General features: G+C 50.7%; 59 protein-coding genes and 1 pseudogene (2 of these 60 cut by a window edge). 12 read left to right on the top strand and 48 right to left on the bottom strand.

Annotation, left to right across the window (positions count from 1 at the left end):
* Positions 1–517: the 5' portion of a type I glyceraldehyde-3-phosphate dehydrogenase gene (gap, locus tag ABC336_RS31230; RefSeq protein ID WP_413242660.1), read on the bottom strand. 485 nt of this gene lie to the left of the window's left edge; only the first 517 of its 1,002 coding nucleotides appear in the window; the start codon lies at positions 515–517; its stop codon lies off the left edge, out of view.
* A 108-nt stretch (positions 518–625) separates the two neighbouring features.
* Between gap and ABC336_RS31225 the strand changes: the two genes are divergently transcribed.
* Complete coding sequence (locus ABC336_RS31225) at positions 626–1,480, top strand: helix-turn-helix domain-containing protein (protein WP_413242387.1); 855 nt, start codon at positions 626–628, stop codon at positions 1,478–1,480.
* 68 nt (positions 1,481–1,548) lie between these two features.
* Here the strand turns inward: ABC336_RS31225 and ilvD are convergent, their stop codons facing one another.
* The 7 genes from ilvD to ABC336_RS31190 form a co-directional block, all read right to left on the bottom strand.
* Positions 1,549–3,234, bottom strand: coding sequence for a dihydroxy-acid dehydratase (gene ilvD, locus ABC336_RS31220; RefSeq protein ID WP_413242386.1), 1,686 nt, complete (start codon positions 3,232–3,234; stop codon positions 1,549–1,551).
* Positions 3,235–3,254: 20 nt separating this feature from the next.
* Entirely contained in the window at positions 3,255–3,920 is a 666-nt protein-coding gene (locus tag ABC336_RS31215; RefSeq protein WP_413242385.1) for a GntR family transcriptional regulator, read from the bottom strand.
* A gap of 275 nt (positions 3,921–4,195) precedes the next feature.
* The gene (locus ABC336_RS31210) at positions 4,196–7,006 is read right to left on the bottom strand and encodes a cohesin domain-containing protein (RefSeq protein WP_413242384.1); all 2,811 of its coding nucleotides are present in this window, start codon (positions 7,004–7,006) and stop codon (positions 4,196–4,198) included.
* 344 nt (positions 7,007–7,350) lie between these two features.
* Positions 7,351–8,190 carry a hypothetical protein gene (locus ABC336_RS31205; protein WP_413242383.1) on the bottom strand — a complete coding sequence of 280 codons (840 nt, stop codon included), beginning with the start codon at positions 8,188–8,190 and terminating at the stop codon, positions 7,351–7,353.
* A 2-nt stretch (positions 8,191–8,192) separates the two neighbouring features.
* Positions 8,193–10,619: a heavy metal translocating P-type ATPase gene (locus ABC336_RS31200; RefSeq protein WP_413242382.1), complete on the bottom strand. Its 2,427-nt coding sequence runs from the start codon at positions 10,617–10,619 to the stop codon at positions 8,193–8,195.
* Between the two features lie 88 nt (positions 10,620–10,707).
* Positions 10,708–10,914, bottom strand: coding sequence for a copper chaperone CopZ (gene copZ, locus ABC336_RS31195; RefSeq protein ID WP_413242381.1), 207 nt, complete (start codon positions 10,912–10,914; stop codon positions 10,708–10,710).
* A gap of 150 nt (positions 10,915–11,064) precedes the next feature.
* The gene (locus ABC336_RS31190) at positions 11,065–11,412 is read right to left on the bottom strand and encodes a metal-sensitive transcriptional regulator (RefSeq protein ID WP_413242659.1); all 348 of its coding nucleotides are present in this window, start codon (positions 11,410–11,412) and stop codon (positions 11,065–11,067) included.
* A gap of 419 nt (positions 11,413–11,831) precedes the next feature.
* Between ABC336_RS31190 and ABC336_RS31185 the strand changes: the two genes are divergently transcribed.
* Positions 11,832–12,869 (top strand): CobW family GTP-binding protein, encoded by a 1,038-nt coding sequence (locus ABC336_RS31185; RefSeq protein ID WP_413242380.1) that lies wholly within the window; start codon positions 11,832–11,834, stop codon positions 12,867–12,869.
* A 60-nt stretch (positions 12,870–12,929) separates the two neighbouring features.
* Here ABC336_RS31185 and ABC336_RS31180 read toward each other — a convergent pair.
* The 15 genes and pseudogenes from ABC336_RS31180 to ABC336_RS31110 form a co-directional block, all read right to left on the bottom strand.
* Positions 12,930–13,076, bottom strand: a pseudogene (locus tag ABC336_RS31180) (NAD(P)/FAD-dependent oxidoreductase); the annotation flags it as partial.
* A gap of 20 nt (positions 13,077–13,096) precedes the next feature.
* Positions 13,097–13,426 (bottom strand): DUF3024 domain-containing protein, encoded by a 330-nt coding sequence (locus ABC336_RS31175; protein WP_413242379.1) that lies wholly within the window; start codon positions 13,424–13,426, stop codon positions 13,097–13,099.
* Positions 13,427–13,433: 7 nt separating this feature from the next.
* Positions 13,434–13,703, bottom strand: coding sequence for a 30S ribosomal protein S14 (gene rpsN / locus ABC336_RS31170; RefSeq protein WP_413242378.1), 270 nt, complete (start codon positions 13,701–13,703; stop codon positions 13,434–13,436).
* Between the two features lie 155 nt (positions 13,704–13,858).
* Entirely contained in the window at positions 13,859–15,064 is a 1,206-nt protein-coding gene (locus tag ABC336_RS31165; RefSeq protein ID WP_413242377.1) for a chromate transporter, read from the bottom strand.
* Positions 15,065–15,149: 85 nt separating this feature from the next.
* Positions 15,150–15,581 (bottom strand): protein-tyrosine phosphatase family protein, encoded by a 432-nt coding sequence (locus ABC336_RS31160; RefSeq protein WP_413242376.1) that lies wholly within the window; start codon positions 15,579–15,581, stop codon positions 15,150–15,152.
* A gap of 12 nt (positions 15,582–15,593) precedes the next feature.
* Positions 15,594–16,058, bottom strand: a complete 465-nt coding sequence (locus ABC336_RS31155; RefSeq protein ID WP_413242658.1) for an ArsI/CadI family heavy metal resistance metalloenzyme — start codon at positions 16,056–16,058, stop codon at positions 15,594–15,596.
* Between the two features lie 18 nt (positions 16,059–16,076).
* Entirely contained in the window at positions 16,077–16,496 is a 420-nt protein-coding gene (arsC, locus tag ABC336_RS31150) for an arsenate reductase (thioredoxin) (protein WP_413242375.1), read from the bottom strand.
* A gap of 25 nt (positions 16,497–16,521) precedes the next feature.
* Entirely contained in the window at positions 16,522–17,814 is a 1,293-nt protein-coding gene (locus tag ABC336_RS31145; RefSeq protein WP_413242374.1) for an arsenic transporter, read from the bottom strand.
* Positions 17,815–17,830: 16 nt separating this feature from the next.
* Positions 17,831–18,142 (bottom strand): ArsR/SmtB family transcription factor, encoded by a 312-nt coding sequence (locus tag ABC336_RS31140; protein WP_413242373.1) that lies wholly within the window; start codon positions 18,140–18,142, stop codon positions 17,831–17,833.
* Between the two features lie 94 nt (positions 18,143–18,236).
* On the bottom strand, positions 18,237–18,935 hold the full coding sequence (locus tag ABC336_RS31135; RefSeq protein WP_413242372.1) for a response regulator transcription factor: 699 nt from the start codon (positions 18,933–18,935) through the stop codon (positions 18,237–18,239).
* Between the two features lie 16 nt (positions 18,936–18,951).
* Positions 18,952–19,611: a phosphate signaling complex protein PhoU gene (gene phoU, locus ABC336_RS31130; RefSeq protein WP_413242371.1), complete on the bottom strand. Its 660-nt coding sequence runs from the start codon at positions 19,609–19,611 to the stop codon at positions 18,952–18,954.
* A gap of 30 nt (positions 19,612–19,641) precedes the next feature.
* Positions 19,642–20,397, bottom strand: coding sequence for a phosphate ABC transporter ATP-binding protein PstB (gene pstB / locus ABC336_RS31125; RefSeq protein WP_413242370.1), 756 nt, complete (start codon positions 20,395–20,397; stop codon positions 19,642–19,644).
* Between the two features lie 13 nt (positions 20,398–20,410).
* A complete protein-coding gene (gene pstA, locus ABC336_RS31120; protein ID WP_413242369.1) occupies positions 20,411–21,298 on the bottom strand; it encodes a phosphate ABC transporter permease PstA in 888 nt (295 codons plus the stop codon).
* On the bottom strand, positions 21,299–22,177 hold the full coding sequence (gene pstC, locus ABC336_RS31115; protein ID WP_413242657.1) for a phosphate ABC transporter permease subunit PstC: 879 nt from the start codon (positions 22,175–22,177) through the stop codon (positions 21,299–21,301).
* A 193-nt stretch (positions 22,178–22,370) separates the two neighbouring features.
* Positions 22,371–23,381: a PstS family phosphate ABC transporter substrate-binding protein gene (locus tag ABC336_RS31110; RefSeq protein WP_413242368.1), complete on the bottom strand. Its 1,011-nt coding sequence runs from the start codon at positions 23,379–23,381 to the stop codon at positions 22,371–22,373.
* Positions 23,382–23,573: 192 nt separating this feature from the next.
* Here ABC336_RS31110 and ABC336_RS31105 point away from each other — a divergent pair, with 192 nt between their 5' ends.
* Complete coding sequence (locus tag ABC336_RS31105) at positions 23,574–24,302, top strand: response regulator transcription factor (RefSeq protein WP_413242367.1); 729 nt, start codon at positions 23,574–23,576, stop codon at positions 24,300–24,302.
* Here ABC336_RS31105 and ABC336_RS31100 read toward each other — a convergent pair.
* Positions 24,299–24,625 carry an ArsR/SmtB family transcription factor gene (locus tag ABC336_RS31100; protein ID WP_413242366.1) on the bottom strand — a complete coding sequence of 109 codons (327 nt, stop codon included), beginning with the start codon at positions 24,623–24,625 and terminating at the stop codon, positions 24,299–24,301. The genes ABC336_RS31105 and ABC336_RS31100 overlap by 4 nt on opposite strands.
* Positions 24,626–24,697: 72 nt before the next feature.
* Entirely contained in the window at positions 24,698–25,531 is an 834-nt protein-coding gene (locus tag ABC336_RS31095; protein WP_413242365.1) for a sigma-70 family RNA polymerase sigma factor, read from the bottom strand.
* A gap of 191 nt (positions 25,532–25,722) precedes the next feature.
* Here ABC336_RS31095 and ABC336_RS31090 point away from each other — a divergent pair, with 191 nt between their 5' ends.
* Complete coding sequence (locus ABC336_RS31090) at positions 25,723–26,202, top strand: carboxymuconolactone decarboxylase family protein (protein ID WP_413242364.1); 480 nt, start codon at positions 25,723–25,725, stop codon at positions 26,200–26,202.
* 114 nt (positions 26,203–26,316) lie between these two features.
* Here the strand turns inward: ABC336_RS31090 and ABC336_RS31085 are convergent, their stop codons facing one another.
* From ABC336_RS31085 to ABC336_RS31050, 8 genes are all read right to left on the bottom strand, one after another.
* Positions 26,317–26,958, bottom strand: coding sequence for a peroxiredoxin-like family protein (locus tag ABC336_RS31085; RefSeq protein WP_413242363.1), 642 nt, complete (start codon positions 26,956–26,958; stop codon positions 26,317–26,319).
* 15 nt (positions 26,959–26,973) lie between these two features.
* A complete protein-coding gene (locus tag ABC336_RS31080) occupies positions 26,974–27,492 on the bottom strand; it encodes a hypothetical protein (RefSeq protein WP_413242362.1) in 519 nt (172 codons plus the stop codon).
* Positions 27,493–27,581: 89 nt separating this feature from the next.
* Entirely contained in the window at positions 27,582–28,169 is a 588-nt protein-coding gene (locus tag ABC336_RS31075) for a TetR/AcrR family transcriptional regulator (RefSeq protein ID WP_413242361.1), read from the bottom strand.
* A gap of 131 nt (positions 28,170–28,300) precedes the next feature.
* Positions 28,301–28,537: a DUF6953 family protein gene (locus ABC336_RS31070; RefSeq protein WP_413242360.1), complete on the bottom strand. Its 237-nt coding sequence runs from the start codon at positions 28,535–28,537 to the stop codon at positions 28,301–28,303.
* 41 nt (positions 28,538–28,578) lie between these two features.
* Positions 28,579–30,021, bottom strand: coding sequence for a nicotinate phosphoribosyltransferase (locus ABC336_RS31065; protein WP_413242359.1), 1,443 nt, complete (start codon positions 30,019–30,021; stop codon positions 28,579–28,581).
* Positions 30,022–30,071: 50 nt separating this feature from the next.
* The gene (locus ABC336_RS31060; protein ID WP_413242358.1) at positions 30,072–31,298 is read right to left on the bottom strand and encodes an MFS transporter; all 1,227 of its coding nucleotides are present in this window, start codon (positions 31,296–31,298) and stop codon (positions 30,072–30,074) included.
* The gene (gene cls, locus ABC336_RS31055; protein ID WP_413242357.1) at positions 31,295–32,740 is read right to left on the bottom strand and encodes a cardiolipin synthase; all 1,446 of its coding nucleotides are present in this window, start codon (positions 32,738–32,740) and stop codon (positions 31,295–31,297) included. The genes ABC336_RS31060 and cls overlap by 4 nt, the downstream gene beginning before the upstream one ends.
* Positions 32,741–32,852: 112 nt before the next feature.
* Entirely contained in the window at positions 32,853–33,842 is a 990-nt protein-coding gene (locus ABC336_RS31050; protein ID WP_413242356.1) for a phosphoribosyltransferase family protein, read from the bottom strand.
* Positions 33,843–34,010: 168 nt separating this feature from the next.
* On the opposite strand from ABC336_RS31050, the gene ABC336_RS31045 reads away from it, so the two are divergent.
* Positions 34,011–34,724, top strand: coding sequence for a DUF421 domain-containing protein (locus ABC336_RS31045; protein ID WP_413242355.1), 714 nt, complete (start codon positions 34,011–34,013; stop codon positions 34,722–34,724).
* Between the two features lie 43 nt (positions 34,725–34,767).
* Here the strand turns inward: ABC336_RS31045 and ABC336_RS31040 are convergent, their stop codons facing one another.
* The 3 genes from ABC336_RS31040 to ABC336_RS31030 are packed head-to-tail and all read right to left on the bottom strand — an operon-like array spanning position 34,768 to position 38,622.
* Positions 34,768–35,730, bottom strand: a complete 963-nt coding sequence (locus tag ABC336_RS31040) for a helix-turn-helix transcriptional regulator (protein WP_413242656.1) — start codon at positions 35,728–35,730, stop codon at positions 34,768–34,770.
* A gap of 56 nt (positions 35,731–35,786) precedes the next feature.
* Entirely contained in the window at positions 35,787–38,063 is a 2,277-nt protein-coding gene (locus ABC336_RS31035; RefSeq protein ID WP_413242354.1) for an ATP-binding cassette domain-containing protein, read from the bottom strand.
* Complete coding sequence (locus ABC336_RS31030; protein ID WP_413242353.1) at positions 38,050–38,622, bottom strand: dihydrofolate reductase family protein; 573 nt, start codon at positions 38,620–38,622, stop codon at positions 38,050–38,052. The genes ABC336_RS31035 and ABC336_RS31030 overlap by 14 nt, the downstream gene beginning before the upstream one ends.
* A gap of 301 nt (positions 38,623–38,923) precedes the next feature.
* Between ABC336_RS31030 and ABC336_RS31025 the strand changes: the two genes are divergently transcribed.
* Together ABC336_RS31025 and map are read left to right on the top strand one after the other, a co-directional pair.
* Complete coding sequence (locus ABC336_RS31025) at positions 38,924–39,526, top strand: TetR/AcrR family transcriptional regulator (protein ID WP_413242352.1); 603 nt, start codon at positions 38,924–38,926, stop codon at positions 39,524–39,526.
* A 5-nt stretch (positions 39,527–39,531) separates the two neighbouring features.
* Positions 39,532–40,278, top strand: coding sequence for a type I methionyl aminopeptidase (map, locus tag ABC336_RS31020; protein ID WP_413242351.1), 747 nt, complete (start codon positions 39,532–39,534; stop codon positions 40,276–40,278).
* Between the two features lie 14 nt (positions 40,279–40,292).
* Here map and ABC336_RS31015 read toward each other — a convergent pair whose 3' ends face one another.
* Together ABC336_RS31015 and ABC336_RS31010 are read right to left on the bottom strand one after the other, a co-directional pair.
* Positions 40,293–41,171 (bottom strand): pyridoxamine 5'-phosphate oxidase family protein, encoded by an 879-nt coding sequence (locus ABC336_RS31015; protein WP_413242350.1) that lies wholly within the window; start codon positions 41,169–41,171, stop codon positions 40,293–40,295.
* Entirely contained in the window at positions 41,171–41,608 is a 438-nt protein-coding gene (locus tag ABC336_RS31010; RefSeq protein WP_413242349.1) for a VOC family protein, read from the bottom strand. Before ABC336_RS31010 ends, ABC336_RS31015 begins: the two co-directional genes overlap by 1 nt.
* 140 nt (positions 41,609–41,748) lie before the next feature.
* Between ABC336_RS31010 and ABC336_RS31005 the strand changes: the two genes are divergently transcribed.
* Complete coding sequence (locus tag ABC336_RS31005) at positions 41,749–42,324, top strand: CGNR zinc finger domain-containing protein (RefSeq protein ID WP_413242348.1); 576 nt, start codon at positions 41,749–41,751, stop codon at positions 42,322–42,324.
* 35 nt (positions 42,325–42,359) lie between these two features.
* On the opposite strand, the gene ABC336_RS31000 is transcribed toward ABC336_RS31005, so the two are convergent.
* Positions 42,360–42,959, bottom strand: coding sequence for a hypothetical protein (locus ABC336_RS31000; RefSeq protein ID WP_413242347.1), 600 nt, complete (start codon positions 42,957–42,959; stop codon positions 42,360–42,362).
* Between the two features lie 132 nt (positions 42,960–43,091).
* Between ABC336_RS31000 and ABC336_RS30995 the strand changes: the two genes are divergently transcribed.
* The 4 genes from ABC336_RS30995 (at position 43,092) to ABC336_RS30980 (ending at position 48,014) form a co-directional block, all read left to right on the top strand.
* Entirely contained in the window at positions 43,092–44,051 is a 960-nt protein-coding gene (locus tag ABC336_RS30995) for an arsenic resistance protein (protein WP_413242346.1), read from the top strand.
* Between the two features lie 298 nt (positions 44,052–44,349).
* On the top strand, positions 44,350–45,309 hold the full coding sequence (locus tag ABC336_RS30990) for an ABC transporter permease (RefSeq protein ID WP_413242345.1): 960 nt from the start codon (positions 44,350–44,352) through the stop codon (positions 45,307–45,309).
* 18 nt (positions 45,310–45,327) lie between these two features.
* Positions 45,328–46,206 (top strand): carbohydrate ABC transporter permease, encoded by an 879-nt coding sequence (locus ABC336_RS30985; RefSeq protein ID WP_413242344.1) that lies wholly within the window; start codon positions 45,328–45,330, stop codon positions 46,204–46,206.
* Between the two features lie 113 nt (positions 46,207–46,319).
* Positions 46,320–48,014 carry an extracellular solute-binding protein gene (locus ABC336_RS30980; protein ID WP_413242343.1) on the top strand — a complete coding sequence of 565 codons (1,695 nt, stop codon included), beginning with the start codon at positions 46,320–46,322 and terminating at the stop codon, positions 48,012–48,014.
* A gap of 59 nt (positions 48,015–48,073) precedes the next feature.
* Here ABC336_RS30980 and ABC336_RS30975 read toward each other — a convergent pair whose 3' ends face one another.
* From ABC336_RS30975 to ABC336_RS30935, 9 genes are all read right to left on the bottom strand, one after another.
* Complete coding sequence (locus ABC336_RS30975) at positions 48,074–49,684, bottom strand: response regulator (RefSeq protein WP_413242342.1); 1,611 nt, start codon at positions 49,682–49,684, stop codon at positions 48,074–48,076.
* Positions 49,677–51,377, bottom strand: a complete 1,701-nt coding sequence (locus ABC336_RS30970; RefSeq protein WP_413242341.1) for a sensor histidine kinase — start codon at positions 51,375–51,377, stop codon at positions 49,677–49,679. The genes ABC336_RS30975 and ABC336_RS30970 overlap by 8 nt, the downstream gene beginning before the upstream one ends.
* An 891-nt stretch (positions 51,378–52,268) precedes the next feature.
* The gene (locus ABC336_RS30965; protein WP_413242340.1) at positions 52,269–54,005 is read right to left on the bottom strand and encodes a Rieske (2Fe-2S) protein; all 1,737 of its coding nucleotides are present in this window, start codon (positions 54,003–54,005) and stop codon (positions 52,269–52,271) included.
* 109 nt (positions 54,006–54,114) lie between these two features.
* Positions 54,115–54,789 carry an LrgB family protein gene (locus ABC336_RS30960; protein ID WP_413242339.1) on the bottom strand — a complete coding sequence of 225 codons (675 nt, stop codon included), beginning with the start codon at positions 54,787–54,789 and terminating at the stop codon, positions 54,115–54,117.
* Positions 54,782–55,141: a CidA/LrgA family protein gene (locus ABC336_RS30955; protein WP_413242338.1), complete on the bottom strand. Its 360-nt coding sequence runs from the start codon at positions 55,139–55,141 to the stop codon at positions 54,782–54,784. Before ABC336_RS30955 ends, ABC336_RS30960 begins: the two co-directional genes overlap by 8 nt.
* Before the next feature lie 78 nt (positions 55,142–55,219).
* Complete coding sequence (locus ABC336_RS30950) at positions 55,220–55,969, bottom strand: ABC transporter permease (protein ID WP_413242337.1); 750 nt, start codon at positions 55,967–55,969, stop codon at positions 55,220–55,222.
* A complete protein-coding gene (locus ABC336_RS30945; protein ID WP_413242336.1) occupies positions 55,970–56,731 on the bottom strand; it encodes an ABC transporter ATP-binding protein in 762 nt (253 codons plus the stop codon).
* Between the two features lie 146 nt (positions 56,732–56,877).
* Entirely contained in the window at positions 56,878–57,219 is a 342-nt protein-coding gene (locus ABC336_RS30940; RefSeq protein ID WP_413242335.1) for a DUF1048 domain-containing protein, read from the bottom strand.
* A 1-nt stretch (position 57,220) separates the two neighbouring features.
* Positions 57,221–57,445 carry the 3' portion of a PadR family transcriptional regulator gene (locus ABC336_RS30935; protein ID WP_413242655.1) on the bottom strand. The gene runs 102 nt beyond the window's last position, so 225 of the gene's 327 nt are visible here — the last part of the coding sequence; the start codon falls outside the window, past its right edge — the gene reads right to left on this strand; its stop codon occupies positions 57,221–57,223.

Genomic DNA, 57,445 nt, shown 5'->3' with positions numbered 1-57,445 from the left:
AGCCCTTTTTGAGCGGTGCAAGCTCGTTTAAGTAATACGCCATGGGCGCAAGGCAATTCGTCGTACAGGAAGCAGCCGAGACAATGGTATCGTTTTTAGTCAAGGTATGCTCATTGATGCCGAAAACGATGGTTGGTAGATCCTTGCCAGCGGTCGTGGAGATCAGCACCTTTTTCGCGCCTGCTTCAATATGTGCTGCTGACGCTTGTTTGGATGCGAAAAAGCCGGTGCACTCGAGAACAACATCAATTTGAAACTCTTCCCACGGAAGCCTTCTGGGATCCTTTTCGTTAAAGATCGGAATATCCATACCGTTCACGGTCAAGCCATTCTCACTGTAGCCAATCTTGGCGTCATATTGCCCTTGCGTTGTATCATGCTTCAGCAGGTGCGCAAGCATCTGCGGACTTGTAAGATCATTGATGGCTGCAATTCGATAGCCCTCCGTATTAAAAAGCTGCCGAAATGCAAGTCTGCCAATTCTGCCAAATCCGTTAATTGCGATGTTAATGGCCATCATCATAACCACCCTTCTTTTGTTGTTATTTAAAGTATATCGCTTGTATTTTTATGATACACTGTCATAAATGAAGCATTTAACTATACTATCTGTCAGGTGAGAACCATGCCGCAAATTGACCGCCATAAAAATAGAACGGTAAATATCGAATTTATCGCTGCCGAGGACTTTGCTTGTCTCCCCTACCCGGATCGGTTTACTCTTATATTTGTGACGAATGGAAGGATAAGAGGAGTACTGAACGAACGCCCGGTCAGCATTGCTGCGCCCGCTGTCCTTTGTCTGTCTGCTGAGGACAAGATCGAAGTTATAGACAATCAGGACGCTTTTGCATCATCATTTTGTTTTCACCCTGATTTTCTTGATTCGACCCCTCATTCTGAAACAAAACATTATTTCCCGACCCGTCCACGAATACAAACGGGTCTTTCGCTGTTTCTTAAAGCTCCTGCACGGACCGGAATATCTCGCATAACCGAGAAGGCATATCCACAATTATTTGAATGGTTTTTTGTGCTTGGCACCGAAGTACATGCACAAAGCGATGCCCTGTGGGCTTGCAGAATAAAAAAATATTATATCCAAATAATGAGTGTTCTTGAAGATTTAAACCGTCACAGCGAACAATCCCCTGTGGATATCGTACTGGACTACATACACACTCATTATCCAGATAGAATCACGCTGGAGGATTTAACGAAATGCGCGCACTTGAACCGGGTTTCTCTCAATAAGCTGTTTCAGGAAAGATGCGGATGCACAGCGATGGGTTACTTGCTGTCGCATCGCTTGAAGATCGCGGGGGATCTTCTGACTCATACAGATATGAGCTTAAATGAAATCGCACGTTCGACCGGTTTTGAGTATGACACGTACTTCATCAGACAATTTAAGGCTAAGAAAGGCATGTCACCAACGGCATATCGGGAAATCTCCCGCAAGTTCTCAGCTGCCCAATAATGAAGGAAACAAGAACTTACTTACAAAAAAAGAAACCACGATTAGCGTGGCTTCCAATAAGATGATTATTAAATATCTGTCACTGCACCTTTAGATGCAGAGGAAACTAATCTTGCATACTTCACTAGCACGCCTGAATTTACTTTCAGCGGAGGCTGTATCCATGCTTGAGCCCTGGCAGCCAACTCCTCTTCTGTCACGTTGAACATAATCTGCTGCGTTTCGCTGTCGATGGTGATCATGTCTCCGTTCCTCAGCAGCGCGACCGGTCCGCCTACCTGCGCCTCAGGTGAAACATGTCCGACTACGAATCCATGCGAGCCGCCTGAGAACCTTCCATCCGTAATCAGGGCAACTTCCCCGCCAAGCCCCTTGCCTACAATTAATGCGGTAACCGATAGCATCTCCGGCATGCCTGGACCGCCCTTTGGTCCACAATAACGGATAACCAATACATCCCCTTTTTGAATTTCATTTCTCAAGATGGCTTCCGTGGCGGCCTCCTCGCTGTCAAACACTTTCGCCGGTCCGACAAATCGAAGCTTCTTCATACCTGACATTTTGGCTACGGCGCCTTCAGGGGCAAGGTTGCCTCTAAGTACAACCAATGGTCCATTTGCCTTCAGCGGCTCTTGTAATGGCCGAATAACCTCCTGGTCGTTTTTTAACGGAGCAGCCTCAGCTAGATTCTCTGCCAAGGTCTTACCTGTGACCGTTAGGCAATCACCGTGCAGAAGTCCCTCGGCCAGTAATAACTTCATCACGCCAGGAATGCCGCCAATATCGTTCAAATCCTGCATGGCATGTTGACCGCTTGGCTTCAAGTCTGCCAAATGGGGAACGCGCACCCGTATCCGCTCAAAATCATCCAATGTTAAATCTACGCCTACCGAATGCGCAATGGCGGGCAAATGCAGGAACGCATTTGTTGAGCCTCCCAAAGCCATGACAACCGTAATCGCATTCTCAAACGCTTTTTTCGTCATGATATCTTTGGGGTAGATCTCCCGTTCCAGCAGTGAAATGACTTGTTTGCCGGCCGCATCACATTCTGCTGCTTTATCAGGTGAAATGGCTGGCGTAGAAGATGAACCAGGAAGGCTCATGCCCATTGCTTCCGCCGCAGCGGCCATTGTGTTGGCGGTATACATGCCGCCGCAAGAGCCCGGCCCCGGACAGACGCTGCATTCTACCTTGTGGAGCTGTTCTTCTGATATTTTTCCATCATGATATTGACCTACCGCTTCAAAAGCCGTTACGATATCGACGTTTTTACCGTCGAGCTTTCCCGGTTGTATCGTTCCGCCGTAGACGTAAACGGATGGGATATTTAGCCGCCCGATCGCCATCAGACAGGCAGGCGTGTTTTTGTCGCATCCCCCGATGGCCACTAGACCGTCAAAGCGCTCAGCACCTGTTACGATCTCAATCGAATCCGCGATGGCTTCCCTGCTTGGCAGTGAGAAAAGCATGCCACCGTGTCCCATGGAAATACCATCTGAGACTGTAATCGTATTAAAAATCAGCGGAGCACCGCCATGGTTCCGTACTCCTTGTTTGGCTTGAACGGCCAATTCATTGATATGCATATTACATGGGGTTACCTCACTCCATGTACTAGCCACGCCAATCATCGGCTTTTTGAAATCCTCATCTGTAAAACCAACCGCGCGCAGCATCGCTCTGTTCGGTACTCGGTTGACCCCCTCGCTAATCACCTTGCTGCGAATACGAAGATCTTTTTCGTTTCCCATACTCCCACGCTCCTGTCTGTTTAAAGTAATCCGTGCAGTTCCTGCATCGGACGGATGAAATTTTGCTTCATCATTGCCTGGGCGTTATCAGGATCATTCTTCCCGAGGGCGGCAATAATTAAATCATGCTCACGGACTGAAGCTTGTGTCTCAGTAGTCGGCTGCTCTAAGAACACGTATTTGAAGCGCCGGATATGAATCTGAAGGGATGCGCTGAATGAAGCGACATAGGGATTATCAGAAAGTTCTACAATCAGGTTGTGGAACTGTTCATCCGCCTCCATTGCTTGATAAGCTTGACCACTATTGATGGCACTTGCAAATTCTAGATTAAGCGCTCTCAGTTGCTCAATTTGTTCTGGAATAATAACTTTTGCAGTAGTTTCGGCTGCTAAAGCCTGAAGAGCAGCCATCGTTGAATACATCTTGAAGATGTCACCCTTCTCGATTTCCTTTACCTTTGTTTCTTTTCCAGGATGGGTAGAAACAAGGCCTTGTACTTCGAGTAGCTGAAATGCTTCCCGAATCGGTGTGCGGCTTACGCCAAGCGACTCGGCCAATTCGGAGTCCACAAGTTTTTCCCCGGGTTGCAGAGTACCATCGATAATCCATCGTTGAATTTGGGAGAAGGCTCTTTCTTTTGCGGACATCCGTGCAGGCGAGACAAAATTTTTAGGCACTGGCATGTGATCATCTCCACTCCTCAATTCTCATATATGCAATATATCGCATACATATATTAAAAGCAAGAAGTTTAATTGGAGGCTGCTTTCATCGATACGCTTTTACGCACAGATTTCGCCATACGCAAGGTTAAGTGCAAATGGCAATCCGACAATCAGAAACCCCATCATACCGAAGAAGAAAAGATAGATGGCCATAGCATCCATTGCTTTACGCCCATGAACATAGTCCGCCCCCTCTATCCTTGCAGAAGAGGGGGCGGTGTCTTTAACTCAGATTAGTTAGTCAGAATGAGACGAGCCAAGGCGACAAGGTCTTCAATGTCGATGGTTCCATCCTTATTTATATCGTATTTCTTCACGTCGTTCCAATCCGGACTTGTGGAAGATTTGCCATAAGCTTTTGCAACTAGAGCCAGGTCACCGACGCTTACTCTGTTGTCATTGTTGAAGTCACCTGGTACGACAGGCTTGCGAATCTCAACCGTGTGCGTATCCCCATCGACTTCCGCCTCTACTCCCTCGCCATCAGCAAACACGACAAGTGTGACTGCGATATCCGCAACACCCGCTGTGTTCTTTGCCTTGAAGGTCAGCTTAAAGAGATTCTGATTAGGATTGGTTACGCCCTCATTGAAATGCGTGCCGATTATTCGAATGCTTCCTTCTTGTCCGTCTGTGCCTACAATAATAAATTTCTCGGAATCCAAGGATACGGGCTGACCCACAAGCTCCAGCTTATCCGCGTCGTATTGTATGGTAATATCTTGTGCATATACGTCCTGTGTCAAGCTCTCAAGACCGTAAGTCACCTCGAATGTATCACCAAACTGCACCAATGCTGGACCTGACAACGTTGCTGAGCTAGTCGCCGTGTGTCTGGACTGAGCGAACATCCAATCAAAAATGTTCTTATCTGCGAACGTTTCTTGGCTGGGGCCATACCTGAAGCTGGCATTGGATTGGCCAAGAAGGTTGCTGTACACTTGGGCTTCGGTTTCGTGAGGCGTCCAGTCAAATCCGAAGTATGGGAAATTATAAGCCTGGTTGGTTTCCAGCACATTCACGTTGGCATTTGCATATAGTCCACTGACGCCAGCGCCTGTTGAGAAATACTGTGTCCATGTATTGCCAGCCCCGTCATTCTTGTGGGTATGCGCCCAGATAGCCGTTTTTGTAAGCTCAGGGTTCTCTGTCAGCTGAGCCACGGTTGGCAAGCTGCCTCCTGCAAGCGGGACGATGGCTGCGAGGAACTCGGGATTGCGGCTATAGAAACCTAGTGTGTACATGCTGCCCATCGAGAAGCCGGACATGTAGATACGGTCCGGATCCACTTTGCCCTCAGCGGCCAGCTTCTCCACGTAAGCCATAAGGGCCTCGTTGTTAGCCTGATTGTTCGCATGGTTCTGCGTAGCTATGATGTGCGCGTTGTACTTGCCGGGATTCTCCAGTTGACGCTTGGAGAGAACGGCTGCGCCGTTCGCGGTTTGCACAGGTGCGAAGTAGTCCCCCGAGGGGCCGCCCCGGCCGCCGCCATGGTTGTAGATGAAGAGAGGAAGCGGACCTTGTTCTTGCCAGGACTCGTCGATCGAGATCAGGATGTCCATGCTGCCTGTGCCGTCCGGGTTTGTTTTGTCCGGGACAAACTTGTCTAGCGCCGGGTTGACTACCGCTGTTTGCGTGAATTTTGGAGTTAGGGTTGTGCCGTCTGTCAGCTTCACCTCACGATTCACATTGACACGATAATTAAGGATTGCCGAGAATGCGTTTTGCAGATTGCCGGAAACCATAGCGCCAGATGTATAGCCATTGGCATTCCAAAACTCCAGTTCTACGATGATGTAGCGTCCGCTTGTCGGTGTATCTGTTACGAGGTCTTGGGATCCCGGAGCGGGCGAGATGTAGCCAAGCGGCTCGGGATTGCTGTTCACATAAACTCTGGAAATATTGCGTAAGCCGTCGAAAATCAAAGTGGAGCCATCGAGTCTCGTGTTCCTTGCACCTACCGTGAACATGTCGGCGTTCAGGTCAGCAAGGTTGGCCGCGTTGCCTTCCCCAAGGTCGAGGACGACAGCTGTAGTGACGTTGCCGACAGAGAAGATGTCATTATATACAGTGAACGGTAACTCCGCTGCGCTCAAGCTTGGCTTAAAGGTCGCATGGATTGTCGTATCGCTTGCCGTGACGTTCTTGATGGTATATCTGTTATCTGTAACTGTCACTTCTTGATCGTTAACCGTTACTGTATCCACTTCAAAGCCAAACGCAGGGTTGAACGTAAAAGTCACGTCTTCTCCATCGTTGACCCACACATGGCCTGCCAGTGAGGACGGGCTGATACTGCCGTTTTGACCGGACGAAGCCATGACGTAGTGCTGAACGCCGACAGTCACGTTCGGCTCATACAGCCGCAGTGCCGGCGACTCCTTCATCTGCTCAAGCAGTTGGGCAGCACTTGTCGTGTTCGCCGTCCTGCTCTTCGAGGTGAAGCCGTCTTCCGTGCTGGTCAGAGCGAAGTTCCACTGGTTATTCCCGCCCCAAATGTACAGGGACACGGTGCCTTCTTGTTCATCCAGAACATGCAGCAACAGGCTCTGCTGGTTGCCATTGATGGCTGCTCCCGTTGTATTAAGCGGCGCATGCTGCGCATTGAAGCTGGATTCCCTTCTCAAGGGTTCCTTCCCTCCGCCTGCGCCGGGAGCGTCATTGAATACATAGTACCCCGGGCCTTCACCCAGACCGCCGGATGCCGCAGCAGTGTTCGCGCCACGGCCAAACTGCCAGATCATGTCGTCTGTTACTTCGGATGTAATGAGGTCCCCTTCGATGGTTACAGGCTTGGCAGCCATGCCAATCTGAGTATCGCCGGTGACGTCGCCAGGTGTTTTGATTGTCGCTTGAGCGTTAGATAGCGCGCCGTGCTCGGACACCACGAGATAGCTTCTGCCAATCTCGACATCAGCAGGGTCGACCTGCCTCCACGTGTCATGTGATGGGGGCGATGTATCTGCCTTGGCCTGGCTTACGATCAAACCTGATACCATAAGGAAGCAAACCAAAAGAGCCACCACAAATCTTATTTTACGCATGACCTACTACTCCTCTCTTATTCTTTTTCTCTTTGCTTTTCCTTGCATCTCGACAACATGTTATCGCTTACAAAAAAGAAAACGACTCCTTCACCTCCAGTGTGATAATATGAGTAGTAAGGGAATATTGAATGGCTAAAACGTTTTAGCTATTCCCAAAAACAGTTTGAGTATATCATGGCCCCTTCGAAAATAATGTCATATTGTGTGGGCATTTACTTTGTTTTTTTGTCGTAATCACGAACGCCGCTTGTTCTTGTTGGAATAAAAAAATGAGCGCCGCAGCGCTCATTTTCATGCTTTCGAAGCCAGTTTTGCTTTGCAAAACTCTTAGGCGGAGCCGTTTAACCTTGTGCAGTGACCTTCAGGATAAACGGATAAACATGCACCTTACCATCAAACTTGAATTCGCCCCAAACTTTGTACATCCCCGCCTTAGGGAAATGCGCATGGAATGTGGTGGAGTCCTCTGAGGCAGGATGTACATGGATGAATTGCTCGGCATGCTCATCGAGAATCACCACGTGACCCAAAGCGCCCAGATACGTTTCCGGCTGCTTCCCATGCATCTCAAACACCAGAGGAACATCTGCTCCAGCTTTTGCATCAACCTCTTCCAGCGTAACGGGTTTGCCGTCTACTTCTTTGGTCCAAACCTCCTCGGGGTTCAAGCTTGTGGTACTTGTCTCCGTTGATCCGATTTGTACAGGGTTAGGCGTCGTTTGATATTCTTTCCCTACCGGCGCAATATCCACAAAAGCATGGTACGTCCCTTCACTCAGGTTTTGTGTAACGGTGTAAGTCCCGTCCTGGTCCTTCTCTGGATGCAAATGAAGATAATGCTCTAGATCTTTTGACACCACGATCAAATGCATTTCTTTCTCGTGTTGAATAGCTAATTCAGGAGCGGCCCCATCGCCATCGGTCACGCTTATGATAACCTTTTGATCGTTATAGGTGACGTCAACCTCCACGTCGGATTCACCATGGTGATGCCCGTGACCCTGTTGGTTATGCGCGTGATGATCTCTCTCTTCTTCCTCCTCGAGACGATTTGGAGCGGCATGGCCATCGTGATCCAGCTCGCCGCTTGCCAGTGGATTTAGCCCTGTCACGATACTGTACCCTGCAACCACGATGACCACGTAGACCAGGCCAAAGGAAATCCATTTTTTAATAGACATCTTCATCGGCCTCCTCTCAGTTTCAACCGCTGTAAGCGAAGCGCATTGAGTACAACCGATACGGAACTGAAGGCCATCGCCGCACCGGCTACCCAGGGAGCCAATAACCCGATCGCGGCAACGGGAATGGACGCGGTATTATAGAAGAAAGCAAAGAACAGGTTCTGTTTGATATTGCGCATCGTTTTGGCACTGATCTGTACACTGTCGGCCACGCTGTGCAAATCCCCACGCATCAGTGTAACATCGGCTGCTTCAATGGCCACGTCCGTCCCGGTGCCCATGGCCATGCCGATATCGGCGACTGCCAGCGCAGGCGCGTCATTCACGCCGTCTCCGACCATAGCGACTTTTTTGCCTTCCTGTTGAAGCTTCCTTATTTCATCCGCTTTTTGTTCCGGGACGACTTCTGCGATTACCCGGTCGATTCCGACCTGTTTGGCGATCGCTTGTGCAGTGCGCTGGTTATCTCCTGTCAGCATGATAACTTCCAGACCAAGCTCATGCATTCTTTCGATGGCTGCTTTCGATGTGTCTTTCACCGTATCCGCAACTGCAATCACACCAGCCAATTGATCGTCCACACCGATCAGCATGGCGGTTTTGCCATCCGACTCGAGCTGTGACATCGTGATTTCTACGGAAGCGGCATCAATATTTTGTTTTTGCATGAACTTACGGGTGCCCACAAAAACCTTTCTTCCACCCATAGCCGCTTGAATGCCGTAGCCCGGGATGGCTTCAAAAGAATCCGCCTCTGTGATTTGGATCCCCCTTGCTTTGGCCCCGTTGACGATGGCTTCCGCCAGCGGATGCTCTGAGCTGTTTTCAGCGGAGGCGACCAGGGCAAGCACTTCTTCTTCAGCGAAACCCTGTTCCGGAAAAACGTCGGTTAATGCAGGTTTTCCTTTGGTAACCGTCCCCGTCTTATCCAGAACAATCGTGTTGATGTTTCGAGTATTCTCCAAGTGTTCTCCGCCTTTGAATAGCACGCCCAATTCAGCAGCTCTTCCCGATCCGGCCATAACCGATGTGGGGGTCGCCAAGCCAAGCGCGCACGGACAAGCGATAACCAAAATTGTGATTGCCGGTACCAGGGCAGACCGCACATCGCCAGGTTCAACAATAAAATACCAGACAAAGGCCGTTGCGATCGCGATTCCCACGACAATCGGGACAAAAATGCCGGATACCCGGTCTGCGACACGTTGAATATCTGCTTTACTGCCCTGCGCTTCCTCGACGACTTTAACAATTTGAGCAAGGGCTGTGTCTTTCCCAACCTTAGTAGCCTGTAGCGTCAAAATTCCATTTTTGTTCATGGTCGAGCCGATGGCGACATCACCCGGCTTTTTATCGACGGGGATACTCTCGCCCGTAATCATGGATTCATCAACAGCAGATTGTCCCTTCAGGATCTTACCATCCACGGGAATTTTCTCGCCTGGACGCACCATGATCGTATCGCCTACCATGACTTCTTCAATCGCAATTTCGTGCTCTTCTCCGTCCCGTATAACGCGAGCGGTTTTTGCCTGCATGCCTAGCAGCTTCTGGATAGCCTGACCGGTTCTGCCTTTGGCGCGGACTTCAAATAGCTTTCCGAGAATGACCAACGTAATAATCACAGCTGCGGCTTCAAAGTAGAGTTCAGGCATACCGACCTGTCCTTGTGCCTGCCACTCATAGCCGAGGAAGATACTGTACAAAAACGCGACGGATGTACCCAAGGCAACCAGAACATCCATGTTGGCACTGCCATTTCGCAAGGCTTTGTACGCTCCCTTGTAAAATTGGGCCCCGACAATGAATTGCACCGGCGTCGCTAACGCTAGCTGCACCCATGGATTCATGAACATATCCGGCGAATAAATAAATGAGGTAAATTCAAAGTGTGTCACCATTGTCCACAATAAGGGCAACGTCAATATCGCGGAGAAAAGAAATTTTCCCGTTTGGTGACGGATTTCTTCTTCTTTACTGTTGGCCGTTTCCTCTTTGGATGTTTGAATTTTCAGGGTATATCCAAGCTTTTTCACGGATTCGACCATATCGTTAACCGTCACTTGATTTTTATCATAATCGACGGTGGCATTCTCTAGAGCAAAGTTAACGACAGCCTGCGACACGCCATCGATTTTATTCAATCGTTTTTCAATTCTCGTTGCACAGGCAGCGCAGGTCATGCCGGTTATATCAAAGGTTTGTTTATCATGTCGTACATGATAACCTAATTTCTCAATTTTCTCTTCGACGGCTTTCACATTGGTTTTGTCCGGATCATACACAACCCGCGTTCTCTCAATAGCGAAGTTGACGTTCGCACTAACGACACCTTCGATTTTGTTCAAGCCTTTTTCGATCTTGTTCGCGCATGCGGCACAAGTCATGCCTTGGATGTCCAAGCTCACTTCTTTACTCGATTCCACTGTCCTTCACCTCACAGCATACCCACCCGGGGTATGCATTTTTTAAAAAGGGGATCGTGCCCCAAAGGACACGATCTCTTCTGTTTGTTTAAGCTACTTCGTAGCCTTGTTCTTCAATAACTTCCGTTATGGCTTGAAGATTTACTTGATCGCCATTAAAGGTGACATCTACTTTTCCTTCCTGCAGATGCACTTTGACCGCACTCACCCCGTCCAGCTTGCCGACCTCGCCTTCGATGGAATTGACGCAATGTCCGCAGGACATACCTTGTACAGTTAAAGTTGCTTGTTCCATTTTTAACGCCTCCATTTTTATTAGATGATTAGACAATACTATACCCCCTTACCCTATGTCAACTACTAAAATGAATAAAGAAGAGGAGGTTCATTGGACTTTCTCAAACCAGGAAGAGGGGATCGCTTATCTAAGAATCCCCCTGCTCCTTTATTTAATTAGTTTATTAACAGTCGTCAAAAGCTCATCCAGTACTTCATGATCGCCCTCTTCAATTCGCTCAATGACACAGCTTTTTAAGTGGTGCTCCAGCAGCTGCTTTCCCAGTCCATTAAGAGCGGATTGAATCGAAGCGATTTGATTCAACACGTCATCACAGTAAGTATCTCGCTCGATTAGTCCTTTTACTCCACGTACTTGACCTTCGATTCGATTTAAACGATGAATTAAGCTTTTCTTTGTTTTTTCTGAGTGATGACTCTTCCTCCCTGTTGAGGAGATATGGTCACATGAGATAGACTCAAGTATCGGATCCTCCAAATGAATCAACTCCTTTATATCTACATTATCATACCCCCCTGCCCTATGTAAAGGCGGCGTGCCGGACTCCATATGTAGAACATCAATGTGGCTGTTGCCAAATATGACGGTTTGTTTGGCGCGCTTTCTTGGTTTGGGTCGACTTGTCCAAGTTATCAATTCCGCCTCCCTGTGCTTCCAACGTTGCTGTGTATGCAGACTGAGGATTCGTTCTTCGTCTGGCATTCGATTTATGGGATCCATAGGCTGCTCCTTTCCGCATCATCGTCTCTGGCCGTACTTTGACAGCACAGCAAGCGGGACCTATAATTAGATTTATTCGTAATTGTTACTATTATAATCGACGTATGCAGCATATAACAAGTTGAAAGCTTATTTTTTTGTCTAAACTGCCTCGATCAATGTGGGATGGTTACCAAGCTAAAGGAGTGATAACGATGAGCCGGATTCCAGTTTTTATTCTTAGCGGGTTTTTGGGAAGCGGAAAGACCACCCTGCTCTTAAGACTGCTTCATGAGGCAGAGCAACGCCAGCTGAAAGCGGCTGTGCTCATGAATGAACTGGGCAAGTTCGATGTCGACGGCGGCTTGATCCGCAATGATATTCCAGAGCGATCGCTGGAGAAATTATTGGATGGTTGTATTTGCTGCAGTAAAAAGTCAGAGGTCGTAAATTCCCTGCGAAAGCTGATCGACCAGCAACCGGACGTCCTGTTCATTGAACTCACCGGTGTGGCGAATCCGGAAGAGGTGGTTGATGCGTTGACGGAGCCCTTCTTGCTGAACCGGGTCGAGCTGAGACAAATCATCACCGTGCTGGATTCCGAAGGCGTGCTGGATTACAATAGTTTCTTTAATACCGACCTGGCACTCAAGCATACGCTCCGTCGCCAGATGGAGGTTGCTGACACGATCCTCATCAATAAAACGGATCTGGTCCCCTCGCCCCAGCTGCTCAAAATCGAAAAAGCGGTCAAGAAACAAAACCATGCCGCAGTCCTTTATTTTACCAAGCAAAGCGAAATGCCTATGGAAGCCCTCTTCGCAGACTTGCAATCGCTGGTTCATCCTTCTCTCGTGCGCCCCAAAAGCGGATCAGGCATGAAGGTGGTGCGCAAGCAAGCAGGCACTGCGCCGACATCTGAACCTAAGCATGGACACCACGAGCACAGCGAAGCCAAACCGGCGGCTTCATTCAGCAGAGTCCAAAGCTTGACCCTTCCCCTGCCCCAGGATCAACCGGTTACAGCTAAGCAAATCGAGCAATTCATTCATCAATGGAAGGGTCAGCTGCTCCGTGCCAAAGGTTATGCCGTGGTCTCTGACAAGCGGTCTAAGTATCAAGTCGTTCAATTCGCAGGCAAGCGGTTGTATTGGGAGGCTGCAGATGAGCCCGGGCCCTCCTATCTGGTGCTGATTGGGATAGACATGGATCAAAATCAGATAAAGCAGGCTTGGTCCAATACAATAACATAGGCTTTTAGAACACCCTTGAGGGAAAGAAACAATGGATTGGGAGTGAACGATATGTCCTCTCATGCCATAGGCGTTACTGGTAAAGGATGGCGTGATCATGTGCATCTCACGCGGCCACAGCGCAAAGGAAGCGCCGATGTCCGCATGCTCGCCCATCCCGATGCCGGCGGGGCCGGCGCCTACGATCAGACAATCATAGGTCGACATATAACACACCCTCCTACCCTCTAGGAGATCCAGAATAAGCCTTCGCGATCCAGTTCAACTTGCTCCAACTGGCATTCGAAGTCCCCGTTTGGTTTAATCCATGGCACGGTGTGCCAGCCGCCTTCCTGATTCTTGCCCTGTACACACCAGAACCCGTCTACAAAACGGAAGCGGACAATAGGGACGGAGGCCCAAAGGTGATCATCATCTGGTCGATCCTCGAACAGTGTCAGTCCTTCATGATCCCATTGATAGTGCAATCTGACGGCGTTCCGGACAGGACCGGGCACTTTTAACGCGATATATCCATCCAAGATGCGTTCAAGTCTTCTAATTGTGAATTCATCCATAACGTGATTACCAGCTGGATTTTTTGATGCCAGGGATCTGACCCTTATACGCCAGCTCGCGAAATACGATACGCGACACTTTGAATTTGCTCAGGTAGCCGTGCGGACGCCCGCTAACCTCGCATCGGCTGTGGAGCCTTGTTGGTGATGCGTCGCGGGGCAGCTTGCTTAGCCCTTCATAATCTTTGGCGTCCTTCAGTTGCTTCCTCCGTTCCGCATAACGAGCCACTGTCTCCTGCCTTTTTTTCTCTTTCACAACTTTAGATTTTTTAGCCAACTTTTATTCCTCCATTATTCGTAATCGTTACTATTATGTAATAAAATCGAATGAAAGTAAAGTGCCTAGTAAAAGATGTACAGGGCAAACGGAAGCTTTTCGCAATACAAAATACCCACGTCGCAACGTGGGTATAAAAGAAGTATATGTTATGTTCACAGTAAAGCTATCACCGTGCCGCCAATGGCGCCGGTCACAACAATGAGCCACGGCGGGAGCTTCCAGTAGACCAACATGCTGAACAATACTGCCGCAAAGGCAAAGTCGATCGGTTCTACAATCGCACTCGTCCAAATGGGCTGATAAAATGCGGAGATGAGAATGCCGACCACAGCTGCATTTACCCCCATCAATGCCCCTCTCACTTTGGGGTTGCGGCGCAAGCTATTCCAAAAAGGCAAGGTTCCAAGGATAAGCAAAAAAGCTGGCAGGAAAATAGCAATGGTTGCTACTGCGCCGCCGATCCAGCCTTTCATAACAGCTCCCAAATAGGCCGCAAACGTAAATAAGGGGCCCGGTACAGCTTGAGTTAGTCCATATCCGGCAAGAAAAGCTTCCTCGCTCACCCAGCCATTAGGTACAACTTCTCTCTCGAGCAGCGGCAAAACCACATGTCCGCCTCCAAAAACCAAAGCGCCTGACCGGTAAAAGCTATCAAACATGGCGACCCAGGATAGAGATGTCATCTCTCTTAGTACAGGAAGAAGAATAAGCAAGCCAAAAAAGAGGAGTAAACAACTGACTGCAAACCTTCGTGAGATCGGAAACGAGTGCTTCTCCTGGTAACTTTCATTGTGGTGCCTGTAAATGAGAAACCCAACCAAAGCGGACAGTAAAATAATCGTTATCTGCGAATAGGTGGTTTGCCAGAGCAAGGTGACAATCAGAGCCAGCAGGGCAATGAGTTTACGCTTGGTATCGGGTGTCAGCGTTTTCGCCATGCCTAAGATGGCATGAGCGACAATGACAACAGCGACGATCTTTAAGCCGTGAATCCAACCTGCATTGGTGATATCAAAGCCTTGCACAATGAGCGCAAACAGAATCAAGGCGATGACAGAGGGTAAAGTGAATCCCAAAAAGGAGACGATTCCGCCTAGTACGCCAGCGCGAAAGACGCCAATACCGATCCCGACTTGACTGCTTGCAGGGCCCGGGAGAAATTGACCTAGTGCGACCAAATCCGCATAGCTTTCGTCATCCATCCACTTTCTTCTCTTGACATATTCTTCGCGAAAGTAACCCAAGTGTGCCACGGGACCGCCAAATGAGGTTAAACCCAATTTAGTGGATACGGCGAGGATCTCAAGTAAATCTCTTGGCCGTGAACGCTTTGTTTTGATAATGTCTTCATGAGACATACACGTTTTCTCCTCCCTATACATCGGGAACTTCTATAATCGTTAAAAAGAGGACGCGCAATCAACGCAGTCGCCCTCTCACCCGCTATTTTTCGAATAACTTCTTCAATGCTTCCCGTTGAGGTTCGCGTATCTGAATGACAGGCCGGATTTCTTTGGCCATGCGTTCTGCTTCTTCAATGGAAGAGGCCGCCCCCAGTGCAATGAGTGTACCAATTGATACGGCTCCAGTCCTTCCCTTGCCGCCGCCACAATGAAAGGCGACCTTCTTGCCTTCGCGATAAGCCGTCACTACCTGATTAATTGCCTCTTGAAACAAGTCTTCTTGCGGTGTTTCCGCGTTGTCGCCAATCCCCACCTTGATCCACGCGGCATCTGTTTCCGGATAGGCGCATTCGGTTGCCTCTTCACGAAGATCGACAATAACTTCAACCTGTTCCTCCGAAACCATAGCTTTCACGTCGGCCGCGCCACCCATGAAAATCCGATCCTCGATTAGTGCGTGATAAGTCTTCATCGAAAAACTCCTTTACTTCTTCTGAAATGAGGTGAATTCAACAGCTACAGGAGCTGCAGGGGGAGCACAACAAAGCGACAGGTCACGAGGATCCCCTGCTGACTCAAACTCCGAATCTTCTCTAGTGCAGAAGATTTCCCATGCATTTCCATCTGGATCATAGACCCACACTTTGTCTTGCACAGCATAACAGCACGTCGTGTTCATCTCATCAATAGTCAATAGTTCAGATTGCCGGAGACGTTCTCCCATCGCCAGAACTTCTTCGGTCGTATTCACTTGAAAACCCAAGTGGTTTAATACGCCATGCTTCTCGAATGGTCTGACATTCAATGAGAAATGCAACGCCGGTTCATCCAACTCAAACTTGGCATAGTTATCTTTCACCTTTACAGGTTCTACGCCAAAGAAATTTCGATAAAAGGTGAGTGACTTTTCCAAATTCGTACAATTTACTGCCACATGCATGCGTTGAATCATAAGCTCGTTCCCTCCTTATTCTCCCTCAGCGGCGAAACGCTGGATCCGCGCATCGATCTGATCCCGGACGCGCTGGAACACTGCCCACTTTTCCTCTTCCGTGCCGGTTGCTTTTGCCGGGTCGTCGAAGCCCCAGTGATATCGCGTCACATGCGGAGGGGTCATCGGACATTTGTCGTTTGCATCGCCACAAAGCGTAATGACAACATCGGCTTTATTCAAAATCTCCGGATCAATGATATCCGATGTTTGCTTGCTGATGTCAATGCCCTTCTCAGCCATTGCTTTAACAGCTTTTGGGTTTAAGCCATGGGCTTCGATCCCTGCACTATAAACGTCGTAGTCTTCACCAAGGTGTTGATGTCCAAAGCCTTCTGCCATCTGACTGCGACACGAATTACCGGTGCAAAGGAAGTAAACGATTTTTTTATTCATGTGAATATCTCCTCTTCAATATAATTTAACCCACGATCCAAAGCCATATCGACAAGGCAGTTAAGGTAATGAACAAGGTCGGTACGGTTAGGATAACACCGACTCTAAAGTAATACCCCCATGTGATTTTCACGCCTTTGCGTGAGAGCACATGCAGCCATAACAGGGTAGCTAAAGATCCGATCGGCGTGATCTTGGGTCCGAGATCCGAGCCAATGACATTGGCATAGATCAAGGCTTCCCGGATGATGCCCTCTGTGCCTGTCCCTTGGATGGCCAGTGCGTTGATCATCACCGTAGGCATATTGTTCATGAAGGAAGAGAGCACAGCCGCAATAAAACCCATGCCGATCGTCGTCACATACAGACCCTGGTCTGCGACTTGTTCGATGACCCTCCCTAGCTGATCGGTGAGCCCTACATTGCGCAAGCCGTAGACGACAACGTACATGCCGATAGAAAACACAACGACAGACCAAGGGGCGTCCTTGATAATCTTGGTGGTAGCCACTGCCTTGCTCCCCCGGGCTGCGACGATGAAAAGAATCGCGACGACCATGGCAACGATCGAGACGGGGACGTGAATGAATTCACTGACGAGATAGGCTACCAATAATACCGCTAGAATGATCCAGGATAAGCGGAAGAGCCGGTGATCTTTGATGGCTTCCCGAGGCACCCGCAGATGCTGGACATCATAATTTTTCGGAATGCTTTTACGGAAGAAAAGATATAACACGATAATACTAGCCGCGATTGAGAACAGATTCGGAACAAACATGCGCGTCGCATATTGCACAAAACCAATGCCAAAGTAATCGGCGGACACGATATTGACCAGGTTACTGACAATGAGCGGCAATGATGCCGTGTCGGCGATGAATCCGCTAGCCATAATGAACGGTAGAATCATCCGTTCGTCGAACTTCAGCGCTCTTACCATGGATAGCACGATTGGCGTCAAGATGAGTGCTGCTCCGTCGTTGGCAAAGAATGCTGCAACCAATGCGCCAAGCAGAATAACATAAATAAACATCAGCGTGCCATTGCCTCGGGCCAGCCTGGCCATATGCAGAGCGGACCACTCAAAGAAACCAATCTCGTCGAGAATAAGTGAGATCAGAATGATGGCTACAAAGGCCAGTGTTGCATTCCAAACAATCAATGTCACATCCTGGACATCACTGAAGCTTACGACACCAAAGAGCAGCGCAAGCACAGCCCCGCCAGCAGCTGACCAGCCGATGTTCAACCCTTTTGGCTGCCAGATGACAAAAATCAACGTTACAACAAACAATACCGACGCAATGATTAACATAGGTCCTCCTTAACGGCTAACAGCTCTCTGTCTTAAATTGCATAGCTAGGTGCTTCATCGATGGAACGTCGTTCAGAATGTCGGAGATATACGGCTTGTTATCCCGGTTCATGGCATAGTAAATCCACTGCCCGCGCCGCGTCTCATGAACCAGATTGCCTGTCTTCAGCTTTCGCAAATGCTGACTGATATTGGGCTGTGTAGACGCCAGCGCAGCTGCAATATCACATACACACATCTCTTTTTCTTTGAGCAGAGCCAGGATCATCAATCGCGTTTTGTCAGATAACAGCTTCATTTCTTCAGCTACTGCGGCATACGTGTGCATGGCCTCCATCCTCCCATCCGATTGGATTCCGTCTCAACCTAGTATCATTATACCTATATAATCATATAAGTAAAGGATTATATATTAATCAAATTTAAAGATTTTGTATAGTCAGTTTGTACCCGACTCGCGGCAAGGTATCGATTTGAATAAAGGGTTTCGCCAGCTTTATTTTTTTGCGCAGTCCAGCAATGATCCTTTCGATCTTTACCGTATCCACCGTGTCACCGAACAGTTCTTGTCGCAGCTGCATGCGAGTAAGGGGCACACCGGGATGCTGCAAAAAAAGAAGCAACAGCTGGCATTCCAACGCACTTAATGAAATACTGTTCTCATGAATGACAAGCTCCAGCCGCTGGGGATAGAGCGTTAGAAAGCTAAACTGATAAGCCGCTTCTTCCGGCTCCACCGTCATTGGACGAAGCTGATATGCCAGGGTGCGGCGCAGGATTGCATCGATGCGTGAGAGCAGCTCGCCATAACCAAATGGTTTGCGGACGACATCATCGGCACCCTTGTAAAACGCTTCGGCAATATCCTGATCCCGAATCATAGCTGTCAAAATAATAATCGGTGTTGTTGCATCCGTGCTTCTCATCGGGATCAGGGGCGTAAAATCCGGGTTATCGTGCACATCCAGAATAATCATATCAAATGACTGATGTTGATGGATCTGGAACAACATCGCTTCCGTTGAAACCGTTGAAATCTGGTATCCGGTTTGCCGGAAGCGATAGCTGAGCAAATTTGCAACTGTCTTGTCTGGTTCATACAAAAGCAACCGATACGACATAGGATCCCCTTCTTGGTCAGGAATTGAGATCAGGGCGCTTGCCTTCTACCAGATAGACGACCTGCTCTCCGATATTCGTCGCATGATCTGCGATGCGCTCCAGATACCGGCCAATAAAGCTCAAGAGCATGGCTTGATTCGAATCCTCGGGATGCTTCGACATGTAGGCGAAGAGCTCTTGTAATATCTGACTGTACAGCGAATCGACACGATCATCATCCTGGGCCATCTTGTAGGCCAGTTGAATATTCTCGGTCAAGTATGCCTGGATGGCCTCATGGATCATGACGCCAGTGATCTCAGCCATACGAGGAATATCGACCAGTGGTTTGATGAGCTGCTGCTTATTGATCCGGACGACAACTTTGGCGATATCAACTGCAAGATCGGCCATCCGTTCCAGGTCGCTTGATATTTTGAGGGCTACAATGATCCTTCGCAAATCCTTGGCGACCGGCTGCTGAGTGGCAATTAATCGAATGCCCCACTCGACGATTTCGTCTTCCATGCGATTCAGCTCCGCATCGAAATCGATGATCCTGCGGGCAGCATCAAGATCCTGCTGTACCAGCGCAGAGACCGCTTTATGCAATGCGGCTTCGGTTTCGTCGCCCATCGCCTTTAGCCGGCCCTGCAGCTCATTCAGGGCTGTGGAGAATTCTTTGCGTGTCGTCATATTTATTCTTCCTCTCTAAGATCGTACTGATTAGCCGAACCGGCCGGAGATATAGTCCTCTGTGCGCTGATCCCGCGGATTGGAGAACAGCTTCTCCGTTTCTGCGTACTCCACAACTTCGCCATTGAGGAAGTAAGCTGTTTCGTTGGATACGCGTGCCGCTTGATGCATATTATGAGTCACCATTACGATGGTATAATTCTTTTTCAGCTGCTGAGCGAGCTCTTCGATCTTCAAGGTTGATACAGGATCCAGCGCCGAAGTTGCTTCGTCCATCAAGAGAATATCCGGATTGACCGCAAGCGCACGAGCGATGCACAGACGCTGCTGCTGGCCGCCGGAGAGCGATAACGCGGAACGCTTCAAGTGATCTTTGACTTCATTCCAGAGGGCGGCGCCGCGCAGGCTTTTTTCTACGATCTCGTCGAGCTCGCTTTTCTTCCGCATGCCATGGATTTTGGGGCCATAGGCGATATTATCATAGATACTTTTAGGAAATGGATTGGGCTGTTGAAAGACCATCCCCACTTTTTTGCGCAGCGTCTCTACATCAACATCGCCCTTGTAGATGTCCACGCCCGAGATTTGCACAGAACCGTCGATCCGCACGCCTGGCGTCATATCATTCATGCGATTGAGTGTACGAAGCAGAGTCGATTTGCCGCAGCCGGACGGGCCGATAAACGCCGTGATGGATTTCTCGCGAATGGGCAGCTTCACCTTTTTCAAGGCATGGAAATCCCCGTAATACAAGTCCAGTTCATTTACATCAATAAGGGTAGTCATAACGGCCTCCGCGTTAATTTTTTTTCTGGTATTTGTTCCGGATCAATACAGCTGAGAGATTCATCAGGATCAGCAGGGCCAGAAGGACGATGATCCCTGCGGCAGCCAGCTGATGGAAATCCGCTTGGGGTCTGGACACCCAGTTGTAGATTTGAATCGGCATGACTGTAAACTGATCCAGCGGATTGTCAGGCAGAAACGCTACAAATGTCAGCGCGCCGATCATAATCAATGGCGCTGTCTCGCCAATCGCTCTGGACAAGGCCAAAATAATGCCGGTCAAAATGCCAGGAATGGCAGAAGGCAGGACGGCTTTTTGTACGGTCTGCCACTTATTGGCGCCCAGCGCGAAGGATGCATCGCGGCGGGATCTCGGGATCGCCCGGATCGCCTCTTGAGCAGAGACGATAATGATCGGGAGGACAAGCAAGGACATCGTGAGGGCACCTGCCAAAATACTTCTCCCCATAGCCAGGACTTCAAATCCGCCTGCTCTCACAAACAAAGTGAGTCCCAGCATGCCATACACTATCGACGGTACGCCAGCTAGCGTACTGATATTGACTTGCACCAGCCGAGTCAGCTTATTCTTTGGTGCATACTCCTCCAGATAAATAGCGGCCCCTACGCCGAATATCAAAGAAATCGGAGCCATAAGAGCGACCATGTAGCCCGTGCCTACGATTGCGGAGAGGATCCCTGCCTCAGCCGGGCGTCTGGATGGATAGTTCGTAAAAAATTGCGGCGACAAAGCTCCGAGCCCATCGACCAGCACATCAACGATCAGCGCAGTCAGACAGACGATGCCAAACGAGGTGCTCGCGAGAAAGATAAGATGCAGATAAAGGTCCGTACGTCTTCTGGATCGATTCAACGCTTTCTTGTCGTCATTAAACATCATCTAATATTCCTCCCTGAAGCGTCTGGCAACATACTGGGCCAATAGATTCAAGATCAGGGTGATCGCAAACAGGGTGAGTCCGACTGCAAAAATCGACCCGTATTCGATCGACCCGTGCGGCGTATCCCCCAAGCTGACTTGTACGATATAGGCGGTCATCGTCTGAATGCTCTCCAGTGGATTGCCTGTCAGCTTGGGTGTCGATCCGGCCGCTACGGTTACGATCATCGTCTCCCCTATCGCCCGTGAGAAAGCCAATACAAAGGAGGCTACAATCCCGGATAAAGCTGCAGGCACGATAATCTTGAGCGCGACCTCCAACCGGGTGGATCCTAGCGCATAAGCCCCGTCTCTCAGCGATCTTGGAACGGCGAGCATTGCATCTTCGCTCAAGGAAGCGATCATCGGGATGATCATGATGCCGACCACGATACCTGCACTGAGCGCATTGAAGATGGAAACGTTCATGCCGAACAGGGTTCCAAACACCTCTTGGATAAGCGGTGTGACAAAGCTGAGGGCAAAATAGCCATATACAATCGTTGGCACCCCAGCCAGCACTTCCAGAATCGGTTTGACAATTTTTCGTACGCGGCTGGGGGCATATTCGCTCAGATAGATCGCACTGGCCAGTCCGATCGGCATCGCCACCAGGCAGGCGATCACGGTAATCATCAAGGTGCCTGCCAAGAGCGGCAGCACGCCAAATGCTTTCGGGGCGATCAAGGGGGCCCATTTGGTACCGGTGAAAAATTCCACGACAGATACAGTACCAAAAAAAGCAATCGTTTCGGTCAACAAGGTATAGACAATGCCGATTGTCGTCAGCACCGAGATAATCGCGCACAAAAAGAGCAGTTTTGGCATGAGCCAATTCATGGGCTGGCCGCTTTTATTTTTGAACGGCGATGTTCCCACAGGCGCATGCGAAGGTTTAGGCGAGTTGTTAGGCTCAGTCTTCAAAGTATTCTACGCTCCTCACGGCTAAGCTGAATCTCAAGGCAAAGGTCCCCCAAGAGAACGAGGGACCCATCTTGCGTGTGTAAGTTTTATTCACTCTGTTACAACATGCTTATTGCAGCTTAGCCTTTTCTTCAGCCAGCATGTCCTCTGGCAGCGGGATATAGCCTACCTCAGCGGCAAGCTCATTGGTATTGTCCATGAAGTATTTTGCGAAGGTTTCTACTTCCGGACGCTCCTCATAAGCGCTTTTCTTGACGTAAATGAAGAGCGGGCGACCGAGCGGGTTATAGCTTTGATCCATCACCGTTTCTTCCGAAGGAAGCACAGCATTGCCTTCTTTGTTGACAATTGCGACATCTCTCAGCTTGTCTTGATTTTCTTCGTAGTAGGCCAGTCCGAAGTAGCCAATACCATTTTTGCTTCCCGCCACGCCTTGAACCAATACATTGTCATCTTCGCTGAACGAAATCTGGCTGTCATTGCGGCTTTCCTGGGACTTGCCATTGATTACTTCCGTGAAGTAATCGAATGTTCCGGAATCCGCCCCTGGTACGAACATTTCGATTCTCTCGCTTGGCCATTCCGGACGAACATCGGACCAATTGACTACGGTGCTGTCCGGTTTGAAGATGGCGTTCAGCTCTTCTACGGTAAAATGATCCACCCAGTCATTTGCAGGGTTAAGCACAACAGAAATACCGTCATAGGTTGCTTTCAACTCGATAAATTCAACGCCTGCGGCCTCACATGCTTCAGCCTCTTCAGCCTTGATCGGACGGGAGGCATTGCTGATATCCGTTTCGCCAGCGCAGAACCGTTTGAACCCGCCCCCGGTTCCAGATACGCCTACCGGCACCCGGACATCTTTATATTCTTTGCTGAATTCTTCGGCAACGGCTTCCATTAATGGGAAAACGGTACTGGAACCATCGATTTCAATCTGCCCGCTCATACTCGGTGTTTCTTCGACTGGCGGTTGGTTTGTTGTCTCATTTTGCACATTGGATGGCCCCTGCGCAGCACCAGTGTTGCCACCTTCATTTGAAGTACCTGATCCACAAGCTGCTGTTACGGATACTGCTGCGATTAATAACCCGACCCCTACTGCTTTTTTAAACACATTACCCACTCCCCATATTGTTATATAATTAAGTCACAATGCGATCATAAGTCTTATATGTTTGGGGAATGTTAAATTTCCAATGCACTTTTGTAAATTCTTTGCGGGTTATTTAAGGCTTGATTCTTTAATTGATATATAATAATATAATTATGTATTAATTAAGATAATGCCTGAAAGGTGGTATCAGCCATGAGGTATAACGTTCTATTGGTTGAAGATAACCCATCCTTCGTATCATTAATCGAGTACTTGTTTGAACAAGAGGGAAGCTATCGGCTTGATGTTGCTTCATCAGAAGAAGATGGTTACCGCAAGCTGACGGAGCGAGGATATGATCTGATCATTATGAACATATGGATAGGCGGAGAACGGGTTGGATTGGAGTTGTTAAGAGCTCTTCGGTCTCGTACTCTGCGTGTGCCTGTATTGATCCTCTCCGCCTGTGACCAGGAATCGACGATCATCGAGGGGCTGGCCGCAGGAGCCGATGACTACCTGGCCAAGCCGTTTGGTGTGAGAGAGTTCCTTGCGCGGACTTCCAACCTCCTTACACGAGCCGGCAACTTCAAAAGATTGAAGCAGGATTCCAATGGCGAAGCAGGGGGAGTTATTGTCCGCCCTGAACTGCCGGCGATTGAAATCACAGGCGAGACGGCCCCGTTACGGCCAAAGGAGTACGAATTGTTCCTCAATCTTGCCAGTCAACCGGGCACGATCGTGTCGAGAGAGCACCTGATACGCAAAGTTTGGGGGAACGATTATTCAGGCGGGCAAAGCACTGTAGATGTTCATATCAGCACCTTACGGCGGCGGCTGGAGCGATTCAAAGAAAAGATTCGCATCGAGTCCATTCGCGGCAAAGGCTATCGCTATGTCTGCAATGGATCCTGGTGTCAATTGAGAAGTGAAAGCAGCTAGTCGCAAACGGTAGCGGCTAATTGTTGATCCAGCCACTCCACCTTATCGGATTGGGAAGGGAGGCTCTCCAGGACGTCCATGACATAGGGCTTATCTTGAACGTTAAGGGAGTAATACACCCACTTGCCCCGCCGGTATTCGTTCAGCAGCCCGCCGGTTTTCATTTTTCTCAAATGCTGGCTAATGCTAGGCTGTGACATCTGCATGATATCGACAAGATTGCAGACACAAAGCTCTCGCTCCTTCAGCAGCCCCAAAATGGTTAATCGTGACTTGTCGCCCAGCAGTTTAAATGTTTCAGCCATTGTATCTATAGTATCCATATGGAGGACCTCCATGTATTATATAATTATATTCTTTAATTATAATATAAACTCTTCTAAAGATCTAATGCTCTACAACATAGAAATCTCAAGCTGTGCAAGTCGTGAGGGCCTGGAAATTAAGTCGACCTCCGCGATTTTCCCGTCCCTTAACGTGAATTGAATCACATAAAGCAACTTCCCTCCCGGTGCTGTAACAGCTCCAATCCTTCCGCCTACAAGTGCAACCTGAGCCGGTTTGGCACGTCCCGCTACTTTCTTGGCCAACGCAATAGCTCCCTTGGTCTCAATTATGGTGCCACGTTCGCGGTCATCTCGAAGCACCACTTCCGGATCCAAGGCCTTTACCAGCTCCTCTAAATCCCCTTTGTATGCTGCAGCCAGGAAAGCGTCCACCAGCGTTCGCTGACGTCCCAAATCAGCATGGGTATGCTCTTCTCTTCCTCTCACCTTTTGGCGTGCCCGGCTTGCAAGCTTTCTAGTGGCAAGCTCAGATTTCCCTATAATCGGTGCCAGTTCACGGAAAGGCATAGCAAAGATGTCATGCAGCACGAAGGCAATGCGCTCCGGCGGGTTCAGCTTGCTTAGTACCATGAGCAGGGCAACCCCGACAGAATCGGCCATAAGCGTCTCGTGTTCGGGATTGGACCGATCCTCTATATTCGCAAGCAACAGTTCGTCTAAAAATTCCTCGCGTCTGGCTTTTTTCGACCGTAGCATGTCGAGGCATATTCGTGAAACGACAGTGGTCAGCCACCCTCCTGCATTATCGATCTGGCTTCGATCTGAACGATGAAGTCGCAGCCACGCTTCTTGTACAGCATCCTCCGCTTCTGTCCTTGAGCCGAGCATACGATAAGCCACAGCCAGCAAATGATTCCGGTGCGATTCGAATTGTTCTTCCATACAAATGCATTCTCCTATCTTTACTGTTACACACATAGCTTCCCTACTATACTGACGAACGGAAATCAATCGAGGTGACAATTGTCCCAAAATCGTGATTTGTCACACTTCCCCCCTCCTCTACGTCATTTCAGTGAGAAGCAAAATAGAAGGCTTCTAAATCAACTTAACTACAAAGGAGAGCGTTTCTTATGCAACCATCCAGAATGAGCAACCCTATTATGAGTTTGCCGGAAGTGGGCCAATCTTTGCAATACTTAGGCAAAGCGATATTTGCGTCAGCAGAAAAAAATGCTTTGCCGGCCCGCACCTTATTCCTTGCTTACCTGCGCGCCAGCCAAATCAATGGTGATAGCGTCTGCGTGGATCTGCATTCCCGTAATGCGATAAACGCAGGAGAATCAGCGGAACGGCTCTTCGTTGTATCCGCGTGGCGTGAGGCGTCAAACTTCACCGATGCGGAACGCGCAGCCCTGGCACTTAGCGAATCGATGACCTGTCTTCACGGCTCGACCGACCCGGTACCGGACCACGTGTATCAAGAGGCCTCCCGTCACTATGATGAAGACGCGCTGGCTACACTCATTATAGGGATTGCTACGGTCAATTTGTATAACCGGATCAATAGTTCTACACGACAACAGGTGGACGTCTCGGCCACTCGTGATTAACGAGGCAGTCAACCCGCAAACTGAGTTGATCCTCTCTGGTCTCCCATGTTGGTGAACGCGTTCAGCCCGCTTCCTTTAATTTAACGGAAGCGGGCTGATGGCATTCAGCCGTTTTTAAAGCTTTTTCAGTTCATGTAATATAATTTCCGAATCCAGCCGTTGCATAAAGTCTGGATTCACATAGGCGGAGCGGATGATGGCGGATTCGTCGATCATAAAGGTCGAAGGAATCGGCAGGATCCAGCGGTTCATCGCGTTGTATTCCGCCAGATCCATGCCCGCTTGTTTCATCATGTCCTGGATGTAATCCGGGACGTCGTATAGGATGTTATAGAAAGCGGCCACGAGACCGTTGGCATCGCTCAGAACCTGGAAGGTCAGTTCTTCTTTCTCCTGCTGGGAAAGCGTATTGTCGGGACTTTGCGGACTGACCGCAATCAATTGGCCCCCCAAGGCTTGGATATCCGGCAGGATCTTCTGATAAGCCTTAAGCTGTGTATTGCAGAACGGGCACCAGCCGCCGCGGTAGAAAGTCAGGACTACAGGTCCTTTGGACAGTTCATCATAGAGGTGAACCGATTCATCTAATGCATTTTTAAGGGTGAAATCCCTGGCCTTCTCTCCCTCCTGTCGTCCGTATATGATACCGGATTCCTGCTGCTCTCGGATCTGACGGAACATGGCCGTTTGAATCTCCATAGGGGTATGTGCGTTAAATGCTTGTTTTGCTTCCTCTAATGCTTGTGTTAATGACATATTGTGCCCCTCTCTTTATCCCTCGGCAGACAGCTTGACTGGCTTAGTGAAAGCCACGGTTCGCGCTTGCCGTCTCAGATGGATCATTTGTGCTGTCATGCCAACAATAAGAATAACAAGAAGACTGCCTTGAGCGCCGAGGAGAATCGGCGAGTTCAGATCGGTAACGATAGGATTGCCGTTAGGGACACGGGTTAGAATCTCGGTGACCGTCGGCGTCATCAGCAGAAATGCAGTCAGGCTGAGAAAGATGGTTTCGAGATACTTGCCTGCCCGCCCAATTCCTTTCATAAGTCCGATCCCGTACCCGGCGAGCAGCAGCAGGATCGTTGCTGTGCCAATGGCAAGGCTGACCGTCTGCTTGGCGATAGGGAATACTGTCACAGCGCCGACCAGCATCGAGATGAAGTATACGACACCGGCCTTTGACCGCGGCACAATGCGTCCGTGGCGTACAAACATATAAACAGCCAATGGAATGGCAGGGACGCTGCTCAGCGTATGGACCCAGCCTAGAGGTGAAATGCCAAACATACATGACTCCTTCCGGTCTTTAAAGACAAGTTATCTGTACTGCTCCGATAAATACTTAGCCTCCTATTGTGATGAGATAATGCAAGGTGTTAGACAGGGCGCGGAGCGAGTCGCTCCAGGAGCGGGCGTGTCACGAAGCCGAATATCTTCGGATCGCCATAGGCCCGCGCCGATAGCATCGCCCCGTGAACCGTCGCCATGAACGCTTCGGCCTCCGCATGAGGGGGACTCTTCAGTTGAACTTGCCCTTGCCGCTCGCCGCGCTCCAACACCGAGGTCAACCATGCAGACAAGGATTGAAAATGCGCCCGGACCTCTAGAACAACTTCCTCGGGCAGGTCGGGGATCTGGCTGGCCAACAGCGCGCAGATACAGAACGGAGCGCTGGCATCCATGATGCAGGCTTCCCAATAGCCTGTGTAGCGTTGAAGCTGTTCGAGGGGTTCGGGTGTTTGAAGCTCGAGGTTCGCCATTCCCGACTTAGCTTCTTCCCGGTACCGTGCAACCAGTGTGGTGACCAGGTCGACTTTGTTCGGGAAATGGTGATGAATGCTCGCCTTTCGAATCCCCACGACTTTAGCGATATCGGCATAGCTAAAACCGTTATAGCCGCCAGAGATGATCAGGGAACGCGCACAAGCCAGAATGTCATTAGCGGTATGTGATGTATTTTTCATATCTTTATTCTACCTACTAGTAGGTAGGTTGTCAACAAATAAATGTATGAGTACTATTATTCAATAAAAAACGTGAGATCTGCACAAAGCAGTTAAAGATGATCAGCGTATTCTGTTACCGCAGTGTTTTCCTAAGTCCAGCCCCAGAAGAAACCGTCGCGATCCCATGCTACCTTTCCACGATGGAGCTTTTTAAACCGCTTTTTCACTTCCTTATCTATGGATCGGTTACCATTCTCATTGGTGTACAGATACTGCTCGCCATAATGGTCGCTAATAAACTGTACGGCCTCCTCCTGTCTTAATATGCCCCGTTCTTTTACTTCTGCCAGCATCCATTCCGCGATTTCTGCTGCTTTACTTTCCATGGTTGGTTACCCTCATTTCCTAGTATTGCATATTTGTCTGTTTATCTTTGATGATTCTTTATGAGCTCCATTTTAAGGTTAAGCGCCGCTTCGCTCAAATGAACTCTATATTTTTCAGGATTAGTCTTCCTGAGATACTGCGGCCAAAATGCCTTCATCTCGTTCTCGTGATGCTGACGGATCTCTGTGATCGCAGGCAACTTGTACACACATTCCCCCTTTAAGAAGACGGGTTGTAACAAGGGGATCGCATCATAATCCCGAATCTCTTTATTCATCAGCGGATGGGCTGGATCGATCAAGTGGATCGGATCGCCGGCAGCGGCATGCTTTTCTTTCCTCAACGCCAAATAATCCGCTTCCGCTTTTCCCGTCGTGCGATGAATTAAACGGAAAACGTCTTTCACACCTGGATTGGACACCTTCTCCACATTACCCGAAATCTTAATGACGGGCTCTTCAGTCTCATTGTTCACTCGCGCCACCAGCTTATACACCCCGCCGAGTGACGGTTGATCTGCGGCAGTAATGAGCTGTGTACCGACACCCCACACATCGATTTGTGCTTGCTGCGCCTTTAAATCCATGATGATGTTCTCATCCAGGTCGTTGGATGCCATAATTTTAACATAAGTGAGTCCCGCTTGGTCCAACATCTCTCGCGATACTTGTGAGAGGTAGGCAAGGTCGCCGCTATCGAGACGGATGGACTGCAGCCGCTTCCCCTTCTGTTCAAGCTCCTTAGCGATTTTGATGGCATTAGGCACGCCGCTTCTTAACGTATCATAAGTGTCTACCAACAAAGAAACCTGATCCGGGAGTGCCTCAGCAAAGTTGTGAAAGGCTGCTTCCTCCGAATCATGCTGTTGAATCCACGAATGGGCGTGCGTGCCTTTGGTCGGGATTCCAAAGAGCATGCCTGCCCTGAGGTTGGAAGTAGCGTGAAACCCGGCGATAAAGGCAGCTCTTGCCCCCCATATGGCGGCATCGGCCTCTTGCGCACGGCGGGTCCCAAACTCGAGAAGGGTATCCTCCGGGGCAACTTGCTTGATCCGGGAGGCCTTGGTGGCGATTAGGGTCTGATAGTTCATCATGTTCAATAGAGCCGTTTCGACCAATTGCGCTTCGAAGATTCGAGCCTCAACCCGAATCAATGGCTCCTGTGCGAACACTACGCTTCCTTCTCGCATAGCGTACAGATCGCCTCTAAATGCAAAGCGTCGCAGCTCCTCCAAAAAACCTTCATCATACTTCTCTTCTTGGCTTCTGAGATAATCAATGTCCTCTTCAGTGAATGTTAGATGGCGAATATAATGAACGATTCGCTCTAACCCGGCGAACACCGCATATCCGTTGCCAAACGGCAGCTTGCGAAAAAACGCCTCGAACACAGCCCCATCGTTCAACGATCCATTAGCCCAGTGGGCATACATCATATTGATCTGATATTTGTCGGTATGAAGACTCAGGCTTCCATAATTCATTATCATCACCTCATCCCCACTATTGAAAAGTTTGGTATCGATGTTTGGAATTAACTCTCCCCACCCTGACGAGCCCCGGCCACCAGGAGCGGGATGCTCAGCACGAAAGCCCCTGTCACGAGCCAGATCGGAATCTGTGGAGCGATCGCATACGCCCAGCCGCCGATGATGCCCGAGGGAGAGACGACAAGGAGCACGAGGACGGACAGGACGGCGAACATTTTGGCCCGGCGTTCATCGTCGATCGCATTGGCTACGACCGCTTCCAGATAAGGTGCAGTTATCATCGTGGCGCCGGCAGCGAGTACGGTGCTGATGACGATCCAGCTCATCGCCCCCGTCGGGGTTAACGCCAGGATAGCGTTTGAGATCGCGGACAAGATAAATCCCCACAGCATCGTACGATGCATCAGTCGATCCGAGATGCGCGGGATCACCTGCCATAAGACGAGCAGCATCACGACGGAGGATACCGCCGGCACCAGCGAGATCCAATTGTCCGCCATGCCGATCTCTTCCCTCAGAAATAACGCAAGATAGGTTCCCTTGACCATCATCTGGAAGTTGAACAGGATGTATACGCCGAACATGAGCTGCAGGCTCCGATCAGCCAGGACGGCTCGGATCGTCGTGATGTAATCCCGGAGGCTTGCGTTTAACCCGAGCTCGCGAGCTTCGCGTTTTTTGCGGAGGCCCATCTCCGTCTCATGAGTCGTAAAATGGCGGCCTAGAAACTGGGCGGTCATCAGGACAAAAGCGATCACATACATGATGCGAACGCCAGTGACCAATCCGTAATGATAGACGAGCAATCCACCCAGCGGAGCGAACAAGCCGCCGATGACGCCGATCACCTGCAGCACAGTGAAGACATAGGAGCGTTCCCGTGGCTCTGTATCCTCGACGAGCAGACAGTAAAACGCAGTATGAGGAACACGCTGAAAACCGTTAATGAGAGCCGCAGCAACAAAAAACCAGACGTTCTGCGACACCGCCCACAGGAGCGTGCCAACGGACCAGCTGATTAGATCAAAGGTCAGCAGCGCTGCCTTCCGGCCCATCAGATCAGTCAGATATCCGCTTAAAAAGGACGAGAACACTTGTACGACCAGCGAGAGCGTAGTCACCCAGCCGATTTGCGTCTCGCTTAAGCCAAGCTCCCTCATATAGATCGTGGCATAGGTGATGAACATGCTGTAAGGAATAAGAAATAACGGCTCAAAAGCCAAACAGCCCCGGCTGTTCCCCTTGAGCCTGGGGAAGAAAGGAGATTTCATAAAATCGGCGAAAGCAGACGAGCAACCGCCTGTTTGAACTTGGCCAAGTTCGAGCGCTTGCTGTAGAGCTCTTTCGTCAGCTCCATACAGTATGCGGTGTCGTGCAGAAATAATTCGTGAAGCTCCTTGGCGATGCCGGCGTCATACACCAGCGCGTTCACTTCAAAGTTCAAGCGGAAGCTGCGCGGATCGATATTCATCGTGCCGACGGAAGCGACCTCTTCATCGACGACGATCGTTTTGGCATGCATGAAGCCTTTTTCGTACTGCAGGATCTTCACGCCATATGGCAGCAGTTCCCCGACGTGTGCCAGCGTAGCCGAGTACACAAACGGATGATCTGGTTTGTTCGGAATCATGATGCGCACGTCCACCCCCGACAACAGGGCCATTTTGCAGGCGTCCATAAAGCTTGCGTCGGGGATGAAATAGGGTGTCTGAATGAACACGCTGCGCTTGGCATTCAGAATCATCTTCAGATACATGATCTTCAAATGCTCGGTTTGCGAGTTCGGCCCGCTCGATATAATCTGGATCGCGCTGTTGCCAGGGTGATGATCGGGACGGAATGTGAAATGTTCTTCAATATGCTGACGTTCATAATTGGTGGCCTTGCTCCAATCCATAATGAATCGCCCTTGGATCAAAGCGACTGCCCCGCCTGTTATCCGCAGATGCGTATCCCGCCAATACCCCATGCGTTCGTTTAGACCCAAATATTCATCCCCGACATTAAATCCGCCTACATACCCCACCTCACCGTCAATAATGCACAGCTTGCGGTGATTGCGGTTGTTGATGCGAAGATTGATCAGTCGAAACCAGGACGGAAAAAAAGCGGCGACCTCGCCCCCATGCTTGATCAACTCGCTGAAGAACGAGCGAGACATCCGTCTCGACCCAACCTCGTCGTAGAGCACGCGGACCTTCACGCCTTCTTTCGCCTTTTCAGTTAACAGATCCCGCAGTTTTTTGCCGAGGGTATCCGGTTTGATAATGTAATATTCGATATTAATTTCATCCGTTGCTTCCCGGATATCCGCAAACAACGCATCAAATTTGGCTTGTCCATCATGATAAATCTTTACTTCATTATCCGTGGTGACCAAGGCGTTGGACGATTTCAGATTCATTTTGACGAGATTGGCATACTTGTGAAGAAGCCCGCCGTGCTTATGGATGTCTTGAAATTGGTGGTCCGCCGTCTCCTGGAAAAACGCAAGCTCTTCAGCTGTGAGCTGAAAGAAGTTTTTTTGTATTAATTGACGGCCGAGGAACACGTATACGACGAACCCCAACACCGGTATGAAAAATAAAACCATCAGCCAGGCCCAAGTGGAACCGATATCCCTGCGTTCAATGAAGACCACGATACAGGCAAGGACGATGTTGATTAAAGTTGCGATGGAAAGGATAAGTGTAGTGATATTCCCGGCTTCCAAGACGTTCCCACCTCTTCATGTGATGTCGCCCTTCATCTTAGCATTCCGAATGTTGATTGACAACGAAAATATGGGCTTATGGCGGGTACGCATTGCTTGCAACGGGACGGTTTCATTTTCTGGTAAGAAAAGTTTTCAGTGAACGATACAATAGACGCATGGAACGATACATGGGCCTGGGCATACGGTTAATAACATGCTCCAGTGCATGTTTTTTTACGGTTCTGGACCCGAATAGTTTGGTATACACTACTCCTTTGGAAAACATCTCGCTTGTCTCCACACAATAAACCGGTTTGCGGGTTAATCTATGAATCTGGATGGCTTGCTCTCTTTCACTCTCAAACATAAGATCGAGACGGGATCGCTTATATGCCTTCGCTTTTTGAACAGCATGGACAGGTTGCGGCTGAGTCTCTGTCGAGTGATCCAGCATAATAAGATGGTCATAGCGTACGCCATGCTGTCTTAACCAAGCTTCGGTTAGGCCGCGGTATTTCTCACTTCGGGTTGTGAGCACGCTTCCGATCTTGTGGGTCGGGATGTACAGCGGAGGCGCATTCAAAATGAACTGACTGTATTCATCGTTGTCGCGAGTCTGCTCTCTCGATGGACGGGCACATAATACTCCATCGATTTCAAAACAGGCGCGTGTGCTGATCGTGTCGTGAAAGATATTCCATTCGAACAATCTTGGCGAAGGCAAGTATTCGAAGAACAGGTCGACGTCTTTTCTCTTCCTGTCCGAAGAAAAAATGGCCAATGTCGTAACTTTATCTGCCAAGTGCTCCGGAATTTCATTTACGGCTTCGGCAAGTGAATTTCCACTCTTGATACTATCGTCGATCAGGAGGATCTTGTCCGCTTCGTCTGGATATTGCAAGGCATCTTTAGCCTTCCGTGTAGAACCTGTCTTCAATGGTTTATTATGTATGAGCGCATCCAAGTCGCAGCATTTCTTGTTCAAATACAAGGCTGCCATGTAGGCAGGGATCATGCCGCTTCTTGGGATGCCGACGATCAGATCGAATTTCCTGGACTGCAAGAGATGTAAATTGGATTTAATTAATTGTTGGAGATCGGAGAAGTTCTTGTAGTTCACATGCCATCCCCCCTCCCCACAAGTACCCTTTTCTTCGTTTTTTCAATCAGTTGTGAAACCAACCATAAGTTTATTGGCAAACGTTATTGGACATATTGTGAACAATAAACCGCAGAGGTGTCACATGAACATGTCTTTTACCCGATCTGCACCAAAGAGGTGGACATATTGGAACTAATGAAGGAATTGCTATTGGTGTCAGGACGGATCGTCACCATCTTTCCCCTTATGTTAATCGTTGCATTATACATGGGGAAGCGCTCGATCGGTGAAATGCCGGTATTCGATTTTCTTGTCATTCTTGCATTAGGCGCTGTAGTCGGTGCTGATATTGCTGATCCCAAAATTGAACACTTACACACCGTCGTCGCCATTATTTTAATTGGCCTCTTGCAGCGTGGCGTGTCATTACTGGCCATAAAGGCGAGGAAATTCGGGCGGTGGATCACGTTCGAGCCAACTGTGGTTGTGCATAACGGAAGTTTCCTGATGCATAATCTGCAAAAAGGACGCTATTCAATGGATAACATCCTTCAGATGCTTCGGGAAAAAGATGTTTTTCAGTTAGACGAGGTAGAGCTTGCCATATTGGAGGCAAACGGCAGATTAACCGTGTATAAAAAACCTTCGAAAACCCCAGTTACGGCAGAGGATTTAGGTCTGGAAAAGAAACAAAAAGGACTCGCCTACCCTTTGATTCTTGAAGGAACCGTTTCTGAGAACGTGCTGGCCTATTTGAATAAAGATATCGCTTGGCTGGAGTTGCAGTTGCAAGACAAAGGGTTGAAGAAAGAAGATGTCGTATTTGCCTCCATCGACGAAGATGGACAATTGTATCTCTCCCAAGCCGTTGCGAGTCCAATTCCGCCGATACACCATTAACGCGACGGATAATGGATTGAAAATCCATATTTCAACTGGAGGATCAGCTGTTACGAGTATAGATAAACGCAGTTGCTGTCAATTCCGACACCACTTTCGCCCGTAACTCCTCCGGAGTCAGCACTTCCACAAGTGAGCCGTAGCTGAGGATGATCTCGCAAGCGGAGCCCAGCGTCTGGAACTCCACGTCCAACTCCGACCATTCACTGTCTTGCCCGGCTTCTCCGATTCCTATGATTTTGGCATATCGCTCTTGTCCGATACGTGAGTGCAGCTTCCGATGAGCCCTCAGCCGCGCAGGATATCGGGGCAGATTCTGTTTGAACTGCTGTGTCGATTGTTCCCAATACTGCTCCAGATCAAAGTCAGCAGGCCGCTCGAATGTCGCTTCCAACATGCGGGCGCCCATCAGACGAGATATGCGATAGGTACGCAGGTCTCCGCTGGATTCTGCGATCAGATACCAGACGTTTCGTTTGGCGACGATACCGAGCGGATTGACGATCCGCTCCACGGTCTCCTCGTCTCTGCGGTACTGTATGTTCAGCTGCCGCTCTTCCCAGACCGCTTCCTGGACAGTCGATAAATGCTCGAACGATTCCTTCGACTGATGCCAGCCCGCCCCGTCAACAAGCATCCGCTGCCTCACCATTTCGGCATTCTTTTTGATTGCCGACGGGGAGGCGGCCAGTAATTTCTGCAAAGCGGCATCAAAATGCTCTTTGATGCCGAGGTCATCCAGCAGATTGGACGGGTTGGTGAGCAGCAGCGACAAGATCTCCTCTGTCTTCATCCCGGTCAGATTGGTCCGGTACCCTTCCGATAACATCCATCCGCCTGCGGAGCCGCGCTCGGCGTAGACGGGGATGCCCGCTGCGCTTAACGCCTCCATATCGCGAAAGATAGTGCGCTCCGACACCTCCAGCTTGTCCGCGAGTTCTCGCGAGGTCATTCTTCCCCGGTTCTGCAGCAATAAAAGAATGGTCAGCAGCCGATCTGCTCTCAGAATGCTCCCTCCTCTACTTGGTCGATAACTTAGATGTCTCTCATTATACCACGGCTTTAGGAAAAAGCTGCCTGGCTGGCTTCCGCCTTGCGCAGATACGTCCCCGTTATTGAATGCTCGGCAGCAGCAAGCTGGGCAGGCGTGCCTTCGAATACAATCTGGCCGCCCCGGTGTCCGCCCTCTGGACCTACATCAATGATCCAGTCTGCACTTTTGATCACATCCAGATTATGTTCGATGACTACCACCGTGTTGCCCCCGTCGACCAAGCGGTTCATAATGTCCATCAGACGAGAGATATCGGACATATGTAGTCCCGTTGTCGGCTCGTCCATAACATAGAGGCTGCCTTCCTTGTGCAGTTCCTCGGCCAGTTTGATGCGTTGGCATTCCCCGCCTGATAAGGTGCTCAGCGGCTGGCCCAGCGTTACGTATCCGAGTCCCACATCCTCCAGCGTCTGCAATTGACGGAGCAGCTCCTTCTTGCTGAAAAACTCAGAAGCCTCCCGTACCGTCATGGCGAGGACGTCGCTGATGGATTTGCCGTTCAGTTTGTAGGCTAGCACTTCATCGCTGAACCGCCTGCCCCCGCATACTTCACAAGTCGTCCTTATTGGCTCGAGAAAAGCCAGATCCGTGTAGATCATGCCGATACCCTGACAGTTGGCACAGGCCCCCTTGGAGTTGAAGCTGAACAGGGAAGCGCTCACCTTGTTGGCGGCTGCGAACAGCCGGCGGATCTCGTTCATCATCCCTGTGTAGGTAGCCGGATTGGAGCGGATGGATGTGCCCACAGCCGACTGATCGATAACAACCGCTTCCGGATGCATGGGTAAGAAGGCTCCGTTAATGAGCGTACTTTTGCCTGAGCCGGCAACTCCCGTTACCACGGTCAGCACACCGACGGGAATATCGACAGTCACATCCTTCAGATTGTGCAGGCTGGCGCCGGCTACGGTCATCCGCCCTTTTGGAACCCTGGCAGCAGTTTTCAAGGGCAGACTTTGCTTCAAGTACCTTCCTGTCAACGTATCCGCGCGAAGCAAGCCTGCAAAGTCGCCTTCGTAGACGATTTCTCCGCCGCGGGTCCCCGCATGAGGTCCGACATCAATGATGTAGTCGGCGATCTCCATCACTTCGCGGTCATGCTCGACAACAAGTACGGTATTCCCTTTATCTCGGAGCTGGCGCAGCATGCCGTTCAGACGATGAACATCCCGCGGATGCAGCCCGACGCTCGGTTCGTCGAAAATGTAGATCATGTCAGTAAGACTGCTGCTCAGATGTCTGACCATCTTGATACGCTGCGACTCCCCGCCTGACAACGTCGAGGTCTGTCTGTCCAGACTCAGATACTCCAGCCCGATCGAGACCAGATGGTTCAGCCGGGTCAGAATTCCGTCCACCATCGGTCCAGCGACGGGATCCTGAATCGCTTCGATCATACGAATAAGCTCGCCAATCTCCATGGCCGCGCATTGGGCGATGTTGGTTCCGTTAATCCGGCAGGCTAAGGCCGCTTGATTAAGCCGGCTTCCCTTGCACAGGCTGCATTCGCTGTAGGACAAGAACCGGTCAATCGATTCACGCTTGGCTTCGGACATCTCGCTGCTGTCCCGCTTCAGATACAGGCGGGTGAATTTGGGCAGCAAACCTTCGTAATCCGATTCGATGGCGCCGTATTTGGAGTTGTATACGATCTTGCTTTCTTTGCCGTGCAGGAAGACATCCCACTCTTCCGGTGTGTAGTCAGCGAGCCGCTTGTCGTTGTCGAACAGTCCGGATAGGGCATACGTATTCCATAACCAGCCCCCCACTTTAAATGCGGGGAACAGGATCGCGCCATCATTCAGCGACTTGGACCGGTCAAGCAGCTTCTCCACATCGAACTGCACCACCTGTCCGACTCCCGAGCATTCCGGGCACATGCCGGCGGGGTCGTTGAAGGAGAACATATGCGAATTCCCGGCAAACGGTTGGCCGATTCTGGAGAACAGCAGCCGGAGCATTGCATAAATATCTGTAATTGTGCCGACCGTCGAACGGGAGTTGCCACCGAGCCTCTTCTGATCGATGACCACAGCTGTAGACAGGTTCTCGATGAGATCGGCATCCGGCCGACTAAGCCGGGGCAGCCGGTTGCGGATAAATGCGGAGAACGTCTCGCTGAGCTGCCGCTGGGCTTCGACACTGATAGTATCGAAGACCAGGGAGGATTTGCCCGAACCCGAGACGCCGGTAAAGATTGTGATCTTCCGCTTCGGGATGCGGACATTCACGTTGTTCAGGTTATTCTCGCGTGCGCCTTTAATGACGATATCATTGGTGTTCATGGATCGCACCGTCCCAATGATACATGAGCTGCACAAGACCTGAGGAGAACGTTCTCGAATGAGCCAGCTTGAGCTTCAACCGTTGTTTGATATCCGCAAACAGCGGTTTTCCTTCACCCAGTACAACGGGGTGAACGGATAATCTAAACTCATCCACAAGTCCCAATTGGATAAACGTTGTTATCAGACTGGCTCCACCATACAGCCAGATGTCTTTGCCAGGTTTCTGCTTGATTTTATTTACTTCTTCAAGGATATGATCATTTATAAATACGGCTTTATGATCTGTCCCTTGCTGTGACCTGGAAAACACATATTTGTCTTTACTATGAACCAATGCCCAGAATTGTTTGTCCGCATCCGAATCTTCAGGATTCGGCGTGTATTGCCCCCACTGGTCATAGCTTTTTCTTCCATACAAAATAGTATCAATCTGATGTAAAAATTGATCAAACTCCAGCTCGGGATCCATGATGCACCAATCCACTTCACCATTTTTCCCCTCAATGAAACCATCCAAAGTAACGGCCAAGTCTAGAATGATTCTTCGGCTCATCATATATTGCTCCTCTCGTTGATCTAATTACATTATAGAACTTCATTATGTCACCTAATGTCATATTTAAAACAACGAAAAACCCACGCTTGGCGTGGGTTAATAAGCTGCAAATGGTTGATGTTCTCGATATTTCTTATTCGTGCGGCTTGACCGATTCGCGAAGTATGAGAGACGGCTCCAGCACAAGATGCTCCGTCTTGAGCATCGGCTCGGCGATCCGCCATAAGCACTTGATCATTGCCTATTAATGAAGTATATTGTTTTATATTGACATGACAGAAGGTCAAAAAAAGGAGGAGCTATGTCCCCGCGTACGAAGGAACAAAATGATGCGATCCGCGAAATGCGGATGGGCCAGATTATGCGAGCAGCTGCCGAAGCTTATCTGGAACTTGGTATTCAATTGGAAATACGCGATGTTGCAGTGAAGGCGGAGCTGGGCTATGGCACGGTTTATCATTATTACAAAAATAAACAGATGCTGCTGGAGGATCTGCTGTGGGAGGCTCTGGATCGAACGGAATTGGCTGTAAAGCCTGCTTTTACGGAGAAAGGCGGCAGTTTGCTTCAAGCGGCGTCATTCGCCCGGCTGCTCTTGCAGCAGTGTGTATCGGACCCTTCCGTCTTTATCTTGCTCAAATCGGTAGCCGATAACTTCCATCACTTCCCTGGCAACCGGTTCAGCAAGCTGTTTGGCGAGTTTCAACAAAGGATCTATATTCCTTTTGTCGGGATGATTCATGAAGCGATCAGCCCCGCGCCGCCGGAGAAAACAGCGAATCTGATCTTTGGCTCGCTTGTGGGCTGCGCCACTTTGAGTATCCACCACAAGATGCACGATGAGCTGGATGTACAAGGTATTGTGGATATGATGTTTGCCGGAATACTGGCCAAGGAGAGATGAATCGGATGGTCATCCTGAAATCGAAAGCAGAAATTGAAGCTATGCGAAAAGCCGGCCGCATCGTCGCCGCTTTTCATCAGGAGCTCGCAGGCATGATCCGACCAGGTGTCACGACGCTCGAGATCGAGTCGTTCGCCGTTCGGCACCTGAAGGAGCATGGCGCCAAGGCGTATACGATTGGTTACAACGGCTATCCCTTTGCGACTTGTGCGTCTGTTAACGATGTGATCGCGCACGGATTTCCGAACGGAAAGCCACTCCAGGATGGCGACATCGTCACCATCGACATCGTCGCGCAAGCGGACGGCTGGATCGGCGATTCCGCATGGTGTTACGCGGTCGGCGAGGTGTCGGAGGACGCCCGGCAGCTTATGCGCGTGACCAAGGAATGCCTGGACCTAGGCATCGCCAATGCCCTCGTCGGAAACCGGATCGGCGATGTCATGCACGTGGTCCAAACCCATGCCGAGAAGCACGGCTATTCGGTCGTTCGCGACCTGCTCGGTCATGCTGTTGGGCGCGAGATGCATGAGGAGCCTAACTACCCCCATGTCGGCACTCCGGGCAAAGGTTTCCGTCTCAAGGAAGGTATGGTGCTGACAATCGAACCGATGATTAACATAGGCAAAGCTGCCATGAAAATCGATGCCGACGGCTGGACCGCCAGAACGGTTGACGGCTCGCTGTCGGCGCAATACGAACATACGATCGCCATTACGGCAGACGGCCCGATTATATTGACTGCCCAGTAGTCCTCCTAGTGGCGCTACCGAGTAGCTGGGTTAAAAGGAGAGTAGCTGTCAAATGTCCAGCGGAGCGGAAACCCTCCAGGGACGCTGCGAATCTCTCTGATGCTGAAACGAATCGCCCGTTCGCTTCCCTCCCAGCTTACCGTCGTCTCCCCGCTGAGCTGCAGGAGATCCCCTGACTCAAAATCAAGAAACATCAATCCGGTTTGCGGGTACAAGGCGGCATTGCCAAGCGTATTGAACATCGCATTGCCTTTGTAGTCCGGAATCACCAGAGTGTGCGGATCCATAACCTGGATAAATCCGGGCTGCCCTCCCCGATGACTCGCATCTGCCCCGCTTCCGGTCGGATGTGTCGCGATAAAAAGCGTATCCGAGCGACGTATTGTATCCGTCTGGTCCTGATCGAGCCGGGCAGATAATCGGGGTTCCTGCTTTTGCATAGGCTTAAAGCCCAAGAATGTGCGTGATTGGATGTACTTGGGGCAATTCGCGTACACTTCGCTGGTTGTGACCAAGAAACCATCCTCCTGCAGCTGAGTGATCACGCCGTTCACACGCATCCGCTTCCGGCTAGCGAATTCGATGGCGAGCAGACCGATCGAATGTCCGGGCTGGATACTTGCGTACAACGGGTCTGTCTGTGGCGGCAGCGTAGATACGAATAGTGTGCGGGCGTCTACCGTCATCACAAAACCAGGTTCACCATATAGCACTGAACACCAGACGAAGCCCTCCCCGTCCCTTGCACCGAGGATGATCATGACCTGTTGCTCGATGAAGCGCGCGGCGACGTCCGGGATATCCTCCCGCACGATCTTGCCGATGCGGGAGGCTTCTTCGCGTACACCGGCTTTATCCTGCACCTCGATTTCCCCTTGATGATAGCTGCTCATCAGAAGAACCCGCAGGCCGGGCCTTCATTATGATGCTGGTCATGCCCGGCCATATCCGCAGCGGCATAGATCTCCAGCCTTATCCCGTCCGGATCAAGGAAGAACAAGCCTCCGGAGTCCGCTCCGGCTTCATGAGAGGTTACCCCTGGATAGATCATCGTGACAGCCATTTCTTTTAGCTTTATCTGCATCGTTTTGACGTCCTCGGCCGATTCCACTTCAAATGCCAGGTGATGCAGCCCGGCATGTGTAGTGGAGAATTCCGTTTGACTTTGCTCCCACAACGTAACGGTAACATCCCCGTTGCGCCCCAGGAAAGCATACCGCTTCCCCTTCTCCGACGATTCACGTATGAGCTCGAGACCAAACAGATTTCTGTAAAACGGTAGGGATGTTTCCAGACGGGTTACATTAAGTCCTACATGACCAATTTTCATAGTACGAACCTCCATTGTTTTTTGATTTGAACTAACCTCTTTAACAAGGGTTTTATGGTTAGTATCATATCCACTTTCTTTTAACCTGTCAATAGGATATTATATGGTTAGTTGGATTCGAGTTTTCTGGAGGTATGAAGATGTCATCACGTGAAAAATTCCCTTTAGTCTCGGGACATGTAGCTTTGGATCTCATAAATACGGAGGTAGTCAAGCGCGGCATCCGTCATGACTTGCTCGCTGGCGAGAGTGATCTGGCTGAGTGGATGGATCTGATGAAAGAATCGGAGGATTCGTTCTCTGCTTTTTCTGTGAAGAGCATCGATTTAGGTTCCGTGCTGCCCGCCCTAAAGGAGCTGCGCGCATTATTACGAACTGGTTTTGAAGCATTCGCCGCTGGCATGCAGGCCGAGGCATCATGGATCCATCGTATCGAGGAGTTGAACAAGCGGGCGCCGTTGTCGTTTCAACTAAGCGGAGGCTCTTTGGTGCCGGTACCTATAGGTGCTTCTGAGGATGCGATCCTCTCCCTTATTGCTTTTGATACCCTCCGATTAGTGGCTAACGGAGAACTGCAGACCCTCAGGCGTTGTGCTAATACCGACTGTGTGCTGTTATTCATCGATACAAGCGGCCGCCGTAAATGGTGCTCGATGAATACATGCGGGAATCGTTCGAAGGTAGCCCGGCATCAGAGCCGTCAAAAAGAGCGCTAAGAAAAAAGCAGCTGGGAGAGGCGGCAAACAAGCGGCTAAAGCAAACGTCCCATGCGCCAGATCGCTAAGCCGCTCCCCCACAAAATGATCGCTGAGGAAAATCCAGTCACAGTCAGATATGTCGCAATCTCGTAATCCCCTATCGTCAGCTCAGCGGGCAAGAACAGCCATGTCGCAACGGCTGCCAAACAAAGCAGCCCCCCTGTCCCGTAATACAGCCTGACTTGGAATAAACGGGCGAGCGGAAAGAAATGAAGGCCAACGATAAGGGCAATGATGATCGGGATCAGCTCGCTACGGCCGGTATTCACACACAACAAAACAGTGATTGCGATAGCGATGCCTTGCACGGCAAAGATAAGATTGAATAATCGCTTGGTTTTCTTTCCTGCAGCTGCATCCGTTGTGTCAGCCTGCGGGGGGAGTCTGCGTGAGGTCCTCACTAAGAAGAGACCAGCCATGAACAGGGTTGTTCCTGGCAATAGCGGGATCGTGATCAGAGCGGTGCTTCCCAAGACCTGCAAACCGCCAAATCCTGTGAACGCCCACATGGTGCCGAATAAAGCCATGAACATAACGCCTGATGCCATCCCCGTCATGGCTTCTCTTGTAACTGTGCTTGATTGGTTACTCATTCTGCACATTCCTCTCGTCCGTTGATAGCTTCCATTTTACTCCGATTCTTTGATCGTCCCATCCATTCCAGGTCTGATTTTCACTCCGTCTACAGATGGAGGAAGCATTCACTGGCTGAAAGAGGTTCGCCTATGAGCATGCTGGAAAGATATCAAACCCTCCTGATTCTGGTGGCAGTCGGTCTGGGGCTGGCGATCGGTCAGGCAGAACTTATCGCACCCTATGCCGAGAAACTGATTATCCCTTTTCTGGTAGTCATGCTGTACGGGTTGTTTTTGAATATCCCCCTCCACCACATCAAGGCGGCCTTTCGCAACATCAAATTTCTAGGTCTTAGCACGATGCTCAATTTTGTGTGGACGCCGCTGCTGGCCTGGTTGTTGGGGTGGCTCTTCCTCTCGGATCATCCTGCCCTATGGATCGGCTTCATCATGCTAATGGTCACACCCTGCACCGACTGGTACCTGATGTTCACGCGGATGGCCAAAGGCAATGTACCGTTGTCGACTTCGATCCTGCCAGTCAATCTGATCCTGCAGGTGTTGTTGCTTCCTGTATACCTGTTGATCTTCGCTGGCTCGATACAGACCATACCGCTTGCAACCTTGACGGAGAGTGTGCTTATCGTACTTGTCATCCCGTTTGTGCTGGCCCATGCCACCCGTTGGATGTTCAGGAACAAGCCCGCTTTTTTGGAGAATAAGACAAGCCCATTTTTCTCATCTGCGCAGATCGTTCTTCTATGTCTGGCGATTACGGCGATGTTTGCTTCCCAGGGCGCCATCCTGCTCAATAATATGGATGCCGTCTATCGACTGATCCTCCCCGTTCTTTTATATTTTGGTATCAACTTTGCTATAGGCATCATAACGGGCAGATTGTTCAATCTCTCTCGTGCCGATGCCGTTAGTTTGAATCTGACCGTGGTCGCGAGGAACTCGCCGGTTGCACTAGCGATCGCGGTAACCGCTTTTCCCGACCAGCCTTTGATCGCTCTCGCATTGGTAGTCGGCCCGTTGTTCGAGCTGCCTGTCCTCGCTGTTATCACCCAGGGACTGCTCCTCCTGCAGCCCAAGGAAGATACTGGATAATTGCAACTTGCTCAGCGTGGCCTGAAGTTCTATATTCCATTCGGATCCCCTTATCGGGATCTTTTTTTTGAAATATTAGCGTATAAGTTTTCACACATCTACTTGGCTTATATTTCTCCAAAAAAGCTCTTCGCACGTCCTAGAAGGACGACGAAGTCGTTTTTGCTTGTTCTGCCAACTTTTCTGCTCCGAGTTTAATATTTTGTTATGTAAGCTATGGATTCATCATGTCCGGCGCTGACGCGCTGCCCTATACTAACAAATAACAGAAGCCGCATTACAGAAAGGGAGCAAAATAATGAAGAAATCCTCCTCCACCCCACACCGCAGGACCTTGCCGCCCACAGACGGCAGCCAGGGCAAACGAGGCAGCTGGCGACGAACGATTGCACTGGATGCAATGGTCTTGCCGGCACTGATTCTCACACTTATATTCGCCTACGTGCCGATGGTCGGTATTATCATTGCCTTCCAGGATTTCAAGCCCTGGCTCGGCTTCGGCCAGTCCACCTGGGTCGGTCTGGACCACTTCAGATATTTGTTCAGTACGCCGGAGAATTTGCAGGTCGTTTGGAATACGCTGATCATTGCCAGTATGAAGCTGGTCGGCGGCTTGATTGCACCGCTTGTTTTCGCTCTTTTGCTCAATGAGGTGCGTTTGTCCGGGTTCAAACGTTCCGTGCAAACGCTGGTCTATCTGCCCCACTTTTTGTCCTGGGTCATCCTGGGCGGGATCCTGCTGGACATGCTGTCCGTAAAGGGGCTGGTCAACCAAGTGCTGGTTGCCCTGTTCGACATGCAGCCGATCTTCTTTCTGGGAGAAGGCAACTGGTTTCGCGCTGTCGTCGTCATCAGCGATATCTGGAAGGAATTCGGATTCGGAGCGATCATCTTCCTGGCTTCGCTCGCCGGCATCAACCCTGCCTTGTATGAAGCGGCCGAAGTGGATGGCGCAGGCCGATGGCAGCAGACGTGGGCGATTACGATCCCGTCGCTGGTCCCGATCATGATCGTCGTCGGCACATTGTCCCTGGGCAACATCCTCAACGCCGGCTTCGACCAGATCTTCAATCTGTACAATGCCCTGGTCTACGACAAGGGCGATATCATCGACACGTTTGTCTACCGCATGGGACTCATCGACGGACAATTCGGTTTCTCCGCTGCCGTCGGATTATTCAAATCGGTCGTCGGCTTCGTCCTGATCGTTGCTGCCTATCGGATGGCCTACAAATTTGCCAATTACCGCATTTTCTAAAAAGAAGGGGCTTGCCTTATGTATCACAAAACAAAGCCGTATCGCGTTTTCTCTGCCTTTAACTACACATTTCTTGCCGTGCTGTCGATCCTCTGCATCATTCCTTTGATCCACATCCTGGCCATCTCGTTCAGCGGCAAAGCGCCGGCTAACGCCAATCTCGTCGGCTTGCTGCCGGTTGACTTCAACCTGGATGCGTACGCCAAGACACTCGACAATGATAACTTCCTGAACTCCTTGTGGGTAGCCGTTCAGCGGACCGCGCTTGGCACGCTCATCAGTATGGCGGTCGTTGTCCTGGCGGCCTACCCGCTCTCCAAGGAGAACAGCAGCTTCCGGCGCCGTAACTTTTATACCTGGTTCTTCGTTTTTACGATGCTGTTCAACGGCGGTTTGATTCCATTCTATATCCTGATTCAGAAGCTGAATATGATGAACACGCTGTGGGTGCTCATCCTGCCGACTGCGGTCAACGTGTGGAATATGATCCTGATGCTCAATTTCTTCCGCAGAGTCCCACGTGAGCTGGAGGAAGCCGCGTTTATTGACGGAGCCGGCCATCTGCGGACACTTATCAGCGTCTACCTTCCGGTCTCGCTGCCGGCGATTGCTACCCTGTCGCTATTCGCCATGGTCTTCCACTGGAATTCCTGGTTTGACGGACTCATCTTCATGACCGATCACAAAAATTATCCGCTGGCGACGTTCCTGCAAACGGTCATCGTGCAGCAGGATTTCTCCAAGGTAGCAGCGCGTCCGGAGGATCTGGAGAACATCTCTCAGCGTACCGTCAAGGCGGCGCAGATCTTCATCGGAATGGCGCCGATCCTCATCGTCTATCCACTGCTGCAGCGTTTCTTCGTCAAGGGGATCGTCATCGGAGCGGTCAAGGAATAATAGACGCACGGGCGCAGTTGATTAAGGAGGTGATGCCAGCAATTACCGGTAATCGGATCTGGACATATCTGGCTTTATCTGTATCATAATAAAGGACTAGGGGGAACTACTACATGAGCAACAAGTATAAAAAACCATTCGCCGTACTCATGGCTTCGACGATGCTGGCCGGCGCCCTGTCCGCTTGTGCGGGCGGCAACAACAACCAGGACGCCTCTGATGGCGCCGCCGGAGACGAGTTTTATTCCGCGCCTTTCGAGGATGGCAAATATACCGAGCCGGTCACGATCTCAACCGTCTTCCCGATCACCAGCTCGCTGAAATTCAAAAACGGCGAAAGCATCGAAGACAATGTCCATACCCGCTGGGCCAAAGAGCGGTTTAACATCGATATCGATTACCTCTGGACGGTCAGCGAGCAAAACAACGCCTATGAAACCAAACTGCGTCTTATGCTGACCTCCGGTCAAAAAATGCCGGACATCATCGCTTTTCGGGGGGCTCGCTCGCTGACCAGCGACTTGATCGAATCCGGACAATTCGCCGATGCTGGCGAACTGTTCGACAAGTATGCATCGGACACCTATAAGGCTGCGATGGCTGAGGATCCTTCCGTCTGGAATCCATATATCCGCGACGGCAAACGGATGGCCATCCCGATCCTGGAGAATGCCTACAATAATGATCCGGTCATGTACATCCGCGAAGACTGGTTGAGAAATGTTGGTCTGGAAGCTCCGACGACATTGGACGAGCTGGAGACGGTCATGGATGCGTTCGTCAATCAGGACCCGGACGGCAACGGCCAAGATGATACCATCGCACTGTCGATCGGCTTCAAAAATAACCTGAACACCTGGATGTCGGATGCCGGCTGGATCTTCGGGATGTTCGGTGCTATGCCCAATCAGTGGAATCTGAACGAGGAAGGCAAGCTTGCCTGGGGCTCCATCCAGCCGGAAGTGAAGGATGGATTGGCTGTATTGAAGGATTGGATGGCCAAAGGCTATATTGACAAAGAAGCGGGTCTGCATGACGAGCCGAAAGCGGCCGAAGCTTTCACCGCCGGCAAATCGGGGATTATCGTCGGTCCTTACTGGATGACGGGTTGGCCGCTTCCTGAGGTGATGCAGAATGTCCCGGGCGCCGAGTATAAAGCTTACCCTCTACCTGCAGGACCGGACGGCAAAGTCGGCAGACATGGCACGCCAATCAGTACCGGTGCGATCCTCATTAATAAAGATATGAAAAATAAGGACGCCTTCTTCGTCTACCAGAATTACTTGTATGAGAACTGGGCCAACCCAACGGAGGGCAGCGAATTCGAATATGGCTTTGCCGAAGGGTATGACTATGCGTTCGGACCGGATGGCGAGATTTACCGCGAGGGAGAAAGCGACCAGATTCCCGGCGGCTGGATTGATGCGATTCGCTACACGCTTGGTTTTGACGGCGCGATCATTCCGTCGCTTCGCATAAACACGCTGGCCGAGCTGGCCGATGGCAAAGAGCCGGAAACAGTATTCGAAGAAACGCTCTCGCAATCGATACCGGAACAGATCAGAGCAGCCAAGATCGTCATCGATCAGAAAGATTCGGTCATGATGACCATGTTTTCCGGGGCGCCTACCAAGACAATGTTGTCCAAAGGCGACATGCTGAGCAAGCTGGAGAAGGAAGTCATCAACAAAATCATTTACGGCAGCACGCCGCTCGACGATTTCGATACTTTCGTAGAGCGTTACTTGTCCTCTGGCGGCGCGGATATCACCGAGGAAGTGAACGAATGGTATGACAGCGTGAAATAAGCTCCTGCACATAAAATGGCGGTACAGGGTTCTCGTCCTGTTCCGCCATTTTTTCGTATTTAACTTTGATCCCGATACTCCTGGGGCGTCCTGCCAAATTGTTCTCGGAACACCTTGATAAAATATTGCGAATTGGAGTAGCCTACCTTCTCGGCGATCTCGTAGATCTTGTTCTGCGTATGCTTGAGCAGATAGGTGGCTTGCTCCATCCGGACCCGCAGGAGGTAATCGCTGATGCTCATGCCCTTGAGCTGCTTGAACAGTTTGGACACATAGACAGGATGCAGCCGTACGTGATCGGCGATCGATTGCAGACTTATCGAGCTAAGCTGCGCATCGATGTAGGCTTCGATCGCATGCAACAGTGCCTCCTGCTGACTGACAGAACGAGTCTCCAGCTTGTCCCGCAGCGTATTGGCGATTCTTCGGGCCCACTGAAGCAGTTGGTCCAGTGATCGGAAGAACATTCTGTGCGACAGTTCATCCCCCACCAGCTCCGTCAGCAGCACACGATTGGTATGGGCCAAATAATGAAAAGCTGCCATCAGGACGTTCTGAATCTCATCCAGATGCTCCATCGTTGCGCCTTGCAGCATGTCGTATTCTGCTGCCAGCCGGTTCAGTCTCTCCTCGAATTCATCCCAGCGCCCGGACTCCAGCAGTTGGTAGAACGTGGGAGGCTCGTAGAGCGAGCTTAAAGATTGAAATCGTACTTTTTTGGGGAGATCCGCAAGCGAGAGGAAGAAACCGCTCCCCTGCCCCACCTGGCTTCGCAGCGCCAACACGGCGCTGCCATGCATCTGATCTAGGTCGAGTCGGAACAATCCTGGTTCTGTCAGAACAGCGCTGATCCCGCCTTTCAGATACTCGTTGACGTTGGCGTGGAGCTGCCGCGAGCGGCTGCTTAGCTCTGCGGTCATGCATGACGACGACAATCCGGGTTCTCCCGACAACGCCCTCAGGACAAATACAAGATAGCCGTGGGAATCTCTGGCATGCCATACCTCGAACAGGTCGCCGAAGAGTTCGGAAGCAATATTGGTCACGGCATATTCAAACAGCGTCAAACTCTGTTCTCCATATTGATTGAACCGTTCCTCCAGCCGCACGAGCAGCAAGGAGACGGTGTCGCCTTCTCGAATTTGAAGCCGGTACTCGGCAAGTTTCTCGTGCAGTGTCTCGCTTGCATAGGCCCGACCGTCCAGCAGCTCGTTCAGCAGCTTGTCCCGCAGCGCCGGCAGATGCTCGCGGAAGCTGCTGAGCGCTTGCTGGTATGCATCGGCCTGTTCATGCTGCTCCTGGAGGTTAGCGGTTATCTTCTCCAAGCATGCTGCCAGCTTCTTATGATCAAGCGGCTTGATCAGATATTCCACGACGCCCTGCTTGATCGCCTCCTTGGCATATTCAAATTCGGCAAAGCCGGTCAGCAGGATGCAGGCAAGCTCGGGTCTTAGTTGTCTTATACGTCCGATCAGCTCCAGACCGGTCATGACCGGCATGGCGATATCCGTCATGACCAGATCGATCGGCTGCGATTCGATCGCTTCCAGCGCCTCTATTCCGGAGTAGGCTTTGATGACCTTGCCGATCCCGTAGCGCTCCCAGGGAAAGGCGATCTCCAGGTCGTCGATCACATAAGCTTCATCGTCTACTAGCAATAAGTTAAGCATGCTCGTCCTCCTGCTGTTCCATCGTGATCGTATGCTTCGTGCCGACTCCACGCTCAGAATCGATGGCAAGGCCCGAACGGCTGCCGCCATACAGCTTCAGCCGCTGGTTGACATTGCGTACGCCCACGCCGATCCGACTCTCCTCGGTATGCATGAACTCCTCCATGTGATGACTGATCAGAGCCAGTCTGCCAGCTTCTATCCCTACCCCGTTATCGCTGATTGTCATCTGCATCATTCCATCTTCCTTTGCAGCCGAGATGACGATACGGCCGGGATCGAGCGCCGGCTCGATGCCGTGCAGGACACAATTTTCGACGAGCGGCTGCAGGATCATCCGGGGCATGCGCCAAGTCTGGAGATGTGCATCGACATCGATATGGTAGGTGATTGTCTTTTTGCGCATATGCAAGATCGAGAGGTAGCTCTCTACGAAAGCCAGTTCCTCTTCCAAAGTGGCGCTTGGATCTTCCACCTTGTGGATATAGCGGTAATATGCTGCCAGCTGCAGCGTCATCTCGGTGACAGACTGATGATCCGCGATGCTGGCCTTGCTCTGGATATAGTTCAGGCAGTTGTACAGGAAATGCGGATTGATCTGAGACTGATATTGCCGCAAGCGTGCTTCCTTGACCGCCAGCTCGCCTAGCAAGATCTGCTCGATCATCACCTGGGTATTCTCGGCCATCCGGTTAAATGAGCTCCCCAGCAGGTGGAATTCTTGCGATGGGATCGGCTCGACCCGGCTCTTATAGTCGCCTCTGTCGAAACGGTCGATCGCTTTGCGCAGCATATGAACGGGACGTTCCACCTGTCTGCGGAGCATCATACTGTACAAGATGGAGATGACGAGCAAGGCGATAATCGACGCTACAAAAAACATATTGTTGCGCTGGATCGGTTTGGTAAGCGAAGATACCGGATGGTAATCGACAAAATAAAGATCCGACAGCTCCGACCTCATATAGGTGACAAGATAGTTGACGCCCTCGATGTTCTCATGGAAATATCCGCTGTCATCGAGGATCCTCGGCAGGATGCGGCTGTCAGCGGCTGCAAGCTCCGTCGCCGCATCCGCTCGTATCACCTGCTGCAAACGCGGATTATACAGCAAGGGATTGCCCGAGGTGTACTCGGACAACAGCTTGCGCAGCCGATCCAGCGAGACGCGAGTCTCGATAATCAACGGGCTTCTGCGTCCGGAGGTCAGGAGTACGTATTCGCCCGCCCTGTCCATATCGTTATGGATCGACCACTCATTAAATGCGCCTTGCGGCAGTTCGAACGGCAGGGACGCCAGTTGATTGTCCAAGGTCACCTTCTGCTCGTATTCGGGATAATAGAGAACGATTTTGTTGTTCCATGCGGTGGATGCGCTGTTGAGCGCCAGCTTGTCGATCAGGGTCAGCTTGGCCTCATAGCGCGAATAATCGTCGCCATACACAAGCGCATAAGGGTATTCGCGTACAGATTGATCCTCTGAGAGAGTCTGGACATTCAACAGAATCTGCTCGAATTGGGAAGTCAACTGCGAGGTGACGAATCTGACTTCCCCCAGCTTGTTTTTGCGAAGCTCCTGCTGGATATCCTTAACATTCAACTGATAGGTCCACCAGAAGATGACGACGATCGCAAAGAACATCAATAGTAAAGCGAGGATTAGCTTTTTAAACAGCGATATGCGGGTACTCATCCGGTTCCTCCAAACATAAGACAGTCTTATCCATTATACTTCATTTCGACCAAAAGATCGCGGGAAGCGTCCCTAGAGAGCTGATCCCTCCATCATGATTAGGGTCAATAAAAAGAACCCGGAGCGTCGTTCCGGGTTCTGGGTAAAACCTATATTGTCACGTATGCGAAACTGAACATGCTTGCGGCAGCCCGCCCTCCGCTCTCCGGTTGTTTCGGCCAGTTGATAAGGGCAAAAATGCATCTGTTTTCTCGTTTTTATCGAGAATTTCGGTCCACAGTTGTAATAGTGCATCTAATGGGAGTGGATACTCCATCATATTCCATTTTCGAGCGATTTAGATGTACATTTGCAATTAGCAAAGGTAAATGGTAGGTTGTGGGTGCTTTTAGATGCATTATTACACTTGCTGGAGCCGAAGTTCGGAGCTATGCCCATTAATAAGTTGCATGCACTTAACTTGGGCTCAAGATTTACACCTTACATACTCGACCCATTGCTTATGAAACTCTGACTCCGGCATCTGGAAGATCTCATCGAAACCGTTAGGATTTCTAATCAATTTGTTTAAAGCATCTATCCCATACCGTGCGATTCGGACACTTCCCGTCCGGAAGCGCTCGCTGATCATGGTTGTATAAGATGATTTAGCTTCCTGCCGATCGCAGGGTTATGAATTGCAGCTGATCCGACCCAAGGACGAGTGCGACGTGATGAAATGAACTCGAAAATTCATATTTATTCTGGCGCTCAGCGGTAAAATCGCCAAATGAACACGATATTTCGTGTTTATTTCGACGTTTTGCTGAATAATGGCGAAATGAATATGAAATTTCATATTCGTTTTGCCAGCGCCGAAGACGAGATAACTTTTCATACCCAAGCTCCGCCTTATGCATCCTCAAATAACTTCTCGCCGCGGTGCAGCCGCCACGCGATTTTGGCTGTATGCGGCGTCTCTCGCGAAGTGGGGGCATGGGCCGCCAAATAACGCGTTACCGCGAGGATCAGGGTCTCACGAGCTTTTTCCGCAAGCGGTCCTGCATCATCAGCCCAACGATCATACTCGGCCACGGCTGCTTCATACATCTGGAAGGAGTGGATCTCGGCATCCTCGCGCAGCAGTGCATGCCCCAAGACGTTAAACAATGGCTCCGGCTTCCCGCCGCTGCGCAAATAACGGGTCACCCATGCTGCTGCGGGAGCCACCTGCTGTTGTTTGTCGAGCATCTCCAGCAGCTCATCAGGCTGCGGCACGCCCCCGGTCTCTTCACTTGCGGCGGGTCGCGGTGCACTCGGGATGTTGAGGAAGCGGTCGAGATAGATGGTCACCGCCGTATGGAAGATGCCCCGCACAAGCCAGGGATTGGCGGAACGAAGCAGTCCTTCATGAACGGCATGCGCATGGGTAAAGGTGTGGAGCACCGAGATCCAGTCGCCGAAATCGTTTTGCGTATGGAAGCGTACGACCCGCTCCGCGGCAGCAAGCGCAGTGAGTTGAGCAAGCCGCACCGGTGAAGCACCGCCGAGCAGCGCTTCTTGCAGCAGGCGGATCGTACGCAGCGGCTCATCGCCGAGCAGCGCCCCTAGCAGTTCCTCCTCATCGATGCTTTCGCCCTCCCCGCCGGCTGACCTCCCTTTATCGTCCAACACTTTAAAGGCGGCCATCAGCGGGTCGACCAGATTGACCGGAGACTGCCAGCTGTGCAGCTCCTCGCTGCGCGAGGCGTCCCTGAACATCGGGATGAGCGATGCAAGGACATGATCAAGCTGGTCATGCCCGACAATCTTCAAGCTCTCGAACGCTTTGTTATGGAAATCCAGCGTATGGCCGCCGTTCACATAGAAATGGTCGGTCGCCGCCATACTCATCATTGTGAACAGGTCGCTCTCGTCTGCGCCAGCCTGCACGGCGGTCAGCAGCACCCGCTCTGCGCCTTGGGTATCCCGGACCTCGATACAATCGCGATACCATTGCCGCAGCCGCTCCCTCGATACGTCGCCGGGCAGAGGAGCAAGGAGGAAACGCGTTCCGCTGCCGGCCGCGTCACGCGCCGTGTGCAGGAGGCCTTGGTACAACGCCAGGATCCGGCCTTGCTTGTCGAGCTTGGGCAGTACATTTGTCATCGCGGTCAGGATGGTTAAGCCGGAGCCCCACCCCTGCCTGCGGTGTTTGACCCCAAATTCAATACCGATCGCTGCGATGTCTGCTTCAGCGACACCCGCTTCGATCAAGCCGACGATCGCCTTGGCGATGACAAGGCCGATATTTTGCTCCAGGCCGCTCTCCAGTCGGTCTTTGTAATGCTGGACCTGGCTGCCGCTCCGGGCATTCGGGTTAACCCATACCGAACCGTCCTGGACGGTCCAGTCGTGCACAGGCACATCGTCCGCCCACGGATCCAGGGTACCGCCGCTGCATACATCGAATCGCGCGTGATGCCAGTGGCAGGTCAATATGCCGTCGCACAAGCTGCCCATATGGAGGGGAAACCCGAGGTGGGGGCAACGGTTGTCGAGCGCATGCAACGTATCCTCATGATAAAAAACGACAATGCCGCCCTTGATCAGCTTCGGACCTTGACCGCGAAGCTCTTCTAACGTACCTGCCTGGATCCAACCTTTCATGAGAGCGCCTCCATTACCGGTTATTTATTTCCTCCCTTAGTTTATATCCTATTCTTCTGACTTTGTAAACATCATTGTTTGTAAAGTTAGTTGCAGCGTTGAGGCTCGACTAACCCATGAACATGGCTGCTAAGGAGATCAGGATGCCGGTCAACCCCATCGCCAGACTGCTGTATGCGCCTTGCAGCTCTGAATCCCGCAGCACTTTGGCCGTGCCGATCCCATGGGCTGCCGTACCCATCGCCACCCCGATCGCCAGATCGGTATGGATGCCTATCCGACGAAGACACCATACCCCGACCATACTCCCGAACAGGCCGGTCAGCACGGTCAGCACGGCTCCCAGCTCTGGGATCCCGCCGAGCCGACCGACAAGCTCGATCGCGATCGGAGCCGTAGCCGATTTGGGCAGCGTGGTGAACAGCAGCTCGTCAGAACCGCCGAACGATCTGATCAACAAGGCGTTCGAGGCAAAGCCGACGAATACGCCGACGCAGATCCCCGCTGTGATCGGCAGCAGCTGATCGCGGATCAGCGCCCAGTGTCTGTGAAGCGGAACCGCAAGCGCCACGGTAGCCGGTCCCAGCAGGAAGGTAATCCATTCGCCGCCGGCCATGTAATGCTCGTAAGGGATATCCAGGAGGAGAAGAATGGCGATGATCGCAAGCGAGCAGGTGAACAACGGATGCAGCCACCTGAACCTGAGGCTGGCTTTCATCGACAGCATATAGATGACGACGGTTAGTGCCACCCCGAATACCGGAGCCATGAACAGCTCATCCATGCACATCCGTCCCCTTCACTCTCTTCTTCTCCAGTACAAATGCGGACCAGCCGCCAGCGACCAATACGAACAGGGTCCCCGCCGTTACGGCCGAGCCAATCGCCAAGGGATGGCCGAGGATGACATCCGCATAGACCATCGTGCCCACGACAATCGGAGCAAAAAACAGCATCATGTGGGACAACAACAACTGGGCGGCGTCCTTCATCCATTCGAGCTTTACCCATCCTAACCGGAGCGCGGCCAGCAGCATCAGCATGCCGATGACATTGCCGGGGAGGGGTATGTTCAGCCCATGCTCCATCCCCTCGCCGGCAGCCCAAAAACCGATCAACCAGGCAAAACCAAGCATCGTCTCCCCCCTTTCACTATCCTATTCGTGATTTGGTGCCGAACCCCCTTTAATTGTGGTTTTTCAGAAAAGACGATGTTACCCTAGCTTTCGTTTAAATGCTCTGCTGGCGAAGAAGTAAGCAATGACCATAATGCCGATGCACCAGGCAATCGCAATCCAGATATCGCCATCAAACGCACCTTCATACAGGAGAGCACGTATGGCATTCACGATCGATGTAACAGGCTGGTTCTCAGCGAACGCTCGGACAATCTTAGGCATGGTGTCAGTGGGGACAAAGGCCGAACTGATAAACGGCAGAAAAATCAACGGATAGGAGTAAGCTGTCGCTCCTTCCATAGACCCCGCTGTCAATCCGGGAATGACCGCCAGCCAAGTCAATGCCAGTGTGAACAACCCCAGGATCCCTGCTACCGCCAGCCACTCCAAGAGATTAGCGTGGGAACGGAATCCCATCAACCATGCGACGAGAATCACCATCCCAACAGTAAGCGCATTGGAGACAAGCGAGGTCAACACGTGAGCCCACAATACCGAAGACCGCTTGATAGGCATCGTAATGAATCGCGACATCAGCCCGCTCTTGACATCTGTAAATAGCCGTACGGAAGTGTAAGCGACTCCGGAAGCGATAGCCATCAGCAAGATGCCCGGCACTAAATAATTGACATAATTGTCCGTGCCTGTCTGAATAGCGCCGCCAAACACGTAAACAAACAGCAGCATCATCATAATCGGCGTAATCGCCACCGTAATGATCGTATCCGGGCTGCGCAGGATGTTGCGCATCAATCGCCCTAGTAATATCCCTGTTACGCTTTTCATTCAGATCTCCCCTTTTTTACTAGTGATTGCTAGAAAAATCTCTTCCAATGTCGGCTGTTTCTCCACATACTCCACTTTCGCTGGCGGGAACATCTCTTTGAGCTGCCCAAGGGTTCCCGTAGTTATAATGGTTCCGCCATGCAGGATCGCGATACGGTCTGCCAGCTGCTCGACTTCCTCCAGGTACTGAGTGGTCAGCAAGATTGTCGTACCGCCTGCGGCAAGCTCCTTGACGGTATGCCAGACTTCCATCCGTGCCTCGGGATCAAGTCCTGTCGTCGGCTCGTCGAGGAAGATGACAGCCGGCGTGCCAATCAGGCTCATGGCAATGTCGATCCGGCGTTTCATGCCGCCCGAATACTGGTCTGCCCTGCGATTGGCTGCATCGGTCAAGCTGAATCGAGCAAGCAGATGGTCAGCCACTTGCGCAGGATCGGATACGCCTCGCAACTTGGCGATCATGATCAGGTTCTCGCGGCCGGTGAGCATGCCGTCCAAGGCTGCGAACTGCCCAGTCAGGCTGATGCTCCGGCGGACACCATCCGGCTCACGTTGGACGTCAAAACCGCAAATTGTTACTTCGCCTCCATCTTGCTTCATAAGCGTTGAGAGAATGTTTACCGTTGTCGTTTTGCCCGCTCCGTTTGAACCGAGCAAGGCAAAAATTTCACCCTCCTGCACCTCAAAATCCACGCCATTTAACACTTGCTTGCCTTGAAAAGATTTTTTTAACCCTTTTACAGAAATGGCTGAATTATTCATTGCCTTATCCTCCTATTTACACTATTAAGTCTGACTGATAATCTGTATAACTTAGTACTGGGCCGAAAAATAAACTGAATAGCAAGGTCGGCAAACCGCAATTCTGACAGCTAATCAGTTAAGGTGAGAGTTGATGTGAAATGAAATTAGTCTTTTCTCAAACGCTGTAGAATACTTTGATTCAGGTCTTCGCGATACTTGGCGACATAGGTTTTAGCGTTTGCGACAAGTTCATCGGCAAAGGCTGCCACGTCTTCTCCAGTGATCTCCAGCACTTGTCTGCCATCCGCCGCGCCGGCTTCGAACAAATCGATCAATTCATACTGTATATGAAGCATATCCGTCCCATTGCCCGACGAGAAATTCCACATGTAGGTTTGAATTTTTTTGAATACAAACTGGTAGTCTTCCGGCAGGGCGTCAACCCGTGCCATCATCAATTTGTACTCTTTCTTATCGCCAATCATTTTTTTGAACAGGTCGATCATGTTAGTATTCCTCCCTTTTCAAGCTGTTGATTTTAGAAGAAACAAAATCCCACTTTTTCCAAAATGATTCGAGCTCTTGGCGACCATCTTCATTCAACGTATAAAACTTGCGTGGCGGACCCATATCTGACGGTTTCTTTTCGATGTTCACAAGGCGCTTTTTCTCTAACCGGACCAGGATCGTATAGACCGTGCCTTCTACGACTTCAGTAAATCCAAGCTCGTT

It is taken from the genome of Paenibacillus jepli (genome assembly GCF_047238105.1).
Lineage (GTDB): Bacteria > Bacillota > Bacilli > Paenibacillales > Paenibacillaceae > Paenibacillus_D.
This window is presented reverse-complemented; position numbering and strand designations above follow the sequence as displayed.

What these genes read in the sequence shown, in the direction of transcription:
- ABC336_RS31225 (WP_413242387.1), top strand. Translation starts at nt 626, where the DNA reads ATGCCGCAAATTGACCGCCATAAAAATAGAACGGTAAATATCGAATTT.
- ilvD (WP_413242386.1), bottom strand. Translation starts at nt 3,234, where the DNA reads ATGGGAAACGAAAAAGATCTTCGTATTCGCAGCAAGGTGATTAGCGAG.
- ABC336_RS31215 (WP_413242385.1), bottom strand. Translation starts at nt 3,920, where the DNA reads ATGCCAGTGCCTAAAAATTTTGTCTCGCCTGCACGGATGTCCGCAAAA.
- ABC336_RS31210 (WP_413242384.1), bottom strand. Translation starts at nt 7,006, where the DNA reads ATGCGTAAAATAAGATTTGTGGTGGCTCTTTTGGTTTGCTTCCTTATG.
- ABC336_RS31205 (WP_413242383.1), bottom strand. Translation starts at nt 8,190, where the DNA reads ATGTCTATTAAAAAATGGATTTCCTTTGGCCTGGTCTACGTGGTCATC.
- copZ (WP_413242381.1), bottom strand. Translation starts at nt 10,914, where the DNA reads ATGGAACAAGCAACTTTAACTGTACAAGGTATGTCCTGCGGACATTGC.
- ABC336_RS31185 (WP_413242380.1), top strand. Translation starts at nt 11,832, where the DNA reads ATGAGCCGGATTCCAGTTTTTATTCTTAGCGGGTTTTTGGGAAGCGGA.
- ABC336_RS31175 (WP_413242379.1), bottom strand. Translation starts at nt 13,426, where the DNA reads ATGGATGAATTCACAATTAGAAGACTTGAACGCATCTTGGATGGATAT.
- ABC336_RS31165 (WP_413242377.1), bottom strand. Translation starts at nt 15,064, where the DNA reads ATGTCTCATGAAGACATTATCAAAACAAAGCGTTCACGGCCAAGAGAT.
- ABC336_RS31160 (WP_413242376.1), bottom strand. Translation starts at nt 15,581, where the DNA reads ATGAAGACTTATCACGCACTAATCGAGGATCGGATTTTCATGGGTGGC.
- arsC (WP_413242375.1), bottom strand. Translation starts at nt 16,496, where the DNA reads ATGAATAAAAAAATCGTTTACTTCCTTTGCACCGGTAATTCGTGTCGC.
- ABC336_RS31145 (WP_413242374.1), bottom strand. Translation starts at nt 17,814, where the DNA reads ATGTTAATCATTGCGTCGGTATTGTTTGTTGTAACGTTGATTTTTGTC.
- ABC336_RS31140 (WP_413242373.1), bottom strand. Translation starts at nt 18,142, where the DNA reads ATGCACACGTATGCCGCAGTAGCTGAAGAAATGAAGCTGTTATCTGAC.
- ABC336_RS31135 (WP_413242372.1), bottom strand. Translation starts at nt 18,935, where the DNA reads ATGTCGTATCGGTTGCTTTTGTATGAACCAGACAAGACAGTTGCAAAT.
- phoU (WP_413242371.1), bottom strand. Translation starts at nt 19,611, where the DNA reads ATGACGACACGCAAAGAATTCTCCACAGCCCTGAATGAGCTGCAGGGC.
- pstB (WP_413242370.1), bottom strand. Translation starts at nt 20,397, where the DNA reads ATGACTACCCTTATTGATGTAAATGAACTGGACTTGTATTACGGGGAT.
- pstA (WP_413242369.1), bottom strand. Translation starts at nt 21,298, where the DNA reads ATGATGTTTAATGACGACAAGAAAGCGTTGAATCGATCCAGAAGACGT.
- pstC (WP_413242657.1), bottom strand. Translation starts at nt 22,177, where the DNA reads ATGAATTGGCTCATGCCAAAACTGCTCTTTTTGTGCGCGATTATCTCG.
- ABC336_RS31105 (WP_413242367.1), top strand. Translation starts at nt 23,574, where the DNA reads ATGAGGTATAACGTTCTATTGGTTGAAGATAACCCATCCTTCGTATCA.
- ABC336_RS31100 (WP_413242366.1), bottom strand. Translation starts at nt 24,625, where the DNA reads ATGGATACTATAGATACAATGGCTGAAACATTTAAACTGCTGGGCGAC.
- ABC336_RS31095 (WP_413242365.1), bottom strand. Translation starts at nt 25,531, where the DNA reads ATGGAAGAACAATTCGAATCGCACCGGAATCATTTGCTGGCTGTGGCT.
- ABC336_RS31090 (WP_413242364.1), top strand. Translation starts at nt 25,723, where the DNA reads ATGCAACCATCCAGAATGAGCAACCCTATTATGAGTTTGCCGGAAGTG.
- ABC336_RS31085 (WP_413242363.1), bottom strand. Translation starts at nt 26,958, where the DNA reads ATGTCATTAACACAAGCATTAGAGGAAGCAAAACAAGCATTTAACGCA.
- ABC336_RS31080 (WP_413242362.1), bottom strand. Translation starts at nt 27,492, where the DNA reads ATGTTTGGCATTTCACCTCTAGGCTGGGTCCATACGCTGAGCAGCGTC.
- ABC336_RS31075 (WP_413242361.1), bottom strand. Translation starts at nt 28,169, where the DNA reads ATGAAAAATACATCACATACCGCTAATGACATTCTGGCTTGTGCGCGT.
- ABC336_RS31070 (WP_413242360.1), bottom strand. Translation starts at nt 28,537, where the DNA reads ATGGAAAGTAAAGCAGCAGAAATCGCGGAATGGATGCTGGCAGAAGTA.
- ABC336_RS31065 (WP_413242359.1), bottom strand. Translation starts at nt 30,021, where the DNA reads ATGAATTATGGAAGCCTGAGTCTTCATACCGACAAATATCAGATCAAT.
- ABC336_RS31060 (WP_413242358.1), bottom strand. Translation starts at nt 31,298, where the DNA reads ATGAAATCTCCTTTCTTCCCCAGGCTCAAGGGGAACAGCCGGGGCTGT.
- ABC336_RS31035 (WP_413242354.1), bottom strand. Translation starts at nt 38,063, where the DNA reads ATGAACACCAATGATATCGTCATTAAAGGCGCACGCGAGAATAACCTG.
- ABC336_RS31030 (WP_413242353.1), bottom strand. Translation starts at nt 38,622, where the DNA reads ATGATGAGCCGAAGAATCATTCTAGACTTGGCCGTTACTTTGGATGGT.
- ABC336_RS31025 (WP_413242352.1), top strand. Translation starts at nt 38,924, where the DNA reads ATGTCCCCGCGTACGAAGGAACAAAATGATGCGATCCGCGAAATGCGG.
- map (WP_413242351.1), top strand. Translation starts at nt 39,532, where the DNA reads ATGGTCATCCTGAAATCGAAAGCAGAAATTGAAGCTATGCGAAAAGCC.
- ABC336_RS31015 (WP_413242350.1), bottom strand. Translation starts at nt 41,171, where the DNA reads ATGAGCAGCTATCATCAAGGGGAAATCGAGGTGCAGGATAAAGCCGGT.
- ABC336_RS31010 (WP_413242349.1), bottom strand. Translation starts at nt 41,608, where the DNA reads ATGAAAATTGGTCATGTAGGACTTAATGTAACCCGTCTGGAAACATCC.
- ABC336_RS31005 (WP_413242348.1), top strand. Translation starts at nt 41,749, where the DNA reads ATGTCATCACGTGAAAAATTCCCTTTAGTCTCGGGACATGTAGCTTTG.
- ABC336_RS31000 (WP_413242347.1), bottom strand. Translation starts at nt 42,959, where the DNA reads ATGAGTAACCAATCAAGCACAGTTACAAGAGAAGCCATGACGGGGATG.
- ABC336_RS30995 (WP_413242346.1), top strand. Translation starts at nt 43,092, where the DNA reads ATGAGCATGCTGGAAAGATATCAAACCCTCCTGATTCTGGTGGCAGTC.
- ABC336_RS30990 (WP_413242345.1), top strand. Translation starts at nt 44,350, where the DNA reads ATGAAGAAATCCTCCTCCACCCCACACCGCAGGACCTTGCCGCCCACA.
- ABC336_RS30985 (WP_413242344.1), top strand. Translation starts at nt 45,328, where the DNA reads ATGTATCACAAAACAAAGCCGTATCGCGTTTTCTCTGCCTTTAACTAC.
- ABC336_RS30980 (WP_413242343.1), top strand. Translation starts at nt 46,320, where the DNA reads ATGAGCAACAAGTATAAAAAACCATTCGCCGTACTCATGGCTTCGACG.
- ABC336_RS30975 (WP_413242342.1), bottom strand. Translation starts at nt 49,684, where the DNA reads ATGCTTAACTTATTGCTAGTAGACGATGAAGCTTATGTGATCGACGAC.
- ABC336_RS30970 (WP_413242341.1), bottom strand. Translation starts at nt 51,377, where the DNA reads ATGAGTACCCGCATATCGCTGTTTAAAAAGCTAATCCTCGCTTTACTA.
- ABC336_RS30965 (WP_413242340.1), bottom strand. Translation starts at nt 54,005, where the DNA reads ATGAAAGGTTGGATCCAGGCAGGTACGTTAGAAGAGCTTCGCGGTCAA.
- ABC336_RS30960 (WP_413242339.1), bottom strand. Translation starts at nt 54,789, where the DNA reads ATGGATGAGCTGTTCATGGCTCCGGTATTCGGGGTGGCACTAACCGTC.
- ABC336_RS30955 (WP_413242338.1), bottom strand. Translation starts at nt 55,141, where the DNA reads ATGCTTGGTTTTGCCTGGTTGATCGGTTTTTGGGCTGCCGGCGAGGGG.
- ABC336_RS30950 (WP_413242337.1), bottom strand. Translation starts at nt 55,969, where the DNA reads ATGAAAAGCGTAACAGGGATATTACTAGGGCGATTGATGCGCAACATC.
- ABC336_RS30945 (WP_413242336.1), bottom strand. Translation starts at nt 56,731, where the DNA reads ATGAATAATTCAGCCATTTCTGTAAAAGGGTTAAAAAAATCTTTTCAA.
- ABC336_RS30940 (WP_413242335.1), bottom strand. Translation starts at nt 57,219, where the DNA reads ATGATCGACCTGTTCAAAAAAATGATTGGCGATAAGAAAGAGTACAAA.